Here is a 57,464-nt window from a genome sequence, read left to right on the forward strand (position 1 = left end):
CGAACGACTCGTCCTGCGCGGCGGCGCCCGGCGAGAGCCGCAGGCGCCACTCCCCGTTCAGCGACATCCGCCCGGCATCCGACCCCGCGTACCAGGCTCGCGGCTCCAGCCCGCCCGATCCGGGGCCCATGTCCTCGTACCAGGGCAGGGTGGGCGTGTGTGTGCGGCTCATGGGACTCCTCGCTCGGCGATGGCCTCCGTGCTGCTGGACGCTAGCGAGGAATGAACCGTTTCAACAAGGGTTGTGCCCTGCCCCGGCCCATGTGCGACCGTACGGGTACAACGCGGAATGCCGACCAGGATCGCTCCTGATCGGCATTCTCTCTGTGTCCGAGGGGGGACTTGAACCCCCACGCCCGATAAAGGGCACTAGCACCTCAAGCTAGCGCGTCTGCCATTCCGCCACCCGGACAAGGTGTCTGTCTCGCGGGCCCGGCCCGTTCCGACGTGGAAAACAATAGCAAACATTCGGGGGTGCTCGATCACGCCAGGGGGAGTGTGAAGGGCGCATGACGAGGGGTGGGGGGCCTTGGGCGTGCGGGCCGGGCGCGGGAGGATGAGGGGGAGCACCACGGTGACAGTGGAAGGAAGCAGTGTGAGCGAGACCAACACGGCCCGGACCGTCTCGGGCGAGGACGAGGTCGTGGACCTCTGTCGTGAGCTGATCCGGATCGACACCAGCAACTACGGGGACCACTCGGGGCCGGGGGAGCGGGTCGCCGCCGAGTACGTCGCGGAGAAGCTCGCCGAGGTCGGGCTGGAGCCGCAGATCTTCGAGTCCCACAAGGGCCGGGCCTCGACCGTGGCGCGCATCGAGGGCGAGGACCCGTCCAGGCCCGCGCTGCTGATCCACGGGCACACCGATGTGGTCCCGGCCAATGCTCACGACTGGACGCACCACCCGTTCTCGGGCGAGGTCGCGGACGGCTGCGTGTGGGGCCGCGGCGCGGTCGACATGAAGGACATGGACGCGATGACCCTCGCGGTCGTCCGCGACCGGATGCGCAGCGGCCGCAAGCCCCCGCGCGACATCGTGCTGGCCTTCCTCGCGGACGAGGAGGCGGGCGGTACGTACGGCGCGCGGTATCTCGTGGACAAGCATCCAGGCCTCTTCGAGGGTGTCACCGAGGCGATCGGTGAGGTCGGCGGCTTCTCCTTCACGGTGAACGAGAAGCTGCGGCTCTACCTCGTCGAGACGGCCGAGAAGGGCATGCACTGGATGCGGCTCACCGTGGACGGCACCGCCGGTCACGGCTCGATGACCAACAACGACAACGCGATCACCGAGCTCTGCGAGGCGGTCGGACGGCTGGGGCGGCACAAGTGGCCGGTCCGGGTGACCAAGACCGTACGGTCCTTCCTCGACGAGCTGTCCGATGCGCTCGGCACCCCGCTCGACCCGGAGGACATGGAGGCCACGCTGGCCAAGCTGGGCGGCATCGCCAAGATGATCGGCGCCACGCTCCGTAACTCCGCCGCTCCCACCATGCTCGGTGCCGGCTACAAGGTGAACGTGATCCCCGGTCAGGCCACCGCCCATGTCGACGGCCGCTTCCTGCCCGGTTTCGAGGACGAGTTCCTGGCCGATCTGGACCGGATCCTCGGCCCGCGGGTGAAGCGCGAGGACGTGCACGGGGACAAGGCGCTGGAGACCAGTTTCGACGGTTCGCTCGTGGACGCGATGCAGATCGCCCTGAAGGCGGAGGACCCGATCGCGCGTGCCGTCCCTTACATGCTTTCCGGCGGTACCGACGCCAAGTCCTTCGACGACCTCGGTATCCGCTGCTTCGGGTTCGCCCCGCTGAAGCTGCCGCCGGAGCTCGACTTCGCCGGCATGTTCCACGGCGTGGACGAGCGTGTACCCGTGGACGGTCTGCAGTTCGGTGTGCGGGTGCTCGACCGTTTCATCGACAACTGCTGAGTCTCTGCCGCTTTTCCGCTGATTCTCCGCGTCAACAATCGTCAGCGTGTGCGTATTTGACCGGAACGAGTGAAAGGAACCATACGCTCGTAGCCCAATTACCTCTTCCTCGTTACAAGTGATGCGGTCCGCGGCTGGGACCGCATTGCCAACTAGGAGGAATAATGATCAAGAAGGTCGTCGCTGCTGCGGCTGTCACCGGTGGTCTGGTGCTCGCGGGTGCGGGCATGGCCGTCGCGGACTCCGGTGCCCAGGGCGCCGCTGTCGGCAGCCCCGGTGTGGTCTCGGGCAACGTCATCCAGGTGCCCGTGCACGTGCCGGTGAACGTGTGTGGCAACACGATCTCCGTGGTCGGGCTGCTGAACCCCACCTTCGGCAACACCTGCGTCAATGCCTGACGTTGTGCGTCAACCCGTAAGGGTTTGAATCCGGTCGGCCCCGGAGTGCACGCCATGCACTCCGGGGCCGCTGGGTAATCAGCCCCCGCACGGTCAAGTCCGGGGGTATTCCGGAAGGTAGAAGGCAGGAAACAACCTATGCGACAGGTCACGCGTAAAGGCCTGATCACCATGGCGGCTGCGGGCGGCGTGCTCGCGCTGAGTGGCGGTTACGCGCACGCCGACGCGGGAGCGGCCGGCAGTGCATCGAATTCCGCGGGGGTGCTTTCAGGGAATTCGGTCCAGATCCCGGTCGACGTACCGGTCAACGTATGCGGCAACTCCGTGAGCGTCGTGGGACTGCTCAACCCGGCCGCAGGAAACACCTGTGGAAACGGTTCGCAGAGCACTGCTTCGGGCCGCCACGCCTCGGACGGTCAGATGTCCGGTGACCGGACCCGGGCGCACCGGGCGGGGACCGGCAAGCACCGGGCCGTCACGAGCGACACCGGGAGCGGGGCAACGGCCGAGGGGGTTACGAGCGGCTCGCCCGGTGTGCTTTCGGGCAACAACATCGCGGTGCCCATCGACATCCCCGTGAACGCCTGCGGGAACAGCGTCACCATCGGGGGACTGCTCAATCCCGCCTCCGGCAACGACTGCGGAAATGTTCCGGATGTCGTCACGCCGCCGGTCGGCACTCCGGTGACCCCGGTCACCCCGGTCACCGAGAACCAGCCCCCGGCACCCGGACCGCGAAACGTGTCGAACGCGCACGAGACACAGAACGTCGCGCAGCTCGCACACACCGGAGCGGGCGGGCTCGACCTGCTGATTCCGGCGAGCGTGGGCCTGCTGCTGGCAGGTGCGGGCACGGTGCTGTACCGCCGCGCCCGGATGTCCGCATAGCGGACCGAGGCGGCGACGCAAGCACGGCGAAGGGAGCGGGCCCCGCGACTGCGGGGCCCGCTCCGTGTCACCAGGTGGCCCGGAGCTGGCGGATGATCCGTCGGCGCAGCCGCACCCTGCGGCTGCCGTCACGGCGCAGCGTCAGTCGGTCCAACTCCCAGTGCCCGTACTCGGCATGGTCGGTCAGCAGGCGGGCCGTCTCCTTCCGGGACATCCCGCGCGGCACGTACACATCGACAAATTCGTATTCCGGCATCGCATCTATTGTGCGGGCAGAGCCCGTGTACGGATAGCGTCTGCACTATGTCTGATGCTGCGCAGCCCACCGCTGCCGAGGTACGCGCCGCCGCCGAAGCGATCAAAGCCGCGCTCGACCATCACCTCGAGGCGGTCGAACGCCGGACAGGGGACGATGATCCCGCTGTCTATGACGCGTTCAACGCACTGGCCGCTGCCGCCGAGTTCTACGACGAACTGCTCTACGACCGCTACGACGAGGTCACCCCTTTCGAGATCCCGGGTGCGGAGGATTCCCTGCCGCCGTACACCGGCCCCGAGGAGCCGAACGCGCTCAGTGTGCTGATCCGGCGCGACTACGCGGTGGTGGAGCCGCCGCGGCTGCTCGCACAGGCCCAGCGGATCGCCGACCTCGATCCGGACGATCGCGCCGACGGGAGCGCCGCGGTGGTGGGCTCCAGCGTCCATGCCGCGCTCGGAGTGCTCTTCGGTGAGTACGAACCGGACGAGATCGCTTCCCGGCATACGGAGTTCGGTCTGGAGGAGGGCGACTCCACGCTCTGGGTCACGGCTGCGGAGGAGCTGCCCGAGGCGGGGGAGTGGCTCGGCGCACCGTTCGACGATGCGGACCCGCAGCTGGTGGTCTGCCGCTTCGACGTCAGCGCCGTCTTCGACGAGGACGAATCGGACGAGGAGCCGGCCGGCCTGGTGGTGGACAGCTCCTGATCCGTCCGCCGGACGGGCTCGAAACCGAGCCCGTCCGGCGGTGGCGGACAGGGCGCGACCCGGTCATCCGGCCGGAGCCTCCAGCAGGGTGCGCAGTCGCGTCGTGCGGTCCTGGGCCGGGGGCTGGGCGACCGCGCGCTGGAGCGCCTGATCCACCCCGTGCACGACGGACAGATGCCGCTCCCCGCGGCTGAAGGCCGTGTACACCCAGGAGCGGCTCAGCCCCTGGGCGGCGTCACCCGGCAGCACGACGACCACTGCGGGCCACCGCATCCCGGCCGCCTGGTGGGCGCTGAGGGCCCAGCCGTGGCGTACGGACGACTCCACCCGCTCCTGCGGTACGACGACCTCCGTGCCCGCGCAGTCCAGATGCAGGCCCTCGGCGTCGGCCGAGACGACCACCCCGGGCACGGTCCTGCCGGGCGCCGGGACATGGACGACACGGTCGCCCGGGTCGAAGCCGCCGAACCGCCCCGGACCGGGGTTGAGCCGCTGCTTCAGTGCCGCGTTCAACGCCCGGGTGCCTGCCGAGCCACCGTGGCCGACGGTGATCACCTGCGTGTCGGCCGACGGTACGCCGATGGCGCGCGGCACCGAGTCGGCGACGAGCTGCACGGTGCGGTGCACCGCCTCGCCCGCGTCGCGCACGGGGACGATCACCACCTCCTTGCCGGGCGCCGCGACCTGGTTCAGCTCGCCGATGCCGATGCCGGAGACCAGTTCGCCGATCGGTCCCGGATCCGGCGTACGGGACACGATCTGCGGGCAGGCACGGGCATTCAGTACGTCGGCGAACACCCGCCCCGCACCGGCCGAGCCCAGCACGCCCGGGTCGCCGCTGAGCACCAGCCGGGTGCCGTCGGCCAGCGACTCCACGAGGATCGCGGCGGTCTCGACGTCCAGCTGCGGGGCGTCCAGCACGACGAGCAGGTCGACGGCGATCGCCCCCTCCTCGTCGCGCCCCGGGCCCTCCGCGCCGCAGAGCAGTCCGGCGAGTGTGACGGCCGCCGACGGATCGCCGGTCGCCTCGGCCAGCCGACGCCTGCCGTCGACGCTGTGCACGGCACCCAGGGCGCGCAGTCCGAGGCCGCGGGCCGCAGTGATCAGCGCGGCGGGTTCGGCCCTGGCGGCCTCGCCGCCGGTGTGCGCCACGAGACCATGGGCCGCGACCGCACGGATCAGCTCGGCCGCCGACGGGGAGCCCGCGGCCGAGGCCGGCTCCGTCCAGTCGGCGTCCTTCTCACAGGCGTTGACCAGGCGGGCCAGACCGTCGGCGAGGCTCTCCTCGGCGAGTGCGTACCGGTCGAGACCGAGCAGCACCTGTACCGGCTCCTGCCCGGCCCGGTCCTCCGCGTTTCCGTCGGCGTCCTCGCCGGGTTCCGCGGGTGCCTCGGACTCCTGGTCGTCCTGCCCGTCCTGGAAGACCAGGACGACGCCCTCGGCGACGGCATGCTGCACGGCCGATTCGGGGTCGGTCACCGAGCGCTCGGCGAGCGCGGCACGTACGGCCGTCGTGTCCAGAGCCGTATGACCCTGGAGCGCGGCCCGCTCCAGCAGCCAGCCGACCAGGGCCGCGGTGCGCCGCTCGTCGTCCGGACCGCACTCGGTGCCCAGCATGGCCCGCGCGAAACCGTCGGCCTGCTCGGGCCTGACTCCCGGCACTGCCAGCAACTTCCACGGGTCCTCGCGCAGGGCATCGGCGGCCTGTGCGCCGAGGGCCTCGGCCGCCGGGCCCGCCAGCGCTCCGGGCGCCCCGCCCTCGGCCAGTACGGCGGCCACCGCGGCGACAGCCTCCGGTGAGGCGCCCTGCGGAGCCGGGGCCTGCTCGGGCGCGCGGGGGCGTACCGGAGCGGGCGTGGGAGCGGCCCGGCGAGGGGCGGCGGCAGGTGCGGGCGAGTCGAAGAACGCGGCGGCGGGCTTCTCACCGCTCTCCACGGCACGCACGGCCGCCAGCAGATCGGCCGCCTGGCCGCTCAGCTTCGCACCGGCGGCGATGGGGCCTTCCTTCTCGGCCTTGCGCTTCTCGATCCGCTCTCTCAGCTCACGCTGGGCGGCGAGCTCGGCCTCGGCCTCGGAGAGCGGTGCGGCCGCCGCGTCCACGGCGCCGTCGGCCGCGGCTGTCCCGTCGGTGTCGGTCGTGCCGCCCGTATCGTCGGCCGCTTCATCGGTGTACGTCATGCCGTCGGACCCGGCGCCGTCTTCGGCTGCCTCCTCGGTCCCGGAGGCGTCGTCCTCCGTCTCCGCGGCGTCGGCGGCGTCATCGGCCGTCGTCGATCCCTCGCCGCCGTCGTGACCCTCGTCCTCCGAGGACGGAGCGGGCACGGCGGCGGAGGGGTCCGCGACAACGCTGTCGTCGTCGGCGGCCGGGGAGCCGGGGGTTTCCCCCCGGGGAAGCGCAGTCACAGCGTGCTCCAGTCCTGGTCCGGATAGCGGTGCACGGGCGCCGACACGTCGTCGAGCGCCTGGCAGATCTCGTCAGGAAGACTAAGCGCCTCCACTGACAATGCCTCCGTGAGCTGCCGCGCGTTGCGTGCACCGACGATCGGGGCCACCACTCCCGGCCTGTCCCGCACCCAGGCGAGAGCCACCTGGAGCGCCGTCGTGGCCAGGCCGTCGGCCGCTGTCGCCACCGCGTCCACGATGCGGCCGGCCGGGTCGTCGAGATACGGCTCGACGAACGGGGCCAGCAGCTCCGAGGCGCCGCGCGAGTCCGCCGGAGTGCCCGTCCGGTACTTGCCGGTCAGCACCCCGCGGCCCAGCGGGGACGACGGCAGCAGCCCCACGCCCAGATCGAGCGCGGCCGGCAGCACCTCGCGTTCCACGCCCCGCTGCAGCAGTGAGTACTCCATCTGCGTACTGGCCAGCCGGGTGCGCACCCCGGGCGAGGCGAGCTGCCAGGTCGCCGCCTTGGCCAGCTGCCAGCCGCAGAAATTCGACACCCCCGCGTACCGGGCGCGGCCGGTGGACACGGCCAGGTCCACCGCCTGAAGGGTCTCCTCCAGCGGAGTCACCGGGTCGAAGGCGTGGACCTGCCACAGATCCACGTAATCCGTACCGAGCCGTTCCAAGGAGGCGTCCAGCGCGGCCAGCAGATGGCCGCGGGATCCGTTGAACCGGCGGTAGGGGTCGGCCACGCCGCCCGCCTTCGTCGCGATGACCAGATCGCGCCGTGGCACCAGGCCCTCGGTGAGCCGCCCGAGCAGATATTCGGCCTCCCCACCGCCGTACACATCAGCCGTGTCGACCAGCGTGCCGCCCGCTTCCCAGAAGGCTTTCAGCTGTTCCGCGGCGTCGTGCTCGTCGGTGTCCCGGCCCCAGGTCAGGGTGCCGAGCCCGATCCGGGACACTCGAAGGCCGGTGCGGCCGAGATGCCTCTGCTCCATGAGCGCTGAGATTACTGGCCAGAGCCCCACTGGGCGGAAGCCTGTGGACAACCCGGCATCAAGTCGCCCCTGCCGGAACCCGTTGCCGCGCGCTAGAGTCCGAAGTTCAGGGACGTTACTGATCGGTAAGGGGAGCGGCTATGCGGCTCGGCATCAATCTCGGTTACTGGGGCGCGGGAATGGACGGCGACAACCTCGCCGTCGCCCAGGAGGCCGACCGGCTCGGTTACGACGTCTGCTGGGCGGCCGAGGCGTATGGCTCCGACACGCCGACCGTGCTCTCCTGGGTCGCCGCCCAGACCGAATCGATCGACGTCGGCTCCGCGATCATGCAGATCCCGGCCCGCCAGCCCGCGATGACGGCGATGACCGCCGCCACCCTCGACTCGCTCTCCGGCGGCCGTTTCCGGCTCGGCCTCGGCGTGTCGGGACCGCAGGTCTCCGAGGGCTGGTACGGCGTCAAGTTCGACAAGCCGCTGGCCCGCACCCGGGAGTACGTCGAGATCGTCCGCAAGGCGATGTCCCGTGAGCGGCTGTCGTACGAGGGGCAGCACTGGACGCTCCCGCTGCCGGACGGTCCGGGCAAGCCGATCAAGCTCACCGTTCACCCGCAGCGCGAGCACATCCCGCTCTACATCGCCGCGATCGGCCCGAAGAACCTGGAGCAGACCGGCGAGATCGCCGACGGCGCGCTGCTGATCTTCCCGTCCGCGGAGCACCTTGAGGACACCGCGGTGAAGTACCTTCGGGCGGGCCGCGAGAAGGCCGGCAGGACCATGGAGGGCTTCGACGTCTGCCCGACGCTGCCGCTGGCCGTCGGTGACGACATCAATGGCCTCGCGGACATGTTCCGTCCGTACACCGCGCTGTACGTGGGCGGTATGGGCAGCCGCAAGCAGAACTTCTACAACCAGCTCGCGCAGCGCATGGGGTACGAGAAGGAAGCCGCCGAGATTCAGGACAAGTACCTGTCCGGAGACAAGAACGGCGCCGCTGCCGCTGTGCCGCACCAGCTGATCGACCAGACCGCGCTGCTCGGTCCGGTCGAGCGGATCGCCGAGAGGATGCAGGCATATGCCGCGGCGGGTGTCACGACGCTGACTCTGGCACCGGCCGGGTTCACGCTCGATGAGCGGATCACGGCTTTGCGGGCCGGTACGGATGCGCTGGAGCTGTCCGGGCTCGCGTAGCGCGGGCTGCGGACTTCCGGGGCTCCGGGACAGCGCTACGGCCGTGGTGGGGGCTCGGGGGTCCTCCCCGCCACGGCCGTTACGCGGAACAACGCGTTCGGGGGCGTGTGGTTACGCCGAACGGCGCGCGGTTCGGTGCGGGGCCACCGGGCCGACGGTTGCGCCCTCGATCGCCGGACGGGCTGGAGCGTTGCAGACCGTCCGGCGTAGCCGGGGGCGTTCCTGTTGCCCGGGTGGGCGTGTCGCATTTGACTGGCGACGGGCGGATGCCGGTACGGAGGTGACAGTGATGCTCTCGGCAAGGAGTCTGTTCCAGGAGATTCTCGACGAAGACGAGTCGTTCCGGCTGTTCTGTTCCATCGCGGCCAGCGGGGAGTCCCAGGGTGGCTGGGAGAACGGGCGTATCGCGGCCCTCGTGCCCGAGAGCCAGCGGGCCCTGGCGCCCAAGATCGCGCGGCACGGCGCCGACGAGGACAAGCACGGCCGGATCTTCAACGCGCTGCTGAAGAAGCGCGGGCTGCAGCCGGCCGAGGTTCCGCGCGAGACCGACTACACGATGCTGCTGGAGAAGCACGGCATCGGCCTCGCCCATGAACAGCTGGGGCGCCAGGAGCCGCTCTCCGAGCGGGACATCATCACCTACCTGGCCCACAGCCGGGTCACCGAACAGCGCGCCTCCGAGCAGATGACGCTGCTGCGCAAGCACTTCGCCGACCACCCCGACCTCGGCCGCGCCGTGAAGATGATCTCGAACGACGAGGACAACCACCTGGCTTACTGCCATGAGGAATTGCTCCGCTTCGCCCGCTTCGGACACGGCCGCACGATCCAGCGCATTCTGCGCGAGTGCGCGCTCACCGAGATCCGGGTGTACCGCGACGTCAGCCTCGCCGTGATGGATCACATGGGCCGCATCCTGCACTGGCCCCGGGCCAAGGCGGCGGTGCTGGCCGCGGGGATCCACGGGATCTACGCGTACGAACGGCTCGTGGGGTGGCGGCGCATGGTGAGCCTGGCGCCGCCCGAGCGGCGCGACGCACTGGGCGGGCCCGCGACGCAGGCGCCCGAGTTCGCCTGATCCGGGCGCCGCGCCCGGCCGCCCGTCAGAGCCAGCCGCGGCGCTTGAACTGCCGGTACAGGCCGAAGACCACGGAGCCCATCAGCACGATCACCGCCGGATAGGCCCACACCCAGTGGAGTTCCGGCATGTGCTCGAAGTTCATGCCGTAGATCCCCGCCACCATGGTCGGTACGGCGGCCATCGCCGCCCAGGCCGAGATCTTGCGCATGTCGTCGTTCTGCCGCACGCCCACCTGGGCCAGCTGCGCCGAGAGGATGTCGGAGAGCAGCCGGTCCAGCCCCTCCACATACTCGTTGGCGCGCGTCAGATGGTCGCTCACGTCGCGGAAGAACGGCTGCGAGTGTTCGTGGACGAACGGCACCTCCGCGCTCGCCAGCCGGGCCATGGGGGCGCTCAGCGGACCGGTGGCGCGGCGGAACTCCATGATCTGCCGCTTGAAGGTGTAGATGCGGGACGCGGTGTTCTTGGTGTCCACGGCGCCGGTCGGCGCGAACACCTCGGTCTCCAGCTCCTCCAGGTCGACCTGGAGCTCGCCCGCCACCTCGATGTAGTGGTCGACGACTGCGTCGCTGATCGCGTACAGCACCGCGGTCGGCCCGTGCTTGAGAACCTCCGGCTCGGACTCCAGACGGCGGCGTACCGCGGCGAGCGGCGCGCCCTCCCCGTGCCGGACCGTCACGACGAACGAATCGCCGATGAAAGCCATCAGCTCGTCGGTGGTGACCGTGTCGCTCAGGTGCTCGTACACCACCGGCTTGATGACCGCGAAGAGCGAGTCGTCGTACACCTCCAGCTTGGGCCGTTGGTGCGCGCTCAGGGCGTCCTCCACGGCCAGCGGATGGAGTCCGAACTCACTGCTGACGAGCTCGAACTCCTTCTCCGTCGGCTCGTGCAGACCGATCCAGAGAAACGCGTCCCCGGTGGCCCGTGCCTCCGCCAGGGCATCGGAGAGGTCGGCGGGGCCTTCGGTACGACGCCCGCCCCGGTAGATCGCACTGTCCACAATCACGGCGCGCATTCTTCCCTGCTCCGGTCCCCGGCGCACCTCACCGGCGGCAGCGGCCTACGCTGGCCCGTATGCCCACCCTGATCCTCGTACGCCATGGACGCTCCACCGCCAACACGGCCGGGGTGCTCGCGGGCCGCACGCCCGGTGTCGCGCTCGACGACCGCGGTGCCGCCCAGGCCGCGGCGCTGCCCGGGAGGCTGGCCGCGCTGCCCCTCGCCGCCGCCGTCAGCAGCCCCCTGCAGCGCTGCCGGGAAACCCTGCAGCCGCTGCTCGAAGCCCGGCCGGGACTGGTGCTGCACACCGAGGAGCGGATCAGCGAGTGCGACTACGGCGACTGGTCGGGGCGCAAGCTGGCGGAACTCACCGACGAACCGCTGATGAGTGTCGTGCAGCAGCATCCGTCGGCCGCGGCGTTCCCCGGCGGCGAGTCCATGCGCGCCATGCAGGCACGCGCCGTCGACGCCGTACGGGACTGGAACGCGCGGATCGAGGCCGAGCACGGTGACGACGCCGCCTATGTGATGTGCTCGCACGGCGACATCATCAAGGCCCTCGTCGCCGACGCGCTCGGCATGCATCTCGATCTCTTCCAGCGGATCCATGCCGACCCCTGTTCGGTCACCGCGATCCGCTACACGAGGCTGCGGCCCTTCCTGCTGCGGCTCGGCGACACGGGGGACCTCGCCGCGCTGGCGCCCCGTGAGCACACAGCCGGAACGGACCAGGGCGGGCGCCCGGCGGCGGACGCCGATGCGGACGCGGCGGTCGGGGGCGGCGCTGGGGCGCCGTGATCGCTTTGCGCAGTAGGGTGGACGCGCCGTAGGCGCCCTTCCCGGGGGAATCCCCCCGGACCTCGGCCGCCCCTCATCTGCCGTCAATTTTCAAGGGAGACAGGACGTGTCCCGTCAGGTGTTCCTCTACGACCCCCCGGACCGCTTCGTGGCCGGTACGGTCGGGTTGCCTGGACGTCGTACGTTCTTCCTGCAGGCATCCTCAGGCGGACGCGTCACCAGCGTGGCCCTGGAGAAGACTCAGGTCGCCGCGCTCGCCGAGCGCATCGACGAACTGCTCGACGAAGTGGTGCGGCGGACCGGCGGGAATTCTCCGGTGCCCGCCGTGGCGCCGATGGATGTCACCGACACCGCGCCGCTCGACGTGCCCGTCGAGGAGGAGTTCCGGGTCGGCACGATGGCGCTCGCCTGGGACGGCGAGGAGCAGCGCATGATCGTCGAGGCGCAGGCGCTGGTCGAGCTCGATGTGGACTCCGACGAGGATCTCGCGGAGGCCGAGGAGCGGTTGCTCCAGGACGAGGAGAACGGTCCGCCGATGCTCCGGGTCCGTCTCAGCGGCGCGCAGGCCCGCGCCTTCGCCAAGCGCGCCCTGGATGTCGTGAACGCCGGGCGCCCGCCGTGCCCGCTGTGCAGCCTGCCGCTCGACCCGGAAGGACACGTATGCCCGCGCCAGAACGGATACCGTCGCGGAGCCTGACCGACACCGAGCTGGTCACCCTCCTCACCGAGGGCCGGCTCACCGTCCGCGGCCAGATCCGTGGGGCGTCCAACGCGGTGCTCTACTGCACGGTCGACCACGAGGGCGACGAGGTGACGTGCGTCTACAAGCCAGTGGCCGGGGAACAGCCCCTGTGGGACTTCCCGGACGGCACGCTCGCCCGGCGTGAGGTGGCCGCGTACGAGGTCTCCGAAGCGACCGGATGGGGGCTCATACCGCCCACCGTGCTGCGGGACGGGCCATACGGCGAGGGCATGTGCCAGCTGTGGATCGAAGCGGCGCCGGACGGCGACGAGCCCTCCGCGGACGGCTCGCCCCCGCTCCTGGCGCTCGTCGAGGACGAGGAGCCGGGGGAGGGCTGGAAGGCCGTCGCCCTGGCCGAGGTCGGGGAGGGGAAGACGGCCCTGCTGGTCCACGCGGACGATCCGCGGCTGCGGCGGCTGGCGGTCCTCGATGCCGTGATCAACAACGGTGACCGCAAGGGCGGCCATCTGCTGCCCGCACCCGACGGCCGGCTCTACGGCATCGACCACGGAGTGACCTTCAACACCGACGACAAGCTGCGCACCCTGCTCTGGGGGTGGGCGGGGGAGCCGTTGACTGCCGAGGCCGTAGAGGTCGTGGACCGGCTCGGTGCGGAGCTGGCGCCAGGGAGTTCGCTCGTCACCCGGCTGGCCGAGCTGATCACGGCGGTCGAGATCGAGGCCCTGCGGGGACGCGTGGAGGGGCTGAGGACGTCGGGGAAGCACCCGGAGCCGAGCGGTGAGTGGCCGTCGATCCCCTGGCCGCCGGTGTGACGAGATCAAGCCACTTCGGTGGTCGGGGAGCGGGGGTACGCGGGTGGGGCCCGTACCGGAGCAGTTGAACCCACGCCGCGCAAGACCGCCTCTTCGGCCAAGAACCGGCATCCGGTTCGTATCCGGAACATGCATCCGGTTACGCTCGTGGCATGCATGCCTGGCCCGCTTCTGAGGTCCCCGCCCTGCCTGGCAAGGGCCGCGACCTTCGGATCCACGACACCGCGACCGGCGGACGGATCACTCTTGACCCCGGTCCCGTCGCCCGTATCTACGTCTGCGGCATCACGCCGTACGACGCGACCCACATGGGTCATGCGGCGACCTACAACGCGTTCGACCTCGTTCAGCGCGTGTGGCTCGACACCAAGCGGCAGGTTCACTATGTCCAGAACGTGACCGACGTGGACGACCCGCTGCTGGAGCGGGCCGTGCGCGACGGGCAGGACTGGACCGAGCTCGCCGAGCGCGAGACGGCCCTGTTCCGCGAGGACATGACTGCCCTGCGCATGCTCCCGCCGAAGCACTACATCGGTGCCGTTGAGGCGATTCCGGGCATCGTCCCGCTCGTCGAGCGGCTCCGGGACGCCGGCGCCGCCTACGAACTCGACGGGGACGTGTACTTCTCCGTCGAGACCGACCCGCACTTCGGCGGGGTCTCGAACCTCGACGCCGGGGCGATGCGGCTGCTCTCCGCCGAGCGCGGCGGCGACCCGGAGCGCCCGGGCAAGAAGAACCCGCTCGACCCGATGCTCTGGATGGCTGCCCGTGAGGGCGAGCCGAGCTGGGACGGCGCCTCGCTCGGCCCCGGCCGGCCCGGCTGGCACATCGAGTGCGTCGCCATCGCCCTGGACCACCTCGGCATGGGCTTCGACGTCCAGGGAGGCGGGTCCGACCTCGCCTTCCCGCACCACGAGATGGGCGCCTCGCACGCCCAGGTGCTGACCGGCGAGTACCCGTTCGCCCAGGCGTATGTGCACGCCGGAATGGTCGCCCTGGACGGCGAGAAGATGTCCAAGTCCAAGGGCAACCTGGTCTTCGTCTCGAAGCTGCGTCATGAAGGCGTGGACCCGGCGGCGATCCGGCTCGCCCTGCTGTCGCACCACTACCGGTCCGACTGGGAGTGGACCGACCAGGTGCTCGCCGATGCCGTCGAGCGGCTCGGGCGGTGGCGTGCCGCCGTCTCCCGGCCCGACGGACTGCCCGCCGAGGCCCTGGTCGAGGAGGTCCGCGAGGCCCTCGCCGACGACCTGGACGCACCGGCCGCCCTGGCGGCCGTGGACCGCTGGGCCGAGCGCCAGAACGCCGAGGGTGGTACGGACGAGGGCGCACCGGGCCTCGTCTCGCGCACCGTCGACGCGCTGCTGGGTGTCGCACTGTAGTGCCGCTCACGGTGACAACCTGCTGATCGCCATCCGATGAGCCGGCCTTGGACTTCTCGACGAAGTTCAGGGCCGGTTCCGTTTTGTCCATGGTCAAGTGCTCGATGCTGCGCTAAAAGCGCTCTATGCAATCATCAACGCGCATCAGAACGGCGGCACTTGCAGCCTTGCTGGGGCTGATGGCCGTCTTCGCGGGGCCCGGCGCAGCCCAGGCCGGCGCCGCCGAACCGGACACCACCACGGTTGGCGACCTCACCGGATTCTCCGCCGACGGATCCGTCTACCACTTGAGGGCCGGCGCAGCCGAGGCCCGTGTCAGCTTCGTCTCCGCCGAGACCTTCCGTATCGAACTCGCCCCGGACGGTACGTTCTCCGACCCGACCGGCGACGACATCGTCATGCCGCAGGGCACCCCGCCGCACACCCGGTGGAAGGAGCGGAGCGACCGCTACGAACTCTCCACCGGCAGCATCACCCTGCGCGCCTACAAGGCACCCCTGCGCTTCGCGCTGTACCGGGCGGACGGCACTCAGGTCTGGTCCGAGGCCAAGGGGCTGAGCTGGGACGGGAAGCAGACCACCCAGACCCTCGCCCGCGGCGCGGACGAGCAGTTCTACGGCGCCGGGATGCAGAACGGCCGAGGCAACACCTCGCACCGCGACCGGACCGTCGAGGTCGGCGTCGACTACAACTGGGACGACGGCGGCCACCCCAACTCGGTGCCGTTCTACCTCTCCTCGGCGGGGTACGGCGTCTTCCGCAACACCTATGCGCCGAACACCTATGCCTTCACCGACCCGGTGACCACCAGTGCGAAGGAAGAGCGCTTCGACGCCTACTATTTCGCGGGCGACAGTGCCAAGGACGTCATCGGGCAGTACACGAAGCTCACCGGCAAGCCCTTCCTGCCGCCCGTGTACGGAATGGAGATCGGCGACGCCGACTGCTACCTCCACAACGCCAACCGCGGCGAGCGCCGCACCCTGGACTCCCTGAAGATCGCCGACGGCTACGTCGAGCACGACATGCCGAACGGCTGGATGCTCGTCAACGACGGATACGGCTGCGGCTACGAGGACCTCGCCGAGACCGCCAAGGGCCTCCAGGACCGCGACATGCAGCTCGGCCTGTGGACCGAGGACGGCATCGACAAGATCGCCGACCAGGTCAAGGCGGGCCAGCGGGTCGCCAAGCTCGACGTCGCCTGGGTCGGCTCGGGCTACAAGTTCGCCCTGGACGGCTGCAAGGACGCGTACAAGGGCATCGAGGACAACAGTGACGCCCGCGGCTTCACCTACGCCCCCGAGAGCTGGTCGGGTGCGCAGCGCTGCGGCGTCCAGTGGTCCGGCGACCAGTACGGCACCTGGGACTACATCCGCTGGCAGATCCCGACCTACGCCGGCGCCACGATGTCCGGTCTGGCCTACACCACCGGCGATGTCGACGGCATCTTCGGCGGCAGCGCCAAGACCTACACCCGTGATCTCCAGTGGAAGATGTTCCTGGGCACCACGATGACCATGGACGGCTGGGCGGCCAGCGACAAGCAGCCCTACCGGTACGGGGAGCCGTACACCGCCATCAACCGTGACTACCTCAAGCTCAAGGAGTCGCTGCTGCCCTATCAGTACTCCTACGCGCACGAGGCGACGAAGACCGGCGTCGGCATGGTCCGCCCGCTGGTCCTCGAATACCCGGACGACCCGAAGGCGGCGACGGACGCGGCGAAGTACGAATTCATGTCGGGCGAGGACTTCCTCGTCGCGCCCGTCTACCAGGACAGCACCGAGCGCAACGGAATCTATCTGCCGAAGGGCACCTGGACCGACTACTGGAGCGGCCGCACGTACGAGGGGCCGACCACCGTCGACCACTACAGCGCCCCGCTCGACACCCTGCCGCTGTTCGTCAAGGGCGGTGCCAGTGTGCCGATGTGGCCGGGCATCCGCTCGTACAAGGACCGCACCGCCGACTCCCCGCTTGCCTGGGACATCTACCCGCAGGGCAAGTCGTCCTTCACGCTCTACGAGGACGACGGCGTCACCCGGCAGCACCGCGACGGCAAGTACGCCACGCAGACCGCCGACGTCGACGCACCGGTACGGGGCGCGGGTGACATCACCGTGCGGATCGGTGAGAGCAAGGGGGAGTTCAACGGCAAGCAGAGCACCCGCCCGTACGAGTTCAGCGTGCACACCGGCTCCGCGCCGAGCGCGGTCAAGCTCAACGGCAAGCTGCCCCGGCTGGGTTCCGCGGCTGCTTACAAGGCCGCGAAGCAGGGCTGGTGGTACGACCAGGACGACCGCGGCGGCGTCGTGAAGATCAAGACTGCGCCGCTGTCCACCGGCAAGAAGTTCTCCGTGAAGCTGGAGAACACGAGCGCCGTCGGCGGGAGGAACGCGGCCGCGACGGCCGTCGTCTCCGCGCCCGCCGGGCAGGAGATCGGCGCCGGGGTCGAAGGCACCGTCGCCGTCGATGTCACCGCGGGCAACGCCGACGTGACGGACGCCGCGGTCACCCTCGACGTTCCCGAGGGCTGGCAGATCACCCAGGCCCAGGCCGTGGACCGGATTCCGGCGGGCACCACCCGGCGGGTCGAGGTGTCGGTCACCCCGGCCAAGGACGCCGCGGCGGGGGAGGCGAGGATCACCGCACTCGCCCGCTACCGGGCGGCCGGAGAAGCGCGGACCTCCGTCCAGCGGTTCGCTGCCGGTGTGATGCCACCGCCGCCCACCGGTGAGGCATGGGCGAGCGATCTGGCGTGGCTGAAGTCGGTCAATGGATACGGGCCCGCCGAACGGGACCGCAGCAACGGCGAGTCGGGCGCTGCCGACGGACACCGGCTGACCCTCGCGGGGAAGACGTACGACAAGGGGATCGGCACCCATGCCGACTCCGACATCGAGGTCTATCTCGGCGGGCGCTGCACCGCCTTCACCGCGGACGTGGGGATCGACGACGAGATCAACGGCTACGGCGAAGTGGCGTTCTCCGTCGAGGCGGACGGCAAGGTGCTGTGGACCTCGCCGAAGGTGACGGGGGCGTCGGCCACCGTACCGGTCGATGTGAAACTCGACGGTGCGCGCCATGTGCACCTGAAGGTCACGGACACCAACGGATCCAAGACCGGTGACCACGGGGACTGGGCCGCGGCGCGGTTCACCTGTTCCTGAACGACCCGGACAGCACAGGAGCGCCGGGCGGGGACGTATCCGCCCGGCGCTCCGCCGGTCTCACTCAGTCCTCCGAGGATTCCTCCGACGAATCCTGCGGGCCGTCGTCGTCGGCGTCGCTGTCCTCGTTCTCCTGGTCGGCCGATGGCTGCCGGCCGGGCCCGCTCGTGGGCGGCGAGCCGGGGCCCGTCTCGCCCCCGGTGTCCGGCCGGACCGGCTTCGGCGGACGGGCGCGGCCACTGGAGGTGTCGCGCAGATACGAGGCGTCGCCGCTCTCCGTCGCATGCCCGCCGGGCGCCTGGCCCGGACCGACGTCCCGGCGGCGCAGATAGCGCTCGAACTCCCGGGCGATGGCCTCGCCGCTCGCCTCGGGAAGCTCCGCGGTGTCCCGGGCCTCCTCCAGCGTCTGCACGTACTCCGCCACTTCGCTGTCCTCGGCGGCCAGTTGGTCGACTCCGAGCTGCCAGGCACGCGCGTCCTCGGGCAGCTCGCCCAGCGGGATGCGCAGACCGAGGAGATCCTCCAGGCGGTTCAGCAGCGCGAGGGTGGCCTTCGGGTTGGGCGGCTGCGACACGTAGTGCGGCACCGCCGCCCACAGGCTCACCGCGGGCACGCCCGCGTGCGTACAGGCCTCCTGAAGGATGCCGACGATGCCCGTCGGACCCTCGTATCTGGTCTCCTCCAGGTCCATGGTCCGCGCCAGATCCGGGTCGGAGGTGACTCCGCTGACCGGTACGGGGCGGGTGTGCGGGGTGTCGCCGAGCAGTGCGCCCAGGACCACCACCATCTCCACGCCCAGCTCATGGGCGAAGGCCAGGATCTCGTTGCAGAACGAGCGCCAGCGCATGGACGGCTCGATACCGCGGACCAGGACGAGATCGCGGGGCTTGTCCCCGCCGATGCGCACCACGGAGAGCCGGGTGGTCGGCCAGGTGATCTTGCGCACCCCGCCGTCCAGCCAGACCGTCGGCCGGTTGACCTGGAAGTCGTAGTAGTCCTCGGCGTCCAGCGCCGCGAACACCTCGCCCTTCCACTCCCGGTCCAGGTGCGCGACCGCCGTGGACGCGGCGTCACCTGCGTCGTTCCATCCCTCGAACGCGGCCACCATGACCGGGTCGATCAGCTCGGGAACCCCCTCGAGCTCGATCACCCAGGCCTCCTTCCGAAGTTCCCTTGCGTACGCACCAACCTTACGGCTTCCGGCCGCTCTCGCCGCAGCCCCTGTGCACAGCCGGGTGAACCTGGCCCGGGAGGGTGCATCACCGGTCGAATCAGGGCATCAGTCTCTGAATACATCCGAGCTGTGTCCAGTCAATTTCGTTCCAACCCTGGACGTTGGGGCCTTCGTGACGCTATACATCGGATGACCAGAGCAGAGGTCCGATGTTATTCCCCTGGGGGCGCACATGAGTCAGACCGTCACGGATTTCGAGGTCCACGACATCCGTTTTCCGACCTCGGAACAACTGGACGGCTCGGACGCCATGAACCCCGACCCCGACTACTCGGCTGCCTATGTCGTACTGAGCACCACCTCCGTCGACGGCACTGACGGCACCGACATCGAGGGGCATGGCTTCTGCTTCACCATCGGGCGCGGCAACGAGGTGATGGCCGCCGCCATCGAAGCGTTGCGCCCGTATGTGGTGGGGCGCCCGGTGCCCCGCACCGCGGCCGACCTCGCCGCGCTGCACCGTGAGCTCACCCATGACTCCCAACTGCGCTGGCTCGGTCCCGAAAAGGGTGTGATGCACATGGCGGCCGGCGCGGTCGTCAATGCCGCCTGGGACCTGGCGGCGAAGCAGGCCGGCAGGCCCGTCTGGCAGTTCCTCGCCGAGATGACGCCCGAGGAGCTCGTCTCCCTCGTCGACTTCCGCTACCTCACCGACGCCCTCACCCCCGATGAGGCCCTCACGATCCTGCGGGCCGCCGAACCGGGCCGGGCCGAGCGCGCCGAGCGACTGCGCGCCGAGGGCTATCCCGCATACACCACCTCGCCCGGTTGGCTGGGATACACCGACGACAAGCTGGTCCGGCTGGCGAAGGAGGCCGTCGCCGACGGCTTCACCCAGATCAAGCTGAAGGTCGGCGGCAATCTCGGCGACGACGTCCGCAGACTCGCTCTGGCCCGCGAGGCCGTCGGGCCCGACGTCCGGATCGCTGTCGACGCCAACCAGCGCTGGGACGTCGCCGACGCGGTGAAGTGGATGACCGCGCTCGCGCCGTACGACCCGCACTGGATCGAGGAGCCGACCAGTCCCGACGACATCCTCGGCCACGCCGCAGTCCGCGCCGGGCAGCCGGTCAAGGTCGCCACCGGCGAACATGTCGCCAACCGGGTCGTGTTCAAACAGCTGCTGCAGGCCGGAGCCGTCGACTTCGTCCAGATCGACGCGGCCCGCGTCGCGGGCGTCAACGAGAACCTGGCGATCCTGCTGCTCGCCGCCAAGTACGGCGTACCGGTCTGCCCGCACGCGGGCGGTGTCGGACTGTGCGAGCTGGTGCAGCACCTCTCGATGTTCGACTATGTGGCGGTCTCCGGCAGTTGGGAGAACCGTGTGATCGAGTACGTCGACCATCTCCACGAACACTTCGCCGACCCCACCGTGATCGAGTCCGGCCGTTACGCCGCCCCGAGTTCCCCGGGCTTCTCCGCCCGGATGCTCCCCGAATCGATCGCCGCACACCGCTATCCGGAGGGCCCCGTATGGCAGGCCCGCCGCACCACCGAGGAGGCTGCCCGATGACCGGCACAAGCGACTTCGAGGGCATGAACGCCCTGGTGACGGGAGGCGCCTCCGGTATCGGGGCCGCCGTGGCGACCATGCTGCTGGCGCGCGGTGCGCGCGTGGCCGTACTCGATCGCGAGACCGCAGGCGCCCCCGACGGCACGCTCGCCCTCAAGGCGGACGTCACCGACGACGCGGCCGTGCGCGAGGCGGTGGACCTGGCCGCCGGTGAACTGGGCGGCCTGCACACCGTCGTGTCCAACGCGGGCATCGGTTCCATCGGCACGGTCGAGGACAACGCCGACGACGAGTGGAGCCGGGTCCTGGACATCAACGTCCTCGGCATGGTCCGCACCGCCCGGCACGCCCTGCCCCATCTGCGGCGCGCGGCGGCCGACCGCCCCGGTGCCGTCTCGATCACCCAGACCTGCTCGATCGCCGCGACCGCCGGACTGCCGCAGCGCGCCCTGTACAGCGCGAGCAAGGGCGCGGTCCTCTCACTGACGCTTGCGATGGCCGCCGACCATGTCCGTGAGGGCATCCGGGTCAACTGCGTCAATCCGGGCACTGCGGACACCCCGTGGATCGGGCGGCTCCTGGGTCAGGCCGACGACCCGGCCGCCGAGCGAGCCGCGCTGGGCGCCCGCCAGCCGCTGGGACGGCTGGTCTCGGCAGACGAGGTGGCCGCCGCGATCGTCTACCTGGCCAGCCCCGCCGCCGCCTCGGTCACCGGCACGGCACTGGCCGTCGACGGCGGAATGCAGGGCCTGCGCCTGCGCCCCGCCGAGAACTGATCAGGGGTACGCGGGCCTCGGGCCTGACCGGCGGATCAGGGCCGGACAGGCCCGAGCCGAACAAACGGGCCGCACCCCCTGTGCACCATGCACCGCCGCTTTGCCAACAGAGCTCCGAGCCGGTACTCCACAAAGGACGGGACACCAATGAGAGTGCGTACGACGAGTGCGGCAGCCTGCGCCGTACTGCTGGCCGTCACTGCCCTCGCGGGCTGCAACCGCGAGTCCACCGCTGACGGTGCGGGCAGCGGGAAGGTCGGCATCGACCTGCCGCGCAGCGACAGCGACTTCTGGAACTCGTACCAGAACTATGTGGAGAAGGGGGTCAAGGCAGGCGAGGTCGAGGCGCTGCCGCTGACCAACTCGCAGAACGACATCGGCAAGCTGGTCGCCAACGTCCAGACCTTCAGGGACCAGGGCGCCAAGGCCGTCGTGATGGCACCCCAGGACACCGGTGCGATAGCCGAGTCGCTCAACACGCTGAACGAGAAGAAGATCCCGGTCGTCAGCGTCGACACCCGCCCCGACAAGGGCAACATCTACATGGTGGTGCGGGCCGACAACAAGGCGTACGGGACCAACGCCTGCAAGTACCTCGGCGAGCAGCTGAAGGGCAAGGGCAAGGTCGTCGAGTTCCAGGGCGACCTCGCCTCGATCAACGGCCGCGACCGGTCCGAGGCGTTCAAGTCCTGCATGGACAAGGAATTCCCCGGCATCAAGGTCTTCGAGCTGGCCACCGACTGGAAGGGCGATGTCGCCTCCGCCAAGCTCCAGGCCACCCTGGCCGCCAACCCCGACATCAACGGCATCTACATGCAGGCCGGCGGTGTCTTCCTGCAGCCCACCCTCGCGCTCCTGGAGCAGAAGAAGCTGCTGAAGCCGGCCGGTACGCCGGGCCACATCACGATCATCTCCAACGACGGCATCCCGGAGGAGTTCGATGCCATCAAGGCCGGGAAGATCGACGCGACGATCTCCCAGCCCGCCGACCTGTACGCGAAGTACGCGCTGTACTACGCCAAGGCCGCGCTGGACGGAAAGACCTTCAAGGTGGGCCCGACCGACCACGACTCGAACATCATCAAGATCCCCAATGGCCTGGAGGACCAGCTTCCGGCGCCGCTGGTGACCAAGGACAACGTCGACGACCCGAAGCTGTGGGCCAACCAGCTGGAGAAGAAGAGCTAGCCATGGACCAGGCACCACCACCCGCCGTACAGGCGGAAGGCGTTGTCAAACGCTTCGGGCCCACCGTGGCGCTCGACGGGGTCCGGCTCACCGTGCAGCCCGGTGAGTCCCATGCCCTCGTCGGCCGTAACGGTGCGGGCAAGTCGACGCTGGTCAGCGTCCTGACCGGTCTCCACAAGGCGGACGCGGGCACGGTCACGTTCGGCGGGGAGCCCGCGCCCGCCTTCGGGGACACCACGGCCTGGCAGTCGAAGGTCGCCTGCGTCTACCAGAAGTCCATGGTCGTCCCCGACCTGACCGTCGCCGAGAACCTCTTCCTCAACCGTTTCGACGACAACGCCCGCTGGATCAGCTGGGGGAAGCTCCGCAGGCGCGCCGAGCGGCTCCTCGCCGACTACGGGGTCCAGGTCGACCCCAGCACCCGGGCGCGCGACCTCGCCATCGAGCAGCGGCAGTTCGTCGAGATAGCCCGGGCGCTGTCCTTCGGCGCCAGGCTGATCATCCTGGACGAGCCGACCGCCCAGCTCGACGCCCGCGGCATCGGGCGGCTCTTCGACAAGCTCAGGGAACTGCAGAGCCAGGGAGTGGCGTTCCTCTTCATCTCCCACCATCTGCAGGAGGTGTACGAACTGTGCACGGCGGTCACCGTCTACCGCGACGCCCGCCATGTGCTGAGCGCCCCGGTCGCCGACATCGCCAAGGCGGAACTGGTGGCGGCGATGACCGGGGAGCAGTCCGCCGGCGCCACCGCCTGGCACGCGGGCAGTGACGGTGCGGCGGTACGGGATCAGTCGGCCGCCCCCGTCCTGCGTACCGAAGGGCTCACTCTGGAGGGCCAGTTCGAACCGCTGGACCTGGAGGTCCGCCCCGGCGAGGTGCTCGGCCTCGCCGGCTCCGCGGCCAGCGGCAACACGGCCCTGGGCGAGGCCCTGGCCGGTATGCGCAAGGCGGGCGGCGGCACGGTCTCCGTACACGGAAGGACCGTGCGCAGCGGCAGTGTGCCGCACGCGCTGGACGCCGGGATCGGCTACATCCCCGAGGACCGGCACGACCAGGGCCTCGTCCTGGAACGCAGCGTCGCCGAGAACGCCACCCTCACGGTCACCGACCAACTCGGCCCGTGGGGAACCGTACTGCCCTCCCGCACCAGGGAGTTCGCACGGTCGATGATCGCCTCGCTGGACATCAAGACACAGGGGCCCGAGCAGCTCGTCTCCGGGCTCTCCGGCGGCAACCAGCAGAAAGTGGTCGTCGCCCGCGCGCTGGCCCGCAGGCCGAGCGTGCTGGTGGCCGTGCGGCCCACGGCAGGTGTGGACATCAAGTCCAAGGATTCGCTGCTCGGAGTCGTGCGGCGGGTCGCCGACGAGGGGAACGCCGCAGTGATCATCTCGGACGAGCTGGACGATCTGCGGGTCTGCGACCGAGTGCTCGCCCTGTTCCACGGGCGCGTGGTCGCAACATTCGCAAGCGGGTGGACCGACGGGGAACTCGTCGCCGCCATGGAAGGTGTGGGGGAAAGGGAATGACCGGAACGGTACGGCCTCCGGCGGCCGACGGCATCGACAGCGGGCTGAAGGGCTCACTGACGGGCGAGAGCCCGCTGGACCGGCTGAAGCTGATCCGGTGGAGCGACTTCTCCCTGGTACCGGTGATTCTGGTGCTGATGGTGATCGGGTTCATCGTCTCGCCGGTGTTCCTGACCTCCGAGAACCTGATCAGCGTCGTCCAGCAGTCCTCCGAGCTGAGCCTGCTGGTCCTGGGCCAGGCGCTGATCCTGATCTGCGGACGGATGGACCTGTCACTGGAGTCGACGATCGGCATCGCGCCGGTCGTCGCGATGTGGCTGGTCCTGCCCGCGGAGGGCGGCCGCTTCGCCGGCCTCGGCCTGCTGCCCGCCTGGTCGGCGATCCCGCTCTGTCTGCTGGTGGGCCTCGCGATCGGTGCGATCAACGGCTTCCTGATGCTGAAGCTGAGGGTCAACGGCTTCATCGCCACGCTCGGCATGCTCACCATGCTGCGCGGCCTCCACATCGGCATCACCGAGGGCAAGTCCATCACCGACGTCCCGGAGTCCTTCCGCTACCTCGGCAAGAGCCAATGGCTCGGCGCACCGGCCGCCGTCTGGATCTGCCTGGCGTTGTTCGCCGTCGGTGGCGCCGCACTGGCCTGGCTGCGCCATGGACGCTCGCTGTACGCCATCGGCGGCAACCCGGAAGCGGCGCGAGCCGCGGGCATCCGGGTGGACCGGGTCACCTGGACCGTGCTCGCCATCGGCGGTCTGCTGGCGGCCTTCGCGGGCATCCTCTACACCGGCCACTACGGATCGGTCGCGGCGACCCAGGGCAACGGCTGGATCTTCCAGGTGTTCGCCGCCGCGGTCATCGGCGGCATCAGCCTCAAGGGCGGCCGAGGCACCCTGTTCGGCGCGCTGACCGGCGTACTGACGCTCCAGCTGGTGGTCAATGTGATGACCCTCGGCGGTGTCCCGGCGCTCTGGAACCAGTTCCTCAACGGCGCCATCATCATCGTCGCCCTGGTCATCTCCCGCTTCGCGAGCGGCGAGAAGCAGGACTGAACCCGCTCTCGCAGACGCCGGCGGGGCTGATTCCTCAGCCCCGCCGGCGTTCGAGGTGCGGGCCCCGGGGCGGAGCCCCGGTCATCCACCCGCCGCGCGCTACAGCGTCGACCGCAGCCACTGCTCGACGCTCGCCACATGCACCGTCGCCCAGGCCCGCGCAGCCTCCGCATCCCGGTCCCGCAGCGCCGACACGATCGCCCGGTGCTCATGGAGCGTGCGGCTGACCGCGTCCTCCTGCGTCAGACCGCGCCAGACCCGCGCCCGGGTCGTCGGCCCCGACAGCCCGTCGAGCAGCGAGCAGAGCACCGAGTTCCCGGACGACTGCACGATGCCGCGGTGGAACTCCAGATCGCAGGCGACTAGCTCCTCCACCGAGGGCTGCGCACCCAGGGCATCCAACTGTGAGCTCAGTAGGTCCAGTTGGGCCTCGCTGATCCGGGTCGCGGCCATCGCCGTCGCGGCCGGTTCCAGAATCCGGCGGACCGCGAGGAATTCGAGCACCGTGTCGTCGCGGTGGAAGTCCACCACGAAGCTCAGTGCCTCCAGCAGCAACTGGGGATCGAGGCTGGTCACATACGTGCCGTCGCCCTGCCGCACATCAAGAATGCGGATCAGCGACAGGGCGCGCACCGCCTCCCTCAGGGAGTTGCGGGAGAGCCCCAGCTCCGCCGCGAGCTCGCTCTCCTTGGGGAGCCGGTCGCCGGGCCGTAGCGCACCCGAGACGATCATTCCCTTGATCTTCTCGATCGCCTCGTCGGTGACAGCCATGACGGTCCTCCTGGATCCGGACTGGAATCAGACATCCGATGTCTCTCTTCATTATGCGGGTCGGAAGAGGCGGATGAACCAGATCTGCCGCAGGTCGTCCCAGGTGCGCGGCTGTCGCACGGTCATCGGGGCCCGGCGGGTCGGTCCCAGAGCGCGGACGGTGCCTCACGCCGTACCACCGGAGCGATGTCCTCGGCGAACCGCCGCAGCGTCTCGATCTGCTCGGGGTGGCCGAGTCCGAAACCGTCCACGGTGATCGATTGCAGATCGTGTCCGTACACCTCGTGCCAGCCGAGGATCTTGTCGATGATCTGCTGCGGGCTGCCGATCAGCTGGGGCCCGTCCGCGATGGCCTCCTCGATCGTCCGGAACGGCGTGTTGTAGCCGGCCCGGCCCTCCAGGTGCGGCCGGAAGGACTGCTTCACCTTCGCCTCGTACAGCTCCTTGTAGCGCTCCACCGCCTGCTGCGAACTGTCGGCGATCAGCAGCCCGCCCGACCCCGCCGCCACATGCGCGCGGGCCGGATCGTGCCCGTACGCCTCGAAGCGCTCCCGGTAGTGATCGATCAGCCGGGCGTACGCCGCACGGGGCTGGACGGCATTGGCGGTGAACAGCGGATCGCCGTGGAGTGCCGCCAGTTCGGGGGAGTTGAGACTGGTCGCCGAGCCGTGCCAGATGCGCGGCGCTCCGGCGTAGGGGCGCGGCAGGGTCGTCGTGTTCTTCAGCGCGGGCCGGAACTCGCCCTCCCAGTCGACGCCCTCCTCGGTCCACAGCCGCCGCAGCAGCTCGTACTTCTCCTTCTGGAGGTCCCACTGCCGCTCCTCGTCGAGCCCGAAGAGGTCGAAGTGACCGGCCTCCGCGCCCTTCCCGACGACCAGCTCGATCCGGCCCCTGGAGATCTGGTCGAGCGTCGCGAAGTCCTCGGCCACCCGCACCGGATCGAGGATCGCGACGACCGTGACACCGGTCAGGAGCCGGATGGTGGAGGTACGGGCCGCCAGCGCACCGAGCACCACACTCGGGCTCGACGAGAGGAACGGCCCGGCATGCCGCTCGCCGATCGAGTACGCGTCGAAGCCGAGCTGCTCCGCGACGACTCCGGTCTCGATCACCTCCTCGAACCGCTCGGCGGGGGAGGGGAGCCGGCTGGTCAACGGGTGCGGGGCGTGGCCTATGAGGGAGAGCACGGAAAACTTCATGGCTCAACTGTCCCCGCGCCGTATTGCACCTGTATGGCGGCCGTATGGCGCGTTCACCGGACTACGGTCCCCAGACATACGGACGGGGCGGCTCCCCCCGTGGGAGCCGCCCCGTCCGATCCGTACGACCCCGTCAGTTCCGGTCGCCGAGCATGGACTCGACGCCGGCCCGGATCTCGTCCGTCGCCAGACCCCGGATCGTCAGCGTCGTGCGGCGGCGCAGCACATCGTCCGCCGTCTCGGCCCACTCGTGATCACGTGCGTAGGCGACCTGCGCCCAGATCTCCGGCGCGTCCGGGTGGATGCGCTCGGCCAGCGCCGGGTTCTCGTTCGCCATCCGCGCGATGTCGAAGGAGAGCGAGCCGTAGTGCGTGGCGAGGTGCCGCGCGGTGTCGGCGGCCATCCGCGGTCCGGGCGTACCGCCGTCGACCAGCAGCCGGTGCGCCACCGCGTTCGGGTTGGCGATGCCGGGCAGCGGGAGCTTCTTCGGCAGGCGCGAGATCGGCTCCATGTCCTCCGCGAGGGGGTGCCCGGGGAGCGCGGCCAGCTTGTTCATCACCGTACGGCCGATGTGGCGGAACGTCGTCCACTTGCCGCCCGCGACCGACAGCATGCCGCCGCGGCCCTCCGTCACGACCGTCTCGCGCTTGGCCTTGGACGTGTCGCCCGGGCCGCCCGGCAGCACCCGCAGGCCCGCGAAGGAGTATGTGATCAGATCGCGCGACAGCTGCTGGTCCTTGATGGAGAACGCCGCCTCGTCGAGGATCTGCGCGGTGTCCTTCTCGTTGACCGCGACGTCCGCCGGATCGCCCTCGTACTCCTCGTCCGTCGTACCGAGCAGCAGCATGTCCTCCCACGGCAGGGCGAACGTGATGCGGTACTTGTCGATCGGGGTGGCGAGCGCGGCCTTCCAGGGGCGGGTGCGCTTCAGGACGAGGTGCGCGCCCTTGGACAGACGTATCGAAGGCGCCGCGTCGGGGTCCTCCATCTTCCGCAGGTGGTCGACCCACGGTCCGGTGGCGTTCAGCACGAGCCGGGCGTTGACGCCGAACTCCGTGCCGTCCGTACGGTCCTCCAGGTCGGCGCCCGTCACCCGGCCCTTGGTGAACCGCAGCCCGGTCACCGCCGCGTGATTCAGGACGACCGCACCCGCGTCGACGGCCGCGCGGACCGTCATCAGCGCCATCCGGGCATCGTTCATCTGGTCGTCGCCGTAGACCGCGACGGCCTTCAGATTGTCCGTGCGCAGCTCCGGCACATCGCGCTGAGCCTTCGCCGGGCTGATCACATGCCCGACCCCGTCACCGAACGCGGAGAGCGCCGAGTACGCGAACACACCCGCACCGAGCTTGGCCGCGCCGTGCGGGCCGCCCTTGTAGACCGGCAGGTAGAAGGTGAGCGGATTCGCCAGGTGCGGGGCGACCTGACGGGACACCGCGCGCCGCTCGAAGTGGTTCTCCGCGACCAGCTTCACCGCGCCGGTCTGCAGGTAGCGCAGACCGCCGTGGAGCAGCTTGGAGGAGGCGGAGGAGGTGGCGCCGGCGAAGTCGCCGGCGTCCACCAGGGCCACCCGCAGCCCGGACTGCGCGGCGTGCCAGGCGGTGGAGATGCCCAGGATGCCGCCACCGATCACCAGGAGGTCGTACGTCGCCTTGGAGAGCTGCTCCCGAGTCTCGGCGCGGCTCGGAAGGGAGCCGGAGGCCGGGTGCGTCCCGAGTGACGGGACGCTCTGCAGGGTGGTCATTGTGATTACTCCTCGACTGTGCTGTCTTCGAGCCAGCCCATGGTCCGTTCCACGGCCTTGAGCCAGCTCTTGTACTCGCGGTCGCGGGTGTCCGCGGCCATGCTGGGTGTCCACTCGGCGGCCCGGCGCCAGTTGGCGCGCAGCGCGTCGGTGTCCGGCCAGAAGCCGACGGCGAGACCGGCGGCGTAGGCGGCGCCGAGGCAGGTGGTCTCGGCGACCATGGGCCGCACCACGGGTGCGTCCAGGAAGTCGGCGAGTGTCTGCATCAGCAAGTTGTTGGAGGTCATGCCGCCGTCGACCTTCAGGGCGGCGAGCTCGACACCGGAGTCCTTCGTCATGGCGTCGGTGATCTCGCGGGTCTGCCAGGCGGTGGCCTCCAGGACGGCACGGGCGATGTGCGCCTTGGTGACGTACCTGGTCAGACCGGCGATGACGCCGCGGGCGTCGGAGCGCCAGTACGGGGCGAACAGGCCCGAGAAGGCGGGCACGAAGTACGCACCGCCGTTGTCCTCGACCGAGGAGGCCAGGGTCTCGATCTCGGCCGCGGACTTGATCAGGCCCATCTGGTCGCGCATCCACTGCACCAGCGAGCCGGTGACGGCGATGGAGCCTTCCAGGGCGTAGACCGGCTTCTGGTCGCCGATCCGGTAGCCGACGGTCGTCAGCAGCCCGTTGTACGAGTTGACGGGCGTCTCACCGGTGTTCATCAGCATGAAGGTGCCGGTGCCGTACGTGGACTTGGCCTCGCCCTCGGAGAAACAGGTCTGGCCGAAGAGGGCAGCCTGCTGGTCGCCGAGCGCGGAGGCGACCGGGACACCGTCCAGGACGCCTCCCTTGGCGGTGCCGTACACCTCGGCGGAGGAGCGGATCTCGGGCAGTACGGCCGCCGGGATCTCCATGGACGTGAGGATCTTGTCGTCCCACGCCAGGGTGTGCAGATTCATCAGGAGGGTGCGCGAGGCGTTGGTGACGTCGGTGACATGGACGCCGCCGTTCGTGCCGCCGGTCAGGTTCCAGATGACCCAGGAGTCCATGGTGCCGAAGAGGATCTCGCCGCGCTCGGCGCGCTCGCGCAGCCCCTCGACGTTGTCGAGCAGCCAGCGGACCTTGGGGCCCGCGAAGTAGGAGGCGAGCGGCAGACCGGTCTCGCGGCGGAAGCGGTCCTGGCCCACGTTGCGGCCGAGCTCCTTGCAGAGCGCGTCGGTGCGGGTGTCCTGCCAGACCAGGGCGTTGTGGACGGGCTCACCGGTGTTCTTGTCCCAGAGCAGTGTGGTCTCGCGCTGGTTGGTGATGCCGATCGCCTTCACATCGGCGGCGGTGATGCCCGCCTTGACGATGGCGCCGGCGACGACCTCCTGGACGTTCTCCCAGATCTCGGTCGCGTTGTGCTCGACCCAGCCCGGCTTCGGGAAGATCTGTTCGTGCTCCTTCTGGTCGACGGAGACGATCCGGCCGTCCTTGTCGAAGACGATGCAGCGGCTGGAGGTGGTGCCCTGGTCGATGGCCGCGATGAACGGGCCGGTGGTGTGTGCGTCGGTCACGGTGTGCTCCCGGAAGTCTGTGTGGTCTTGAGGGTTACGGCTCTGTGCACCACGGCTCAGGCGAAGGCGACGTTGTAGAGCCCGCCCGCGATCGCGCCGCCGACGAGCGGTCCGACGACCGGGATCCATGCGTAGCCCCAGTCGGAGCCGCCCTTGTTCGGCAGCGGCAGCAGCGCGTGCACGATACGCGGACCGAGGTCGCGAACCGGGTTGATTGCGTAACCCGTCGGCCCGCCGAGGGAGAGACCGATACCGACGACGACCAGAGCGGTGACCAGTGCGCCGAGCGTGCCCAGGCCGTTGCCCTCGTTGTTGAGGCCCTGGGTGAGGATCGCCAGGACGAGCACGACGGTGGCGATGATTTCGGTGACGAGGTTCTGCACCGCGTGCCGGATCTCGGGGCCGGTGGAGAAGATGCCCAGCACCGGGCCCGCCTTCGGGGCGGAGGCCTTGTCGACCATGGCCTCTTCACCCGGCTGGGCGCTCAGGATCTCCGGATCGGTGAGATGCGCCCGGAACTGCCCGTAGTACGTCAGCCAGACCAGCACCGCGCCGATCATCGCGCCGAGCAGCTGGGAGCCGAGGTAGAGCGGTACGTCGCTCCACTTGGTGCCGCCCTCGATCGCGAGACCGATCGTGACCGCCGGATTGAGATGCGCGCCGGAAACGCCACCGGCCAGATAAGCGCCGGTCAGCACGGCGAAACCCCACCCGAAGGTGATGGCGAGCCAGCCGGCGTTCTGGGCCTTGGAGCGCTTGAGAGTGACGGCGGCACAGACACCGCCGCCGAGCAGGATGAGTACGGCGGTACCTATGGTCTCGCCGATGAAGATGTCGGAGCTGGACACCCGCGACTCCTTTGTCCTTCGTCCAGGGAAGCCGAACCCCGGGTCCCTCCGGTGGTCCGCGCCCTCATGTGAGGGCGTTTTCCGGCCTTGACGCTGTCACACCCTAACGCGTATTTCCGTTAGCTGTTCGACAATGTCGACCGGTGAACGGCAGTGTTTCTCCCAGATGAATCAGGCGTCAAGGGTTGTGTGGCCTATAACTCGATCGTTACCGACAGCCCGTCGGTAACGATCACCCGCCGCGGCGGTCAGAAGCGCCGGGCGCCCAGATCCCTGGAGACCGCGCGGGCGCAGTCCCGCACCGCGGCGATCAGCTCGGGGCGCAGCTCCCCGTCCGCGCAGACCCGCTCCACCGCGCCGGTCACGGCCACCGCGCCGACCGGCATCCGCCGCCGGTCGTGGATCGGGGCGGCAACCGCGGCCACGCCCTCCCAGGTCTCCTCGACGTCGGCCGCCCAGCCGCGGGCCCGGATGAGGTCGAGCATCGCCTCGAACTCCTCCGGATCGGTGACGGTGTGCGGCGTGAAGGACTGCCGCTCGACCTCCAGGGCCTCGGTGTGCGCCACCGGGTCGTACGCCGAGAGCACCTTGCCCAGGGCCGTGGAGTGCAGTGGCTGCATGGCACCCACCTCCAGGACCTGTCGGCTGTCGTCGGGCCGGAAGACATGGTGGACGATGAGGACGCCCTGCTGGTGCAGGACTCCCAGATGGGCGCTCTCACCGCTGGAGCGGGCCAGGTCGTCCGTCCAGACGAGCGCGCGGGCCCGCAGTTCGTGGACGTCCAGATAGCTGTTGCCCAGACGCAGCAGCTCGGCTCCCAGCTGGTAGCGGCCGGACACCGCGTCCTGCTCGACGAAGCCCTCGTGCTGGAGCGTGCGCAGGATGCCGTGTGCGGTGCCCTTGGCCAGGCCCAGTGACGAGGCGATGTCGGACAGCCCCAGCCGACGCTCGCCGCCTGCCAGCAGGCGCAGCATCGCCGCCGCCCTCTCCAGCGACTGGATGTTCTTGGCCATCGCGCCGTACTCCTCCACCTCGGTTCGACAATGCTGAACACTATCGGTCGATGCCGACCTGTGCTCGATCCCACAGGAAAACTGCGGCACCACTGCGATCCGGACATCCCCCCGCACAGCATGCCGTCCGTTCCGTGGGACGGAGTGACGGCCCCGGGCGCCTCCCGGCTACGCTGGCCTGGTGCGCCTTCCGCCGAAGACGCAAAGCCGACAGCCGTCGCATCCCAGGGAGTACATCCATGGCCTCGTCGCCGACCCCTTCCGCCGACAGCCGGAACCGAGCCGAAGCCCTCCGCGAGGCACTTGCCACCCGGGTGGTGGTGGCCGACGGTGCCATGGGCACGATGCTCCAGGCGCAGGACCCCACCCTCGAGGACTTCCAGGACCTCGAAGGCTGCAACGAGATCCTGAACGTCACGCGCCCCGACATCGTGCGCTCCGTGCACCAGGAGTACTTCGCCGTCGGCGTGGACTGCGTCGAGACGAACACCTTCGGCGCCAACCTGGCGGCCCTGGGCGAGTACGACATCGCCGAGCGGGTCTTCGAGCTCTCCGAGTCGGGCGCGCGCATCGCCCGCGAGGTCGCCGACGAGTTCACCGCCTCCACCGGACAGCAGCGCTGGGTGCTCGGCTCCATGGGCCCGGGCACGAAGCTGCCGACGCTGGGTCACGCCCCGTACACCAAGCTCCGCGACGCCTACCAGCAGAACGCCGAGGGCATGATCGCCGGCGGCGCCGACGCCCTCCTGGTCGAGACCACCCAGGACCTGCTGCAGACCAAGGCCTCCATCATCGGCGCCCGCCGCGCCCTGGAGGCCACCGGTGCCAATCTTCCGGTGATCTGCTCCGTCACCGTGGAGACGACCGGCACGATGCTGCTCGGCTCCGAGATCGGCGCGGCGCTCACCGCTCTGGAACCACTCGGCATCGACCTCATCGGCCTGAACTGCGCCACCGGCCCCGCCGAGATGAGCGAGCACCTGCGCTATCTCGCCCGCCACTCGGGCATCCCGCTCTCCTGCATGCCCAACGCCGGCCTCCCCGTGCTCGGCAAGGACGGTGCGCACTACCCGCTGTCCCCGGCCGAGCTGGCCGACGCCCAGGAGACCTTCGTACGCGAGTACGGCCTCTCGCTGGTCGGCGGCTGCTGCGGTACGACCCCGGAGCACCTGCGCCAGGTCGTCGAGCGGGTCCGCGGCGTCGCCGTCACTCCCCGCACCCCGCGCCCCGAGCCGGGCGCCGCGTCCCTGTACCAGACCGTCCCGTTCCGCCAGGACACCTCGTACCTCGCGATCGGCGAGCGTACGAACGCCAACGGGTCGAAGAAGTTCCGCGAGGCCATGCTGGAGGCCCGTTGGGACGACTGCGTGGAGATGGCCCGCGACCAGATCCGCGAGGGCGCCCACATGCTCGACCTCTGCGTCGACTACGTGGGCCGCGACGGTGTGGCGGACATGGAGGAGCTGGCCGGCCGCTTCGCCACCGCCTCCACCCTCCCGATCGTGCTCGACTCCACCGAACTGCCCGTCCTGCGGGCCGGTCTGGAGAAGCTCGGCGGCCGTGCCGTCCTCAACTCCGTCAACTACGAGGACGGCGACGGACCCGGGTCCCGCTTCGCCAAGGTCACCGCGCTGGCCGCCGAGCACGGTGCCGCGCTGATCGCCCTGACCATCGACGAGGAGGGTCAGGCCCGTACCGTCGAGCACAAGGTCGCCGTCGCCGAGCGGCTCATCGAGGACCTGACCGGCAACTGGGGCATCAAGGAGTCGGACATCCTCGTCGACACCCTGACCTTCACCATCTGCACCGGTCAGGAGGAGTCCCGGGGCGACGGCATCGCCACCATCGGGGCCATCCGCGAACTGAAGAAGCGCCACCCCGACGTCCAGACCACGCTGGGCCTGTCCAACATCTCCTTCGGCCTCAACCCGGCCGCCCGCGTCGTGCTGAACTCCGTCTTCCTCGACGAGTGCGTCAAGGCCGGACTCGACTCGGCGATCGTGCACGCCTCCAAGATCCTGCCGATCGCACGCCTCGAGGAGGAGCAGGTCGAGGTCGCGCTCGACCTCATCTACGACCGCCGCGCAGAGGGCTACGACCCCCTCCAGAAGCTCATGGAGCTCTTCGAGGGCGTCAACATGAAGTCCATGAAGGCGGGCAAGGCCGAGGAACTCCTCGCCCTGCCGCTCGACGAGCGCCTCCAGCGCCGCATCATCGACGGTGAGAAGAACGGCCTGGAGACCGACCTCGACGAGGCCCTGCAGACCCGCCCGGCCCTCGACATCGTCAACGACACGCTGCTCGAAGGCATGAAGGTCGTCGGCGAGCTCTTCGGCTCCGGCCAGATGCAGCTGCCGTTCGTGCTCCAGTCCGCCGAGGTCATGAAGACCGCGGTCGCCCATCTGGAACCGCACATGGAGAAGTCCGACGCCGAGGGCAAGGGCACCATCGTCCTGGCCACGGTCCGCGGCGACGTCCATGACATCGGCAAGAACCTCGTCGACATCATCCTGTCCAACAACGGCTACAACGTCGTGAACCTCGGCATCAAGCAGCCCGTCTCCGCGATCCTGGAGGCGGCCGAGGAGCACCGCGCCGACGTCATCGGCATGTCCGGTCTCCTGGTGAAGTCCACCGTGATCATGAAGGAGAACCTGGAGGAGCTGAACCAGCGCAAGCTGGCCGCCGACTTCCCCGTGATCCTCGGCGGCGCGGCCCTCACCCGGGCCTATGTCGAGCAGGACCTTCACGAGATCTACGAGGGCGAGGTCCGCTACGCCCGTGACGCGTTCGAGGGGCTGCGCCTGATGGACGCCCTCATCGCGGTCAAGCGCGGCGTCCCCGGCGCCACCCTCCCCGAACTCAAGCAGCGCCGCGTCCCCAAGCGGGACACGGCGGTCCTGGAGGTCGACGAGCCCGAGGAGGGCGTCCGCTCCGACGTCGCCGTCGACAACCCGGTCCCCGCACCGCCGTTCTGGGGCACCCGGGTCGTCAAGGGCATTCAGCTCAAGGAGTACGCGTCCTGGCTGGACGAGGGCGCCCTCTTCAAGGGCCAGTGGGGCCTCAAGCAGGCCCGCGCCGGTGACGGGCCGACGTACGAGGAGCTGGTCGAGACCGAGGGCCGCCCGCACCTGCGCGGCTGGCTCGACAAGCTCCACACCGAGAACCTGCTGGAAGCCGCCGTCGTCTACGGCTACTTCCCCTGCGTCTCCAAGGGCGACGACCTGATCCTGCTCCACGAGGACGGCTCCGAGCGCACACGCTTCACCTTCCCGCGCCAGCGCCGCGGCCGCCGCCTCTGCCTCGCGGACTTCTTCCGCCCCGAGGAGTCGGGCGAGACCGATGTGATCGGCCTCCAGGTCGTCACCGTCGGCTCGAAGATCGGCGGCGAGACCGCGAAGCTCTTCGAGGCCAACTCCTACCGCGACTACCTGGAGCTGCACGGCCTGTCCGTACAGCTGGCCGAGGCCCTCGCCGAGTACTGGCACGCCCGGGTCCGCTCCGAGCTCGGTTTCGGCGGCGAGGACCCCGCCGATGTCGAGGACATGTTCGCGCTGAAGTACCGTGGCGCGCGCTTCTCGCTCGGCTACGGCGCCTGCCCCGACCTGGAGGACCGGGCGAAGATCGCCGAGCTGCTCCAGCCCGAGCGGATCGGTGTGCATCTCTCGGAGGAGTTCCAGCTGCACCCGGAGCAGTCCACCGACGCGATCGTCATCCACCACCCGGAGGCGAAGTACTTCAACGCGCGGTAAGACGCCGTTCAGCGCACGGCAGCAGGACAAGTCGTACACTGGTCGGTCCAGTGCAGGCCGGTCGCCCTCCCCACGGGAAATGGCGGCCGGCCTTCTCGTCCCTTACGGAAGGTGTGCCGGATGACCAGCACGGTTCCCGCGTCCATGACCCGCACGGCCGAAGGCGCCGCTCTGCAGGCCGTCCTGCTCGACATGGACGGCACGCTCGTCGACACCGAGGGCTTCTGGTGGGACGCCGAGGTGGAGGTCTTCGCCGAGCTCGGCCATCAGCTCGACGAGGCCTGGCGGGACGTGGTGGTCGGCGGGCCGATGACCCGCAGCGCCGGCTACCTCATGGATGTCACCGGCGCGGACATCACCCTCGCCGAACTCACCGTGCTGCTCAACGACCGCTTCGAGAGGCGCATCGACCGCGGGGTGCCGCTGATGCCGGGCGCGGCACGGCTGCTGGCCGAGCTGGCCAGGCACGAGGTTCCCACCGCCCTGGTCTCCGCCTCGCACCGGCGGATCATCGACCGGGTGCTGGACTCGGTGGGCCACCACCACTTCTCCCTCACCGTCGCGGGCGACGAGGTCTCCCGTACCAAACCGCACCCGGAGCCCTATCTCACCGCCGCGTCCGGCTTCGGGGCGGTCCCCGAGCTCTGTGCGGTCATCGAGGACACCGCGACCGGCGTCGCGGCGGCGGAGGCCGCTGGCTGCCGGGTGGTCGCCGTACCGTCCGTCGCGCCGATCGCCCCTGCCTCCGGCAGGGTGGTCGTACGGTCGCTCGAAGAAGTCGATCTCGCATTTCTCCGGGGCCTGGTCACAGGAATGCGGTGATCCGCACACCGAGAGTGTTTCTGTGAATAAATCGAAAAACTCTCGGCGTCGGATGGTGCATTTTCTGTCGTACGTAAGTGTGTGCAAGCCGGGTGTGCGGCAAAGGAAAGAATGAGCCCCGGGCGTGAGCTTTATCACCCGAATGACCTCTGAAGGCTTCTCGAGATCCACCGAGGTGTCCGTTTTGGTGTGTCGAAGTGTCCCGATTGGTGAGGTCCTGTACGGAACCTTCCCGGCCGAGGAAAACGGCTCGCCGCTAATTCTCATCACCGTCTGATTACGCATCGGGACATCTCCGGTCCGGCATTGCCGACGGCGCCTACTAATGTCGCTTTCTCAGTGCACGGATGAGGGAGAGCGTCCAAGATGAACCGCAAGACTCTGGTGCTGCCGGCCGTCGTCGGCCTGCTCGCACCCGTACTCGCCGCCTGCGGCGCGTCGGGCGACGGGGGCGATGGCAGGGCCGCCATCGTTGTCGGCACCACGGACAAGTTCGTCGCCTCCAAGGACAACCCTGCGCCGCTCGACCCCGCCATCGGCTATGAAGCCGGCGTATGGAATGTGCTCCGGCAGACCGTGCAGACCCTGGTGCATGTGCCGCGCGGCGGCGGCGAGCCGGTGCCCGAAGCCGCGGAGAGCTGCACCTTCACGGACACGCAGAACGAGAGCTACCGCTGCAAGCTGCGCAGCGGTCTGAAGTTCGCCGACGGCAAGGCCATGACCGCCGACGACGTGAAGTACTCCATCGACCGCGTCATCCGCATCGATGCCGCCAACGGGCCCGTCGCCCTGCTCGACAACATCGACACGGTCGAGACACTGGGCGAGCGGGAGGTCATCTTCCACCTGCGCGCGCCGGACGCCACGTTTCCGTACAAGCTCGCCACCCCGGTCGCCGGGATCGTGCCGCGGAGCAAGTACGCGGCGAAGTCCGCGCGCACCGGATTCCAGGTGGACGGCTCCGGCCCGTACACCATGAAGCCGGAAGTCGAGCACAACCAGGTCGTCAAGGTGCTCTTCACCAGGAACCCTCATTACAAGGGGGATCTGAAGGTACGGAACGAGAAGGTCGAGCTGGACGTCTTCCCCGACCCGACGGCCATGGGCAAGGCCCTCGACAACGCGAAGATCGACATGATGACCCGCACCATGTCGCCCGAGCAGGCCCAGCAGATGCTCGAAAAGCCCACGGACGGCATCAAACTCACCGAGATGCCAGGCCTCGCCATCCATTTCCTGGGCTTCAACACCAACGACCCGGCCGTGAAGAACAAGGCCGTCCGCCAGGCCATGGCCCAGATCATCGACCGCGGTGAAATCGCGAGCAAGGTGTACGGCACCACGGCCGAGCCGCTGTACTCGCTGATCCCGTCCGGCATCACCGCGCACGCCAACTCGTTCTACAACAAGTACAGCGAACCCAGCACCACGAAGGCTGCGGCGACCCTGAACGCCGCAGGCGTCGACACCCCGGTGAAGCTCACGCTCCACTACCCGACAGACCGTGTCGGCGCCGGCACGGCCGCCGAGTTCGCAACCCTGAAGAAGCAGTTCAACGACACCGGACTGTTCGACGTCACCGTCCAGGGAAGTCCCTGGGCGAAGTACCGCCCGGCACAGCTGCGCGGCGACTACGCCGTCTACGGCATGGGCTGGTTCCCCGACTTCCCGGACCCCGACAACTTCATGGCGCCGTTCCTCGACAAGAACAACTTCCTCAACTCGCCCTACAAGTCGACCCTGGCCCAGAAGACGCTCATTCCGCAGTCCCGCCGCGAGACCGACCGCAGCGCCTCGGCCAAGACCTTCCAGCAGCTCCAGGACATCGTCGCCAACGACGTCCCGGTACTGCCGATCTGGCAGGGCAAGCAGTACGTCGCCTCCCGTGAGGATCTCACCGGTGTCGAGTGGGCGGTCAACTCCTCCGCAGATCTTCAGCTCTGGGAGCTGGGCGACGGACGCGTCTGAGCACGAACGGCGCCCCCGGCCGCACCTGGCCGGAAGGCGCCGCTCCTGCCACTCCGCTCACTGGGCGCCGGGGCGCACCAGACCGCTCTCGTACGCGTAGACGGCCGCCTGCACCCGGTCGCGCAGACCGAGCTTGGTCAGCACATGGCCGACATGCGTCTTGACCGTGGTCTCACTGACGAACAGATCCGCGGCGATCTCCGCATTCGACAGACCGCGCGCCACCAGCTTCAGCACCTCGACCTCACGGTCCGTCAGTGTGTGCAGGGTGTCGGGCACCGGCTCCTCGCCGGACGGCAGATGGTCCGCATACTTGTCGAGCAGCCTGCGGGTGATGCTCGGAGCGAGCATCGCCTCGCCCGCGGCGACCACGCGGATGGCCTGCACCAGCTCATTGGCCGGAGCGTCCTTCAACAGGAAGCCGCTGGCACCGGCGCGCAGCGCCTCCACCACATACTCGTCGAGATCGAACGTGGTCAGCACCAGCACCTTCGCCGGACCGTCCCGGCCGGGACCGGTGATCTGGCGCGTCGCCTCGACACCGTCCATCCGTGGCATACGGATGTCCATCAGCACCACATCGGGCTGCAGCGCCCGCACCTGGTCGAGAGCCTGGAGACCGTCACCGGCCTCGCCCACCACCGCGAGATCCCCCTCCGCCTCCAGAATCATCCGGAAGCCGGTGCGCAGCAGCGGTTGGTCATCGACCAGTAGGACGCGGATAGCCACAGGGTCTCCTTAAGGTCCTTCGAGGGCCACAGGCCGGCCGGCCTCAGCACGGACCGGATCCATTCTGCCCTGGACATCCTGCTCCGACTCCGCCGGGCGTACTGACAACGGATAGACCGGGGGAGTGCCACCGAATTCGGGGCAGACCGACTGGTGGTCGCACCAGCCGCAGAGCTTCGTCGGCCGGGGCCGCCACTCGCCCGTCTCCGTCGCCAGCCGGATCGCGTCCCAGAGCGCCAGCAGCTTCCGCTCGACGCGCTCCAGATCCGCCACCACCGGGTCGTACGTCACGATGTCGCCGCTGCCGAGATAGACGAGCTGGAGCCGGCGGGGCACCAGGCCCTTCAGCCGCCAGATCACCAGGGCGTAGAACTTCATCTGGAAGAGCGCGCCCTCCGCGTACTCCGGGCGCGGTGCCTTCCCCGTCTTGTAGTCGACGATCCGGACCTCGCCCGTCGGCGCCACATCGATACGGTCGATCACCCCGCGCAGCCGCAGCCCCGACTCCAGCTCCGTCTCGACGAACAGCTCCCGCTCGGCGGGCTCCAGGCGCGTCGGATCCTCCAGTGAGAACCACCGCTCCACCAGGCTCTCCGCCTCCGAGAGCCAACGTGCCAGCCGCTCGCCCCCGGCATCCTCCGCGAACAGCTCCGACAGCTCCGGCTTCGACTCGAGCAGCCGGTCCCACTGGCCGGGGATCAGCGCCGTGGCCCGGCCGGCCGTGCGCTCCACCGCCGGGTTGTCGAAAAGCCGCTCGAGCACCGCATGCACCAGCGTGCCCCGGGTTGCCGCTTCGCTGGGCTTCTGGGGCAGTTTGTCGATGACCCGAAAGCGGTACAGCAGAGGACACTGCATGAAATCGCTCGCCCGCGACGGCGACAGGGACGAAGGCGGCTGAGGCGGCCGCGGCAGTGAGGTCATGTCGAAGACCCTACGACCCGCCACTGACAGCCGGCGGCATACCATCGACCACACACCCTCGAACACTGCATGATCGTGCCGTACGGCACCGACCGAAGGGACCTCGTGGACGAGAGCGGCGACAGCGGGCGGCCGCAGCCCGGTGCAGGGGGAACGGGCCCCGGCGCCGGCCCCGAGAAGGGCGAACCGCGGCGCGCCGAAGAGCCCGGCGGCGGCCTGCTGATGGGCCGTCCCTTCGGCGTGCCCGTGTACGTCGCGCCCAGCTGGTTCCTCGTGGCCGCACTGATCACCTGGGTCTTCGGAGGTCAGCTCGAACGGGTACTGCCCGAGCTCGGCGCGGCCCGCTATCTGGTCTCCCTCTTCTTCGCGATTGCCTTCTACGCGTCCGTGCTCGTCCACGAACTCGCCCACACGGTCGTCGCGCTGCGCTACAAGCTGCCGGTGCGCCGCATCCAGCTCCAGTTCTTCGGCGGCGTCTCCGAGATCGAGAAGGAGTCCGAGACCCCCGGCCGCGAATTCGTTCTCGCCTTCGTCGGCCCCCTGCTCTCCCTGGTGCTCGCCGGGCTCTTCTACGTAGGGATGACGTTCGTCGCGCCCGGCACCGTGCCCGGTGTCCTCCTCGCCGGACTGATGATCTCCAACCTCCTGGTGGCCGCCTTCAACCTCCTCCCCGGTCTCCCGCTCGACGGCGGGCGCATGCTCCGTGCCGTCGTCTGGAAGATCACCGGGCGGCCGATGAGCGGCACCGTCGCCGCCGCCTGGGTCGGCCGCGCGCTCGCCGTCGTCACCCTCATCGGCCTCCCGCTGCTCACCCACACAGGCGCCTTCGGGAACAACCCCCGAGACCTCAGCGGCTTGGACACCGTCACCGACGCGCTGCTCGCCGCCATCCTCGCCGCCATCATCTGGACCGGTGCGGGAAACAGCCTGCGCATGGCCCGCCTGCGCGAACACCTCCCCGAACTGCGCGCCCGCACCCTCACCCGGCGCGCCGTTCCGGTGGAGGCCGCCACCCCGCTCTCCGAGGCCCTGCGCCGCGCCAACGAGGCGGGCGCCCGCGCCCTCGTCGTCGTCGACGGACACGGCGAACCCCAGGGCGTCGTCCGCGAGACGGCCATCGTCTCCGTCCCCGAACACCGCCGCCCCTGGGTCGCCGTCAGCAGCCTTGCCCAGGACCTCACCGATGGCATGAAGATCTCGGCCGAGCTGGCCGGCGAAGCACTCCTGGACAGGCTCAAGGCCAACCCCGCCACCGAATACCTCGTCCTCGAGGAGACCGGCGAGATCTACGGCGTGCTGTCCACCACCGACGTCGAACGGGCATTCGTCGCCGCTCTGGCGAGGCCCGCCGCCTGACCGCCCGGGCTCGCGGTCGGCGCGCCGGGAATCACCGGTACGCTGGTCACATGTCTGAACCGACCGGTGCCGCCCGCCGACGCGGGCCCTTCAAGGTCGGGGACCAGGTCCAGCTCACCGATCCCAAGGGACGCCACTACACCTTCACGCTCGAAGCCGGAAAGAATTTCCACACCCACAAGGGTTCTTTCCCGCACGACGAGCTGATCGGTGCCCCCGAGGGCAGTGTTGTCCGAACCACGGGAAACGTCGCCTACCTCGCGCTGCGCCCCCTGCTCCCCGACTACGTCCTGTCCATGCCCCGCGGCGCCGCCGTGGTCTACCCCAAGGACGCGGGGCAGATCCTGGCCTTCGCCGACATCTTCCCCGGCGCCCGCGTCGTGGAAGCGGGCGTCGGCTCCGGCTCGCTCTCCACCTTCCTGCTGCGCGCCATCGGCGACCAGGGCATGCTGCACTCCTACGAGCGCCGCGAGGACTTCGCCGAGATCGCCCAGCAGAACGTGGAACGCTACTTCGGCGAACCGCACCCCGCCTGGCAGCTCACCGTCGGCGATCTCCAGGACAACCTCTCGGACACCGATGTCGACCGTGTCATCCTCGACATGCTCGCCCCCTGGGAGTGCCTGGAGGCCGTCTCCAAGGCGCTCGTGCCCGGTGGCATCCTCTGCGCGTACGTCGCGACCACCACCCAGCTCGCGCGGACCGTCGAGTCCATCCGTGAGATCGGCTGCTTCGCCGAACCGCAGCCCTGGGAATCGATGATCCGCAACTGGCACGTCGAGGGCCTGGCCGTCCGCCCGGACCACCGCATGATCGGCCACACCGGCTTCCTCGTCACCGCCCGCCGTCTGGCCGACGGTGTGGAGGCCCCGCTGCGCCGCCGCCGCCCCGCCAAGGGCGCCTACGGCGAGGACTACGACGGTCCCGGCAGCCAGAGCGGCTCCTCCCGCGGCTGAGCCGCACAACGTACCGGCGCCGCCGCCGAGTTCCCGGACCGACCCGGGAACTCGGCGGCGGCGCCTTTTCGTTGCCGCTACGGAAGCGCATCCGTGTCGACCCCACCGTTCCCCTGCTCTGTGAGGTGTGGCACGATGCTGGCCACCCCCACGCCACCGCGGACGTCCCACCGGCGGCACCGCCCACCCAGGCATCCTCGAACCACAGGAACCACAGGAGACATCCCGCGTGCAGCCCTCCGAGCTCCCGGACCTCGCGCACACCGACACCACGCCGCTGCACTGGCTGGCCACCGCGACAGCCATGGCCGCTGTCGTCGCAGCCGCAGGCATGCTCCAGCCGGATCCCACGGCCTCCGCCTCGACCCCCCACCGCACCACCGCGCAGCACGGCACCGCATCCGTCGCCGCACCCGATCCGGAGCGGGCAACGTTCCCCCTGGAATGCGGCGGGCTGGAGAACACCGTCGCCAAACAGGCACCCGGCGACCTCGACGGCGACGGCCGCCCCGAGACCGTCGCCGTGGTCCACTGCGCGGCCGGATCCGGCACCCCGCCCAGCGGCGTCTACGTCCTCACACAAGGAAGCGGGCCCACACCCCGGGTCGTGGCGACCCTGGTGGACCCCGCCCAGGAGATGAGCGTCGGCGATTTCGCGGTGCGTGACGGCATCATCTCCGCCACCCTGCTCGGCTACTCCTCGGCCGCGGTAGCGCGCTGCTGTCCCGACCAGCAGGAAGAGGTCACCTGGCAGTGGCAGGGCGGCGCATTCGTCCGCGCCACCGGGGCCGCCCCGAGCAGCGCCTGAGCGGTCACTGCGCGTGATCGCCCGGCCGGAACCGCCGGATCAGGCGGCCTCGGGGCCGTACATCTCGACTCTGTCCGAAACGCGACGTACATGGATGCAGTCGCCCGGGCACTCCTTGGCCGAATCGACCACATCCTGAAGGAGTGGCAGCGGTACGGGCGTCGTCGCGCCCTTGTCCTGCAGCAGCTCGTCGTCGCCGCTCTTCACATACGCCAGACCGTCGATGTCCAGCTCGAACACCTCGGGTGCGTACTGCACGCAGATGCCGTCTCCCGTGCAGAGGTCCTGGTCGATCCAGACCTCCAGGTCCTGCGTGTCGCTGCCGGTGGGAGCGTCCTGCTGCACGGTCATTTCTCCTGCCGTTTCCTGCGTATCCGAACCAAAAGTAGCCAGCCCTGACGGGTGTTGAACGGTTCGACGATACAACCGGCCGCTTTCCGATGTTGAAGGGTGGGTATTCCCCTGACACGAGGGGGAACGCAAGGGTGAAGATCGGACACGCCTCGCAGTCTTTGTGATCTAGGGGTTTCAATCATCACCCACCCAGGTAGGGTCAGGAAGCGTCCAGCTCCCCTTGGAGGAGGTGAGGACCGTGGCAGCCCACGACGACGACATCAACCGCGGCATCCGGCCCGGGCGGGGGTCCGAAGACCCAGCCGGCCAGGTCGCCTATCTCGAGCAGGAAATCGCCGTCCTGCGACGTAAGCTCGCCGACTCTCCGCGCCATACGAGGATTCTCGAAGAGCGGATCGTCGAGTTGCAGACCAACCTGGCAGGCGTGTCCGCGCAGAATGAGCGGCTCGCCAACACACTCCGCGAGGCCCGCGACCAGATCGTGGCCCTCAAGGAAGAAGTCGACCGGCTCGCACAGCCGCCGGCCGGTTTCGGTGTGTTCTTGCAGGGCAATGAGGACGGCACCTGCGACATCTTCACCGGGGGCCGAAAGCTCCGGGTGAATGTCAGCCCCAGTGTTGAGCTCGACGACCTCCGGCGCGGCCAGGAAGTCATGCTCAATGAAGCGCTCAACGTGGTCGACGCCATGGAATTCGAGCGGGCCGGGGACATCGTCACACTCAAGGAAATCCTCGAGGACGGCGAACGGGCCCTGGTCATCGGGCACACCGACGAGGAGCGGGTGGTACGGCTCGCCGAGCCGCTGCTGGACATCACCATCCGCCCCGGCGACGCCCTGCTGCTCGAACCCAGGTCCGGCTACGTCTACGAAGTGGTGCCCAAGAGCGAGGTCGAAGAACTCGTCCTCGAAGAAGTACCGGACATCGACTACGACAAGATCGGCGGCCTGGGCGACCAGATCGAGCTGATCCGGGACGCGGTCGAGCTCCCCTACCTCCACCCCGACCTCTTCAAGGAACACGAACTGCGGCCACCGAAGGGCATCCTGCTCTACGGTCCGCCCGGCTGCGGCAAGACACTCATTGCCAAGGCAGTGGCCAACTCCCTTGCCAAGAAGGTCGCCGAAGTCTCCGGCCAGCCCGCGGGCAAGAGCTACTTCCTCAACATCAAGGGCCCGGAACTCCTCAACAAGTACGTCGGCGAGACCGAGCGGCACATCCGCCTGGTCTTCCAGCGCGCCCGTGAGAAGGCGAGCGAGGGCACCCCCGTCATCGTCTTCTTCGACGAGATGGAGTCCCTTTTCCGCACCCGGGGATCCGGCGTCAGCTCGGACGTGGAGAACACCATCGTCCCTCAGCTGCTCGCCGAGATCGACGGCGTCGAGGGCCTGGAGAACGTCATCGTCATCGGCGCCTCCAACCGCGAGGACATGATCGACCCCGCGATCCTGCGACCCGGCCGACTCGATGTGAAGATCAAGATCGAGCGCCCCGACGCAGAGGCTGCGAAGGACATCTTCGCCAAGTACCTCACACCTTCGCTGCCCCTGCACTCGGACGACCTCGCGGAGCACACCGGCTCCAAGGAAGCCGCTGCGCACGCCATGATCCAGTCGGTCGTCGAGCGGATGTACACCGAGTCCGAGGAGAACCGCTTCCTCGAGGTCACGTACGCCAACGGCGACAAGGAAGTCCTCTACTTCAAGGACTTCAATTCCGGTGCGATGATCCAGAACATCGTCGACCGGGCCAAGAAGATGGCCATCAAGGCCTTCCTCGACCAGGGCCAGAAGGGCCTTCGCGTCTCCCATCTCCTCCAGGCGTGCGTGGACGAGTTCAAGGAGAACGAGGACCTGCCGAACACCACGAACCCGGACGACTGGGCCAGGATCTCCGGCAAGAAGGGCGAGCGGATCGTCTTCATCCGTACGCTGGTCACCGGAAAGCAGGGCGCAGACACCGGTCGGTCCATCGACACGGTGGCGAATACCGGGCAGTACCTGTAGAACGCAGACCGGCTGCGGATGCCCGGCCGGGCATCCGCAGCCGGTTGCTTTCCGGACAGCTCACGCGACACCGCAGCAATGACGTAATTGATCTCCCCACCAGCACAGAGTCGCTCTAGGCTCTTGCGTACCGCCCGGTCGCGCAGTGCGGGGACGGGCACCGCACACGCACCGGACAAGCAGCGGTACTTGAGCGCCGCCCCCTCAAGGGAGCGCCGCCGGGCAAGGAGGGCCGCATGACCGTACGGCGAGTAATGGGCATCGAGACGGAGTACGGGATCTCCGTCCCCGGCCACCCCAACGCCAATGCCATGCTCACCTCGTCCCAGATCGTCAACGCCTACGCAGCGGCGATGCACCGGGCGCGCCGCGCCCGCTGGGACTTCGAGGAGGAGAACCCGCTGCGGGACGCGCGAGGTTTCGACCTCGCCCGCGAGACCGCGGACTCCAGCCAGCTCACCGACGAGGACATCGGCCTGGCCAATGTCATCCTCACCAACGGGGCCCGCCTCTACGTCGACCATGCGCACCCCGAATACAGCTCCCCGGAAGTCACCAATCCGCGGGACGCGGTCCTCTGGGACAAGGCCGGCGAACGCATCATGGCCGAAGCGGCCGAACGCGCGGCCCAGCTTCCCGGCGCCCAGCCGATCCACCTCTACAAGAACAACACCGACAACAAGGGCGCCTCGTACGGCACGCACGAGAACTACCTGATGAAGCGGGAAACCCCGTTCTCCGACATCGTGCGCCATCTGACCCCGTTCTTCGTCTCCCGCCAGGTGGTCACCGGAGCGGGACGCGTGGGAATCGGCCAGGACGGCCACGAGCACGGCTTCCAGATCAGTCAGCGCGCCGATTATTTCGAGGTCGAGGTCGGGCTGGAGACCACCCTTAAGCGCCCCATCATCAACACCCGCGACGAACCCCACTCCGATGCCGAGAAGTACCGCCGGCTCCATGTGATCATCGGCGACGCGAACCTCTCGGAGATCTCCACCTATCTCAAGCTCGGCACCACCGCCCTGGTCCTCTCCATGATCGAGGACGGCTTCATCAACGTCGATCTCGCGGTCGACCAGCCGGTGCGCACCCTGCACCACGTCTCCCACGACCCGACACTGAAGCATCTGATCACGCTGCGTAGCGGCCGTACACTCACCGCGGTGCAGCTCCAGATGGAGTACTTCGAGCTGGGCCGCAAGTACGTCGAGGAACGGTACGGGGTGGACGCCGATGAGCAGACCAAGGACGTCCTGATCCGCTGGGAGGACACTCTCAACCGGCTGGAGAACGATCCGATGAGCCTGTCCGGTGAGCTCGACTGGATCGCCAAGCGGGAGCTCATGGAGGGCTACCGCCGCCGGGACAGCCTGGACTGGGACGCGGCGCGCCTGCACCTGGTGGATCTGCAGTACGCCGATGTGAGGGCCGACAAGGGCCTGTACAACCGTCTGGCGGCCCGCGGGAAGATGAAGCGCCTGCTGGGCGAGGACGCGGTCGAGAAGGCCCGTACGAAGCCTCCGGAGGACACCAGGGCCTATTTCCGCGGCCGCTGCCTGGAACAGTACGCGGACGACGTGGCCGCGGCCTCCTGGGACTCGGTCATCTTCGACCTGCCGGGTCATGACTCACTGCAACGGGTACCCACGCTGGAACCGCTCCGCGGCACCCGTAATCACGTCAAGGAGCTCCTGGACCGCTGCCGCACGGCGGAAGAGCTGGTCCAGGTGCTGTCGGGCGGCTGAAAGGGCCGCGATCGGGGAAACATCGGGATGACCCCCGGACGTTGAGACAACTACCGGGCCAATGTCGGACCCCGTAGGTAGGGTCTGATCAAGTGCTTCGAACCGAGCGGGGTGAGCTAAATGGCGACCAAGGACACCGGCGGCGGACAGCAGAAGGCGACGCGCTCCACCGAGGAGGTCGAGGAGCAGGCGCAGGACGCGCAGGCGTCCGAGGACCTCAAGGAGCGCCAGGAGAAGCTGAGCGACGATGTCGACTCGGTTCTGGACGAGATCGATGACGTACTCGAGGAGAACGCAGAGGACTTCGTGCGTTCCTTCGTTCAAAAGGGTGGACAGTAGTTCACAAATGTGAACGCGGGGGAGTGGAGAGGTACGCGCGGTACGGGCCGGGTCGGCCCGTACCGCGCGGCCACAAGCGGCACCGCAGGCCGTGCAGCTGCCCCCGCAGTTCATGTGGATCACCGCCGCGGGACGGGTAGGGTCCGTGGCGTAAACGCATCAACTGCAATTCGGCCATCGGTACGTTGGGAGACGATCCTGACACCTTGCGCAGGGCCGTCGCATACCTGGAGGGAAACGCGTGGAAGCCAACACTCGTAGCACCGGGCGTCTACCAGCTGCCTTCCTGACGCCGGGATCCTCTTCGTTCATGGATTTCCTGTCCGACCATTCTCCCGAGATGCTCCCGGGCAACCGGAACCTGCCGCCGCTGCAGGGGGCCATCGAGGCGCCGCACGGGACGACCATCGTCGCAGCGACGTTCCCCGGCGGTGTCGTCCTGGCCGGCGACCGGCGGGCGACCATGGGCAACATGATCGCGCAGCGCGACATCGAGAAGGTCTTCCCGGCCGACGAGTATTCGGCGGTGGGCATCGCCGGCACGGCCGGACTGGCCGTGGAGATGGTCAAGCTCTTCCAGTTGGAGCTGGAGCACTTCGAGAAGGTCGAGGGCGCCCAGCTCTCCCTGGAGGGCAAGGCGAACCGGCTCTCCACGATGATCCGCAGCAATCTGGCGATGGCCATGCAGGGCCTTGCCGTCGTGCCGCTCTTCGCCGGCTTCGACGTCGACCGCGGGAAGGGCCGGATCTTCTCGTACGACGTCACCGGCGGCCGCTCCGAGGAACACGGATACGCTGCCACCGGATCCGGGTCGATCTTCGCCCGTGGCTCGATGAAGAAGCTCTACCGCGAGGATCTGACGGAGCAGCAGGCCCTCACCCTGGTCGTGCAGGCGCTGTACGACGCCGCGGACGACGACTCGGCGACCGGCGGTCCTGATGTGGCCCGGCGGATCTACCCGATTGTCACCGTCATCACCGACGAGGGCTTCCGGAAGCTGGCCGAGGCGGAATCGTCCGAGATCGCCCGCTCGATTCTGGAACGCCGGATGGAACAGCCCGACGGCCCGCGCGCCGCGCTGCTCTGATCGCCGTTCCGCTGCTTCTTCGATGCTCTCGTCACTGACAGAAAGGGACGGATAACCGGTGTCGACGCCGTTCTATGTCTCACCTCAGCAGGCCATGGCCGACCGGGCGGAATACGCCCGGAAGGGCATCGCCCGTGGTCGCAGCCTTGTTGTGCTGCAGTACGCCGACGGCATTGTGTTCGTCGGCGAGAACCCGTCCCGTGCGCTGCACAAGTTCAGCGAGATCTATGACCGGATCGGTTTCGCCGCCGCCGGCAAGTACAACGAGTACGAGAATCTCCGCATCGGCGGTGTGCGCTATGCCGATCTGCGTGGATACACCTACGACCGTGACGACGTGACAGCCCGTGGGCTGGCCAATGTCTATGCGCAGACGCTGGGCACCATCTTCTCCAGTGCGGCGGAGAAGCCGTACGAGGTGGAGCTGGTGGTCGCCGAGGTCGGCGCCGAGCCGGAGGGCGACCAGATCTACCGGCTGCCGCACGACGGCTCGATCGTCGACGAGCACGGATCGGTCGCGGTCGGCGGGAATGCCGAGCAGATCAGCACCTTCCTGGACCAGCGGCACCGCGACGGCATGACGCTCGCCGAGGCGCTCAAGCTGGCGGTGCAGGCGCTGTCCCGCGATCCCAACGGCAGCGAGCGGGAGATCCCCGCGGAGCGGCTGGAAGTGGCTGTCCTGGACCGTACGAGGCCGCAGCAGCGGAAGTTCAAGCGGATCGTCGGCCGGCAGCTGGCGCGGTTGCTGGAGGCGGACGGCGGCTCCGCACCGACGGATGCCCCCTCCGACATCGAGGACGGCGAGGGGACCGAGTCCCCCACGAGCACGACGGATGTCACCAAGTCCACCGATTCCGGTGGGGACGTGGAGTCCTCCGAGGAGTAGTCCACCGCTGTGCCGGTGCCCCGGTCCGCCCTTCCCGGCGGGCCGGGGCACCGTCATGAGCGCTGACCGTCCGCGGGCGGGGGCGCCGAGGAGCCCCGTGCGACCAGGTGCACGGGCAGGCTGCCGGGCTCGGCCGGGCGGCCGTCCAGGACCGCCAGCAGGGCGGCCATGCCGCGTTCACCGACCTGCTCGGCGGGCAGCTGCACGGTGGTGAGCTCCGGTTCGACGGCGGTGGCCAGGGCCAGATCGTCGAAACCGGTGACGGAGAGGTCGTCGGGGACGCGGAGCCCCAGCCTGCGGGCAGCCTTGCAGGCGCCCGCGGCGAGGATGTCGTCGTCGCAGACGATGGCGGTGGGCCGGGGGCCGAAGGCGCCGAGTGCGTGCTCCGCCCCTTCGCGGCCTGCCTGTACGTCGAGCGTCGCCGTGACGGTCCGTATGGAGGTGCCGGGCACCGCTGCCAGGGCGTCGTGGAGCGCCCGGGCACGGACCGCGAAGGTCCAGGTGTCGACCGCCGACGCGAGATGGACGAAGCGGCGGTGGCCGAGCGCGAGCAGATGCTCCGCGACCTGCCGCATGCCGTCGGCGATGTCGAGGTTGACCCGGGCCGCGACGCCGGTATCCGCCGGATCGCTGTCGAGCATGATCAGCGGCAGGCCGGCGCCGCGCAGCACGTCGAGTGCGCCGGCGGCCATGGAGGAGGCGATCACCCCGTCGAGGGAGGCGCGCGCCGAGGCGAAGGGATCCCTGGCAGGCCCCGTGCCCTCGGGGGACGGGTAGAGGACCACCCCGAAGCCGTGTTCGGCGGCGACCGCGGCGGCGCCGGTGTAGACGCGCGCGAAGAATTCGCTGGTGAGCGCGGGGACGACCAGCAACGCGGTCCTGGTGCGGCCCAGGCGGAGGCTGCGGGCGGCGAGGTTGGGCTGGTAGCCGAGTTCGTGCGCGGCCTGCCGTACACGCCCGGCGGTGGCCTCGGAGACCCTGCCTCGCCATTTGTCGCCCAGCACGAGGGAGACGGTGGCCTGCGAGACGCCTGCGGCCCGCGCGACATCGCGGCTGGTGGGCCGGGCCGGGGCGGGCTGTGACTGTGGTGCGCCGGTCACTCGGGCCTCCGGGCCGGTCGGGGAGCAGGCGCCGTGAGGTGGACCTGCGGACTGGGCACATGGTACGTATGAAGCTCGAAGTTATACGTAAAACCTCAGGGTGCCGGAGAGTGCCCGAGGGAGAGGGGCGGGACATGGCCGCGGGATTTCTGGACATCCTCCGGGCGCGGCACGCCGCCCGGCTGCTGGCAGGAACCCTGGTGGGGCGGCTCCCGAGCGGCACCGCCCATATCGCGATCGTGCTGTTCACCCGGGCCGAGGGCGGCAGCTACACCCTCGCCGGTGCGCTCGCGGCCGTGTACGGGCTGTCCACCGCGGTCGGACAGCCGCTGCTGGGCCGCGCCGTGGACCTGTACGGCCAGCCGCGAGTCCAGCTCCCGGCCTCCGTGGTGTCGGCGCTGGGCATGGCCCTGCTGGCGCTGGTGGGCCTGGGGTCACTGCCGCTGGCCTACGGGGCGGTGATGGTGGCCGGTGTGTTCACCCCGCCACTGGAAGGCGGTCTGCGGGCCCTGTGGCCGAGCGTCCTGGGCGGCGAGGACCGGGTGCACCGGGCGTACGCGATGGACGCCGTCGCCCAGGAGGTCATGTTCACCGTGGGACCGCTGCTGGTGACGATGCTCGTCTCCCTCTGGTCGCCCGCCGCCGCCCTGCTCGTCATCAACGCGATAGGGGTCCTGGGGGCGCTCTCCGTCGTCCTCTGCGAGCCCTCCCGTGCCTGGCGTTCCGCGCCCCGTGAGGCGCACTGGCTGGGCGCGCTGCGCTCGCCGGGACTGCTGGCGCTGCTCGGCTCGTTCTTCTTCGTGGGGCTCGCGCTCGGTTCGATCACGGTGGCCGGGGTGGCGTACGCCGACGACCACGGCCGGGAGTCGGTGTACGGCTGGCTGATGGCCGCGCTCGGGCTGGGTGCGCTGGTCGGCGGTGCGGTGTACGGGGCGCGGCAGTGGGCCGGGGCTCCGGAGCGCCGGCTGTGCGTCATCGTCGCGCTGCTGGCGCTGGGCTATCTGCCGCTGATGCTGACCCCCGGGGTGGTCGCCATGACCGCTCTGGCGGCAGTGGCCGGAGTCTTTCTGGCGCCCGCGATCGCGTGCTCGTTCATCGTGGTCGACCGGCATGCTCCGCAGGGCACGGTGACCGAGGCGTTCTCCTGGCTGGTGACGACGTTCGGAGTGGGCGCGGCGGCGGGAACGGCCGTGGCAGGTCCGGCCGTCGAGCTGGGCGGCACGACGTGGAGCTTCGCCGTCGCGGGGGCCGGCGGGGTGGCGGCGCTGCTGGTCCTGCTGGCCACGGGAAAGGTCCTCGCAGTTCCCGGGCGTACGGCCGTTGCTGTACAAGGATCGGAAAATGATCGAAACGGTGCTGTCGAACCCGGTTTCAGCTCAGGCCATCAGGCGTAATGTTCAGTCATGGACCGCCGCATTTTCGGGCTGGAGAACGAGTACGGCGTCACGTGCACGTTCAGGGGACAGCGCCGACTGTCTCCTGATGAAGTGGCGCGCTACCTCTTCCGCCGTGTTGTGTCATGGGGCCGCAGCAGCAATGTCTTTCTGCGGAACGGCGCCCGCCTCTACCTCGACGTGGGATCGCATCCGGAATATGCAACCCCCGAATGCGACAACCTGACCGAGCTGGTCACCCACGACAAGGCCGGCGAGCGCATTCTCGAAGGCCTGCTCGTCGACGCCGAACGCCGCCTGCACGAGGAGGGAATCGCGGGCGACGTCTATCTCTTCAAGAACAACACCGACTCGGCGGGAAACTCCTACGGCTGTCACGAGAACTATCTCGTGGCGCGGCACGGAGAATTCTCCCGGCTCGCGGACATCCTCATTCCCTTCCTCGTCACGAGGCAACTGATCTGCGGTGCGGGCAAGGTGCTGCAGACACCGCGGGGCGCCGTCTACTGCGTCAGCCAGCGTGCCGAGCACATCTGGGAGGGCGTCAGCTCCGCCACGACGCGCTCCCGCCCGATCATCAACACGCGTGACGAGCCGCATGCGGACGCGGAGCGGTACCGCCGCCTCCACGTCATCGTCGGTGACTCCAACATGTCCGAGACGACCATGCTGCTCAAGGTGGGCGCGACCGATCTGGTGCTCCGTATGATCGAGGCGGGCACCGTGATGCGGGATCTGACGCTGGAGAACCCGATCCGGGCGATCCGCGAGGTCAGCCACGACACCACGGGGCAGCGCAAGGTGCGCCTGGCCAGTGGCCGCGAGGCGTCCGCCATCGAGGTGCAGCGCGAGTACTACGAGAAGGCCGTCGACTTCGTCGACCGCCGTGGCATCCGCACCGGAACCGTCGCCCAGGTCCTGGAGCTGTGGGGCCGTACGCTCGACGCGATCGAGGCCGAGGACCTCGACCGGATCGAGACCGAGATCGACTGGGTGATGAAGTACAAGCTCATCGAGCGGTACCGGGCCAAGCACAACATGACCATGTCGCATCCGCGGGTTGCCCAGATAGACCTCGCGTACCACGACATCCACCGCCGCCGCGGCCTGTACTACCTGCTGGAGCGCAAGGGACAGGCCGCCCGTGTCTGCAACGACCTGAAGATCTTCGAGGGCAAGTCCGTGCCCCCGCAGACGACCAGGGCGCGGCTGCGAGGTGACTTCATCCGCAGGGCCCAGGAGCAGCGGCGGGACTTCACCGTCGACTGGGTCCATCTCAAGCTCAACGACCAGGCGCAGCGCACGGTGTTGTGCAAGGACCCGTTCCGTTCGGTGGACGACCGAGTGGAGAAGCTGATCGCGGGTATGTGAGCCGGCAACAGGACAACCTCGGCTCCCGACGCAACGCGGGCCCCGTACGTTCCTCGTACGGGGCCCTGCGTACGCCCTAGAGTGTCGAGGACTAAACCAACTGTGCCGTCTGAGATCTGAGGAACAAGTGCGCCGACTTGCCGGCCTTCTCGTCGTCCCCCTGTTGCTGCTGACAGCGGCCTGCGGTGACGAAAAGGGCTCCGCTTCCGATTCCGTTTCCGCTTCCGCCGCGTCCAAGGACGGGTTCCCCGCGATCACAGCGGGCGCGAAGTTCGGCGAGAAGCCCACCCTGTCCAAGGGCACGGGGAACCCGCCCAAGGAGCTGAAGACCAGGGTCATCAGCCAGGGTGACGGCGCCACGCTCAAGAACGGCGATGCGATCCAGGTCAACTATCTCGGGCAGGCCTGGGACTCCGACAAGCCGTTCGACAACAGCTTCGACCGCAAGCAGCCGTTCGATCTGACCCTCGGCGCCGGCATGGTGATCCAGGGCTGGGACAAGGGCCTCGTCGGCCAGAAGGTCGGCAGCCGGGTCGAACTGGTCATTCCGCCGGACCTCGGTTACGGAGCGCAGGGCCAGGGCGACATCAAGCCGAACGCCACGCTCGTCTTCGTCGTCGACATCGTGAAGTCGACGCAGATCCCGACGTCCGCCAAGGGCACCGCGGTCGCCCAGGACAATATCGACCTGCCCAAGGTCGGCACCAACACCGACGGCAAGGCCCCCAAGGTCACCATCCCCACCAAGACCGACCCGCCGACGAAGCTCGTCTCCAATTACATCCTGGAGTCCAAGGGCGACGTCGTGAAGGACACCGACAGCGTCATCGTGAACTACGTCGGTCTGCTGTGGAAGGACGGCAAGACGTTCGACAGCACCTACACGGCGGGCAAGACGCAGACCTTCCCACTGGCCCAGGTCACCCTGAAGGGGCTCAAGAACGGTCTGGTCGGCAAGAAGATCGGCAGCCGTGTGCTCCTCGTCATCCCGCCGGACCAGGGGTTCGGTGACAAGGCGCAGCAGACCATCCCCGCGAAGTCCACGCTGGTGTTCGCCGTGGACATCCTGGCAAAGATGTAAGACTGTCCCGGTTGCCCAGTTCATCATTAAGAGGAGCAAGTCAGTGAGCATCGAGAAGCCCGAGATCGACTTCCCGGGTGGCGAGCCGCCGGCCGACCTGGAGATCAAGGACATCTGGGAAGGTGACGGCGCGGTGGCCAAGGCGGGCGACACCGTCTCCGTCCACTACGTGGGCGTGGCCTTCTCCAGCGGCGAGGAGTTCGACGCCTCCTGGAACCGCGGCACTCCGCTGCAGTTCCAGCTCGGTGTCGGTCAGGTCATCTCCGGCTGGGACCAGGGCGTGCAGGGCATGAAGGTCGGCGGCCGTCGCCAGCTGACCATTCCCGCGCACCTCGCGTACGGCGACCGCGGCGCCGGTGGCGGCCGCATCGCACCCGGCGAGGCACTGATCTTCGTCTGCGACCTGGTCGCTGTCTGATCCGCATCCGTGCGATACGAGGGCCCGTGCCGCAAGGCACGGGCCCTCGCTTTTGTCCGGACAGCGCGTAGCGGTACGGTCGACGGTCGTAGAGCAAAACAGAAAGGGCGTCGATGGCGATTGCCAAGGCCGAGCGGCTGATGAACCTGGCCCTGTGTCTGCTGGGGACCCGGCGCCCGCTGAGCAAGCGCGAGCTGCGCGGCTCCATCGAGGCCTATCTGGAAGCGGGTTCCGACGACGCCTTCAACCGGATGTTCGAGCGCGACAAGGACGATCTGCGCGAGCTCGGTCTGGTCATCGAGACCGTGGAGAACCTGGACGGCGACACGGGATATCTCGCCCGCCGCGACAGCAACCGGCTGCCCCCGATCACGCTGGACGCCGAGGAGGCCGCCGCACTCGGACTGGCCGCCAAGGTCTGGCAGCAGGCGCGGCTGGCCGGTGCCGCCAGCGGAGCGCTGCAGAAGCTGCGGGCCGCGGGCATGCCGGAGGCCGAGGACGCATACGAGGTGCACAGCGCCCTCGAACCCCGTATCCCCGTTCATGAGGCCGCGTTCGAGCCGTTGATGCTGGCCTGCCGGGACCGCCGCCCGGTGACCTTCGACTACCGCAAGGCCAACGCCGCCCGGCCCGAGCAGCGCCAGGTCGAGCCGTGGACGCTGGAGTGCTGGCGTGGCCACTGGTATCTGGCCGGCTGGGACCGGGACCGCGGTGCCGAGCGGGTGTTCCGGCTCTCCCGGATCACCGGCCGGGTCCGCTCCCGGGCCGGGGCCTTCACTGCCGAGGTGCCCGACGTCGTGACCGTCCGCGAGACCGTCGAGAGCTGGGCGGGGGAGACAGCGACCCGGACCGCGCGGATCAGGCTGCGGGCCGGTGCCGGATACCCGCTGCGCTCGCGCGCCATATCGGTCCGGGAACTCGGGGACGGGTGGGACGAGTTGGAGATTCCGTACGGGCACGGCCTGGACGCCTGGCTCGTCGAGTTCGGTCCGGACGTCGTCGTACAGGAACCCGCCGATCTGCGGGCCGATGTGGTGGACCGGCTGCGCGCCGTGGCCAAGGACTGAGGGGGACCGTATACATGGCCACGAACGCGATCGACCAGACCCGCCGGATGCTCTCCCTGGTGACATATCTGCGTGAGCGCCCCGGCGCCCACGTCCAGGACGTCGCCCGCGCCTTCGGGATCACCGAGGACGAGCTGATCTCCGACCTCGACGTGCTGCCCATGTGCGGTACGAGCTTCCGCGGCGGGGATCTGCTGGACATCGACACCGACGGCGACCGGATCTGGTGGCACAACCCGGACGATGTCGCGGAACCGCTGCGGCTCGCGGCCGACGAGGCGACGGCGCTCCTGGTCGCCGCCCGCGCCGTGGCCACGCTGCCGGGGCTGCGCGAGAGCGACCGGCAGGCGCTGCTGCGGGCCACCGCGAAGCTGGAGACCGCGGCCGGTGAGGTGGGGGCCGCGAGCTCGAGGCTTTCGGTCACCTTCGAGTCCGAGGGCGGTGTCTTCGCCGATGTCGACCGGGCGATCTCCGAGCGGCGGCGGCTCTGGCTGCGCTACTACTCGCCCGCGCGCGATGAACTCACCGAGCGCGAGGTGGACCCGATCCGGCTGTTCGCCGTGGGGCATACGTACATGGAGGCCTGGTGCAGGTCCTCCGAGGACCGGCGGACGTTCCGGCTCGACCGGGTCGCCGAGATCCGGCTGCTCGACGAGCCGGCCGCGCCGCCCGAGCTCGAACTGCGGGATCTGTCCGAAGGGCTCGTCCAGCCGGCGGCCGAGGATCCGGAGGTCGTGGTCGAGGTGGGCCCCGGCGGCCGATGGGTCGCCGAGTACTACCCGCACGACAGCGCACAGGAGCTGCCGGACGGCGGGCTGCGGATCACCCTGCGCACTCCTGATCCGGCCTCTCTGCGCAGGCTCGCGCTGAGACTGGGCCGGGAAGGCCGCATCGTCTCCCCGCCGGAACTGGCGCAGAGCGCACAGCAGGCGGCCCGTGCGGCGCTCGCTGCCTATGACGGACCGGCCTGAGCGGATACCTGAGGGAGATATGCGCAATATGTCTGTGGTGTCAGGTGTTCCGACCGTGGTGGTGCCCGACTCCGTACGGTTCAAGGCCGCCTGCCCGGACTGCCGCGAGCGGTTCGAGCTGGCAGCGGGCGCCATCCGCCTCGCCGTGGGCGCCAGCCGCCGGACGACGTTCTACTCCTTCACCTGCCCGGAGTGCGGCGCGGCTGTCCGTAAGCCCGCCGGAGAGCGGATTGTT

50 protein-coding genes, 1 tRNA gene and 1 pseudogene (2 of these 52 only partly in view) are annotated in these 57,464 nt (G+C 69.2%); 35 read left to right on the top strand and 17 right to left on the bottom strand.

All coding sequences use genetic code 11. The features are described from left to right. Positions 1–172, bottom strand: partial view of a glycoside hydrolase family 2 TIM barrel-domain containing protein gene (locus ACFVYE_RS05760; RefSeq protein WP_389604256.1) — the 5' end (the start) only. The gene continues 2,714 nt to the left of window position 1, outside the view; the window shows 172 of its 2,886 coding nt (coding positions 1–172); its start codon is at positions 170–172; its stop codon lies beyond the left edge, outside the window. A 155-nt stretch (positions 173–327) separates the two neighbouring features. Further along, positions 328–412 (bottom strand) — tRNA-Leu (locus ACFVYE_RS05765). Between the two features lie 183 nt (positions 413–595). On the opposite strand from ACFVYE_RS05765, the gene ACFVYE_RS05770 reads away from it, so the two are divergent. From ACFVYE_RS05770 to ACFVYE_RS05780, 3 genes are all read left to right on the top strand, one after another. Continuing rightward, positions 596–1,921 (top strand): M20/M25/M40 family metallo-hydrolase, encoded by a 1,326-nt coding sequence (locus tag ACFVYE_RS05770; RefSeq protein WP_383975074.1) that lies wholly within the window; start codon positions 596–598, stop codon positions 1,919–1,921. 164 nt (positions 1,922–2,085) lie between these two features. Next, positions 2,086–2,319, top strand: a complete 234-nt coding sequence (gene chpH, locus ACFVYE_RS05775) for a chaplin ChpH (protein ID WP_383975077.1) — start codon at positions 2,086–2,088, stop codon at positions 2,317–2,319. Between the two features lie 138 nt (positions 2,320–2,457). Further along, the gene (locus tag ACFVYE_RS05780; protein WP_389604258.1) at positions 2,458–3,207 is read left to right on the top strand and encodes a chaplin; all 750 of its coding nucleotides are present in this window, start codon (positions 2,458–2,460) and stop codon (positions 3,205–3,207) included. Positions 3,208–3,274: 67 nt separating this feature from the next. On the opposite strand, the gene ACFVYE_RS05785 is transcribed toward ACFVYE_RS05780, so the two are convergent. Beyond that, positions 3,275–3,463: a DUF5703 family protein gene (locus ACFVYE_RS05785; RefSeq protein WP_277325291.1), complete on the bottom strand. Its 189-nt coding sequence runs from the start codon at positions 3,461–3,463 to the stop codon at positions 3,275–3,277. Positions 3,464–3,510: 47 nt separating this feature from the next. Here ACFVYE_RS05785 and ACFVYE_RS05790 point away from each other — a divergent pair, with 47 nt between their 5' ends. Further along, positions 3,511–4,170 (top strand): hypothetical protein, encoded by a 660-nt coding sequence (locus ACFVYE_RS05790; RefSeq protein WP_389604260.1) that lies wholly within the window; start codon positions 3,511–3,513, stop codon positions 4,168–4,170. 63 nt (positions 4,171–4,233) lie between these two features. Here ACFVYE_RS05790 and ACFVYE_RS05795 read toward each other — a convergent pair whose 3' ends face one another. Together ACFVYE_RS05795 and ACFVYE_RS05800 are read right to left on the bottom strand one after the other, a co-directional pair. Then, entirely contained in the window at positions 4,234–6,573 is a 2,340-nt protein-coding gene (locus tag ACFVYE_RS05795; protein ID WP_389604262.1) for an ATP-dependent RecD-like DNA helicase, read from the bottom strand. Beyond that, complete coding sequence (locus ACFVYE_RS05800) at positions 6,570–7,553, bottom strand: aldo/keto reductase (protein ID WP_383976173.1); 984 nt, start codon at positions 7,551–7,553, stop codon at positions 6,570–6,572. Before ACFVYE_RS05800 ends, ACFVYE_RS05795 begins: the two co-directional genes overlap by 4 nt. A 140-nt stretch (positions 7,554–7,693) precedes the next feature. Here ACFVYE_RS05800 and ACFVYE_RS05805 point away from each other — a divergent pair, with 140 nt between their 5' ends. Both ACFVYE_RS05805 and ACFVYE_RS05810 read left to right on the top strand, forming a co-directional pair. Continuing rightward, on the top strand, positions 7,694–8,743 hold the full coding sequence (locus ACFVYE_RS05805) for an LLM class F420-dependent oxidoreductase (RefSeq protein WP_383976175.1): 1,050 nt from the start codon (positions 7,694–7,696) through the stop codon (positions 8,741–8,743). A gap of 289 nt (positions 8,744–9,032) precedes the next feature. Next, positions 9,033–9,821, top strand: coding sequence for a ferritin-like domain-containing protein (locus ACFVYE_RS05810; RefSeq protein WP_383976177.1), 789 nt, complete (start codon positions 9,033–9,035; stop codon positions 9,819–9,821). 25 nt (positions 9,822–9,846) lie between these two features. Here the strand turns inward: ACFVYE_RS05810 and corA are convergent, their stop codons facing one another. Further along, the gene (gene corA, locus ACFVYE_RS05815; RefSeq protein WP_383976178.1) at positions 9,847–10,842 is read right to left on the bottom strand and encodes a magnesium/cobalt transporter CorA; all 996 of its coding nucleotides are present in this window, start codon (positions 10,840–10,842) and stop codon (positions 9,847–9,849) included. A gap of 59 nt (positions 10,843–10,901) precedes the next feature. Between corA and ACFVYE_RS05820 the strand changes: the two genes are divergently transcribed. The 5 genes from ACFVYE_RS05820 to ACFVYE_RS05840 all read left to right on the top strand — a co-directional run bounded on the left by ACFVYE_RS05820 (position 10,902) and on the right by ACFVYE_RS05840 (position 17,694). After that, positions 10,902–11,624, top strand: coding sequence for a histidine phosphatase family protein (locus ACFVYE_RS05820; RefSeq protein WP_383976181.1), 723 nt, complete (start codon positions 10,902–10,904; stop codon positions 11,622–11,624). A gap of 106 nt (positions 11,625–11,730) precedes the next feature. Then, positions 11,731–12,321, top strand: a complete 591-nt coding sequence (locus ACFVYE_RS05825) for a DUF3090 domain-containing protein (RefSeq protein WP_072484378.1) — start codon at positions 11,731–11,733, stop codon at positions 12,319–12,321. Next, entirely contained in the window at positions 12,285–13,139 is an 855-nt protein-coding gene (locus ACFVYE_RS05830) for an SCO1664 family protein (protein WP_383976183.1), read from the top strand. Before ACFVYE_RS05825 ends, ACFVYE_RS05830 begins: the two co-directional genes overlap by 37 nt. Positions 13,140–13,291: 152 nt before the next feature. Further along, positions 13,292–14,521, top strand: coding sequence for a cysteine--1-D-myo-inosityl 2-amino-2-deoxy-alpha-D-glucopyranoside ligase (mshC, locus tag ACFVYE_RS05835; protein WP_383976184.1), 1,230 nt, complete (start codon positions 13,292–13,294; stop codon positions 14,519–14,521). 125 nt (positions 14,522–14,646) lie between these two features. Beyond that, a complete protein-coding gene (locus ACFVYE_RS05840) occupies positions 14,647–17,694 on the top strand; it encodes an NPCBM/NEW2 domain-containing protein (RefSeq protein WP_389604266.1) in 3,048 nt (1,015 codons plus the stop codon). Between the two features lie 64 nt (positions 17,695–17,758). Here the strand turns inward: ACFVYE_RS05840 and ACFVYE_RS05845 are convergent, their stop codons facing one another. Beyond that, positions 17,759–18,844, bottom strand: coding sequence for a PAC2 family protein (locus ACFVYE_RS05845; protein ID WP_389604268.1), 1,086 nt, complete (start codon positions 18,842–18,844; stop codon positions 17,759–17,761). 256 nt (positions 18,845–19,100) lie between these two features. Here ACFVYE_RS05845 and ACFVYE_RS05850 point away from each other — a divergent pair, with 256 nt between their 5' ends. From ACFVYE_RS05850 to ACFVYE_RS05870, 5 genes are all read left to right on the top strand, one after another. After that, positions 19,101–20,441: an L-fuconate dehydratase gene (locus ACFVYE_RS05850; RefSeq protein WP_383978188.1), complete on the top strand. Its 1,341-nt coding sequence runs from the start codon at positions 19,101–19,103 to the stop codon at positions 20,439–20,441. Then, positions 20,438–21,217, top strand: a complete 780-nt coding sequence (locus tag ACFVYE_RS05855) for an SDR family NAD(P)-dependent oxidoreductase (protein ID WP_383978185.1) — start codon at positions 20,438–20,440, stop codon at positions 21,215–21,217. The genes ACFVYE_RS05850 and ACFVYE_RS05855 overlap by 4 nt, the downstream gene beginning before the upstream one ends. A 147-nt stretch (positions 21,218–21,364) precedes the next feature. After that, complete coding sequence (locus tag ACFVYE_RS05860) at positions 21,365–22,405, top strand: sugar ABC transporter substrate-binding protein (protein WP_383978183.1); 1,041 nt, start codon at positions 21,365–21,367, stop codon at positions 22,403–22,405. Between the two features lie 2 nt (positions 22,406–22,407). Next, positions 22,408–23,931: a sugar ABC transporter ATP-binding protein gene (locus ACFVYE_RS05865; RefSeq protein ID WP_389604271.1), complete on the top strand. Its 1,524-nt coding sequence runs from the start codon at positions 22,408–22,410 to the stop codon at positions 23,929–23,931. Beyond that, positions 23,928–24,980 (top strand): ABC transporter permease, encoded by a 1,053-nt coding sequence (locus tag ACFVYE_RS05870; protein WP_383978178.1) that lies wholly within the window; start codon positions 23,928–23,930, stop codon positions 24,978–24,980. The genes ACFVYE_RS05865 and ACFVYE_RS05870 overlap by 4 nt, the downstream gene beginning before the upstream one ends. Before the next feature lie 99 nt (positions 24,981–25,079). Here ACFVYE_RS05870 and ACFVYE_RS05875 read toward each other — a convergent pair whose 3' ends face one another. The 6 genes from ACFVYE_RS05875 to ACFVYE_RS05900 all read right to left on the bottom strand — a co-directional run bounded on the left by ACFVYE_RS05875 (position 25,080) and on the right by ACFVYE_RS05900 (position 32,096). Beyond that, positions 25,080–25,751, bottom strand: coding sequence for a FadR/GntR family transcriptional regulator (locus ACFVYE_RS05875; RefSeq protein ID WP_384458404.1), 672 nt, complete (start codon positions 25,749–25,751; stop codon positions 25,080–25,082). Between the two features lie 122 nt (positions 25,752–25,873). Continuing rightward, a complete protein-coding gene (locus ACFVYE_RS05880; protein ID WP_383979761.1) occupies positions 25,874–26,950 on the bottom strand; it encodes an LLM class flavin-dependent oxidoreductase in 1,077 nt (358 codons plus the stop codon). A 133-nt stretch (positions 26,951–27,083) separates the two neighbouring features. Next, positions 27,084–28,694 (bottom strand): FAD-dependent oxidoreductase, encoded by a 1,611-nt coding sequence (locus tag ACFVYE_RS05885; protein WP_383975389.1) that lies wholly within the window; start codon positions 28,692–28,694, stop codon positions 27,084–27,086. Positions 28,695–28,699: 5 nt separating this feature from the next. Next, positions 28,700–30,235, bottom strand: coding sequence for a glycerol kinase GlpK (gene glpK, locus ACFVYE_RS05890; protein WP_383975386.1), 1,536 nt, complete (start codon positions 30,233–30,235; stop codon positions 28,700–28,702). A 56-nt stretch (positions 30,236–30,291) separates the two neighbouring features. Continuing rightward, positions 30,292–31,083 (bottom strand): MIP/aquaporin family protein, encoded by a 792-nt coding sequence (locus ACFVYE_RS05895; RefSeq protein WP_383975384.1) that lies wholly within the window; start codon positions 31,081–31,083, stop codon positions 30,292–30,294. A 248-nt stretch (positions 31,084–31,331) separates the two neighbouring features. Then, the gene (locus ACFVYE_RS05900) at positions 31,332–32,096 is read right to left on the bottom strand and encodes an IclR family transcriptional regulator (protein WP_389604275.1); all 765 of its coding nucleotides are present in this window, start codon (positions 32,094–32,096) and stop codon (positions 31,332–31,334) included. Between the two features lie 239 nt (positions 32,097–32,335). On the opposite strand from ACFVYE_RS05900, the gene metH reads away from it, so the two are divergent. The 3 genes from metH to ACFVYE_RS05915 all read left to right on the top strand — a co-directional run bounded on the left by metH (position 32,336) and on the right by ACFVYE_RS05915 (position 38,638). Beyond that, complete coding sequence (gene metH, locus ACFVYE_RS05905; protein ID WP_389604277.1) at positions 32,336–35,848, top strand: methionine synthase; 3,513 nt, start codon at positions 32,336–32,338, stop codon at positions 35,846–35,848. Positions 35,849–35,968: 120 nt separating this feature from the next. Then, complete coding sequence (locus ACFVYE_RS05910; protein WP_383975375.1) at positions 35,969–36,670, top strand: HAD family hydrolase; 702 nt, start codon at positions 35,969–35,971, stop codon at positions 36,668–36,670. A 366-nt stretch (positions 36,671–37,036) separates the two neighbouring features. Next, a complete protein-coding gene (locus tag ACFVYE_RS05915; RefSeq protein ID WP_383975373.1) occupies positions 37,037–38,638 on the top strand; it encodes an ABC transporter substrate-binding protein in 1,602 nt (533 codons plus the stop codon). Positions 38,639–38,695: 57 nt separating this feature from the next. Here the strand turns inward: ACFVYE_RS05915 and ACFVYE_RS05920 are convergent, their stop codons facing one another. Next, on the bottom strand, positions 38,696–39,367 hold the full coding sequence (locus ACFVYE_RS05920) for a response regulator transcription factor (RefSeq protein ID WP_093541287.1): 672 nt from the start codon (positions 39,365–39,367) through the stop codon (positions 38,696–38,698). A gap of 9 nt (positions 39,368–39,376) precedes the next feature. Further along, positions 39,377–40,222: a RecB family exonuclease gene (locus tag ACFVYE_RS05925; RefSeq protein ID WP_383975395.1), complete on the bottom strand. Its 846-nt coding sequence runs from the start codon at positions 40,220–40,222 to the stop codon at positions 39,377–39,379. Between the two features lie 171 nt (positions 40,223–40,393). Here ACFVYE_RS05925 and ACFVYE_RS05930 point away from each other — a divergent pair, with 171 nt between their 5' ends. The 3 genes from ACFVYE_RS05930 to ACFVYE_RS05940 all read left to right on the top strand — a co-directional run bounded on the left by ACFVYE_RS05930 (position 40,394) and on the right by ACFVYE_RS05940 (position 43,408). Further along, positions 40,394–41,644, top strand: coding sequence for a site-2 protease family protein (locus tag ACFVYE_RS05930; RefSeq protein ID WP_383975392.1), 1,251 nt, complete (start codon positions 40,394–40,396; stop codon positions 41,642–41,644). Between the two features lie 50 nt (positions 41,645–41,694). Continuing rightward, entirely contained in the window at positions 41,695–42,600 is a 906-nt protein-coding gene (locus ACFVYE_RS05935) for a tRNA (adenine-N1)-methyltransferase (protein WP_093541283.1), read from the top strand. Positions 42,601–42,829: 229 nt separating this feature from the next. Further along, positions 42,830–43,408, top strand: coding sequence for a hypothetical protein (locus ACFVYE_RS05940; protein ID WP_383978987.1), 579 nt, complete (start codon positions 42,830–42,832; stop codon positions 43,406–43,408). A 39-nt stretch (positions 43,409–43,447) separates the two neighbouring features. Here the strand turns inward: ACFVYE_RS05940 and ACFVYE_RS05945 are convergent, their stop codons facing one another. Next, on the bottom strand, positions 43,448–43,759 hold the full coding sequence (locus ACFVYE_RS05945) for a ferredoxin (protein WP_383978984.1): 312 nt from the start codon (positions 43,757–43,759) through the stop codon (positions 43,448–43,450). Positions 43,760–44,000: 241 nt separating this feature from the next. Between ACFVYE_RS05945 and arc the strand changes: the two genes are divergently transcribed. From arc to prcA, 6 genes and pseudogenes are all read left to right on the top strand, one after another. Then, the gene (gene arc, locus ACFVYE_RS05950) at positions 44,001–45,767 is read left to right on the top strand and encodes a proteasome ATPase (protein ID WP_383978981.1); all 1,767 of its coding nucleotides are present in this window, start codon (positions 44,001–44,003) and stop codon (positions 45,765–45,767) included. Between the two features lie 236 nt (positions 45,768–46,003). Next, complete coding sequence (gene dop, locus ACFVYE_RS05955; RefSeq protein WP_383978978.1) at positions 46,004–47,515, top strand: depupylase/deamidase Dop; 1,512 nt, start codon at positions 46,004–46,006, stop codon at positions 47,513–47,515. Positions 47,516–47,635: 120 nt separating this feature from the next. After that, positions 47,636–47,854 (top strand): ubiquitin-like protein Pup, encoded by a 219-nt coding sequence (locus ACFVYE_RS05960; RefSeq protein ID WP_016325855.1) that lies wholly within the window; start codon positions 47,636–47,638, stop codon positions 47,852–47,854. A gap of 99 nt (positions 47,855–47,953) precedes the next feature. After that, positions 47,954–48,144 (top strand): annotated as a pseudogene (locus tag ACFVYE_RS05965) (endonuclease domain-containing protein); the annotation flags it as partial. After that, on the top strand, positions 48,096–48,941 hold the full coding sequence (prcB, locus tag ACFVYE_RS05970; RefSeq protein ID WP_383979763.1) for a proteasome subunit beta: 846 nt from the start codon (positions 48,096–48,098) through the stop codon (positions 48,939–48,941). The pseudogene ACFVYE_RS05965 and the gene prcB, both read left to right, overlap by 49 nt. Before the next feature lie 58 nt (positions 48,942–48,999). After that, the gene (prcA, locus tag ACFVYE_RS05975) at positions 49,000–49,827 is read left to right on the top strand and encodes a proteasome subunit alpha (RefSeq protein WP_389604282.1); all 828 of its coding nucleotides are present in this window, start codon (positions 49,000–49,002) and stop codon (positions 49,825–49,827) included. A 53-nt stretch (positions 49,828–49,880) separates the two neighbouring features. Here the strand turns inward: prcA and ACFVYE_RS05980 are convergent, their stop codons facing one another. After that, positions 49,881–50,927: a LacI family DNA-binding transcriptional regulator gene (locus ACFVYE_RS05980; protein WP_383963741.1), complete on the bottom strand. Its 1,047-nt coding sequence runs from the start codon at positions 50,925–50,927 to the stop codon at positions 49,881–49,883. Between the two features lie 134 nt (positions 50,928–51,061). Here ACFVYE_RS05980 and ACFVYE_RS05985 point away from each other — a divergent pair, with 134 nt between their 5' ends. The 7 genes from ACFVYE_RS05985 to ACFVYE_RS06015 all read left to right on the top strand — a co-directional run. Beyond that, positions 51,062–52,321 carry an MFS transporter gene (locus ACFVYE_RS05985; RefSeq protein WP_389604285.1) on the top strand — a complete coding sequence of 420 codons (1,260 nt, stop codon included), beginning with the start codon at positions 51,062–51,064 and terminating at the stop codon, positions 52,319–52,321. A gap of 9 nt (positions 52,322–52,330) precedes the next feature. After that, complete coding sequence (gene pafA, locus ACFVYE_RS05990; protein WP_093541264.1) at positions 52,331–53,692, top strand: Pup--protein ligase; 1,362 nt, start codon at positions 52,331–52,333, stop codon at positions 53,690–53,692. A gap of 127 nt (positions 53,693–53,819) precedes the next feature. Then, the gene (locus ACFVYE_RS05995; protein WP_383963747.1) at positions 53,820–54,773 is read left to right on the top strand and encodes an FKBP-type peptidyl-prolyl cis-trans isomerase; all 954 of its coding nucleotides are present in this window, start codon (positions 53,820–53,822) and stop codon (positions 54,771–54,773) included. Positions 54,774–54,816: 43 nt separating this feature from the next. Then, on the top strand, positions 54,817–55,191 hold the full coding sequence (locus ACFVYE_RS06000) for an FKBP-type peptidyl-prolyl cis-trans isomerase (protein WP_383963750.1): 375 nt from the start codon (positions 54,817–54,819) through the stop codon (positions 55,189–55,191). A 113-nt stretch (positions 55,192–55,304) separates the two neighbouring features. Next, entirely contained in the window at positions 55,305–56,258 is a 954-nt protein-coding gene (locus ACFVYE_RS06005; protein WP_383963753.1) for a helix-turn-helix transcriptional regulator, read from the top strand. A gap of 14 nt (positions 56,259–56,272) precedes the next feature. Continuing rightward, positions 56,273–57,229 (top strand): WYL domain-containing protein, encoded by a 957-nt coding sequence (locus ACFVYE_RS06010; protein WP_351262375.1) that lies wholly within the window; start codon positions 56,273–56,275, stop codon positions 57,227–57,229. Positions 57,230–57,248: 19 nt separating this feature from the next. Next, on the top strand, positions 57,249–57,464 hold the 5' portion of the coding sequence (locus tag ACFVYE_RS06015) for a hypothetical protein (RefSeq protein WP_383963759.1). It continues 54 nt past the right edge of the window; 216 of the gene's 270 nt are visible here — the first part of the coding sequence; it begins with the start codon at positions 57,249–57,251; the stop codon falls past the right edge of the window.

The organism is Streptomyces sp. NPDC058239, assembly GCF_042882185.1.
Taxonomy (GTDB): domain Bacteria; phylum Actinomycetota; class Actinomycetes; order Streptomycetales; family Streptomycetaceae; genus Streptomyces.

Bases quoted from the DNA above. Each gene is read 5' to 3' on its own strand.
- chpH (WP_383975077.1), top strand. From the start codon at position 2,086: ATGATCAAGAAGGTCGTCGCTGCTGCGGCTGTCACCGGTGGTCTGGTG.
- ACFVYE_RS05780 (WP_389604258.1), top strand. From the start codon at position 2,458: ATGCGACAGGTCACGCGTAAAGGCCTGATCACCATGGCGGCTGCGGGC.
- ACFVYE_RS05785 (WP_277325291.1), bottom strand. From the start codon at position 3,463: ATGCCGGAATACGAATTTGTCGATGTGTACGTGCCGCGCGGGATGTCC.
- ACFVYE_RS05790 (WP_389604260.1), top strand. From the start codon at position 3,511: ATGTCTGATGCTGCGCAGCCCACCGCTGCCGAGGTACGCGCCGCCGCC.
- ACFVYE_RS05800 (WP_383976173.1), bottom strand. From the start codon at position 7,553: ATGGAGCAGAGGCATCTCGGCCGCACCGGCCTTCGAGTGTCCCGGATC.
- ACFVYE_RS05805 (WP_383976175.1), top strand. From the start codon at position 7,694: ATGCGGCTCGGCATCAATCTCGGTTACTGGGGCGCGGGAATGGACGGC.
- ACFVYE_RS05810 (WP_383976177.1), top strand. From the start codon at position 9,033: ATGCTCTCGGCAAGGAGTCTGTTCCAGGAGATTCTCGACGAAGACGAG.
- corA (WP_383976178.1), bottom strand. From the start codon at position 10,842: ATGCGCGCCGTGATTGTGGACAGTGCGATCTACCGGGGCGGGCGTCGT.
- ACFVYE_RS05820 (WP_383976181.1), top strand. From the start codon at position 10,902: ATGCCCACCCTGATCCTCGTACGCCATGGACGCTCCACCGCCAACACG.
- ACFVYE_RS05830 (WP_383976183.1), top strand. From the start codon at position 12,285: ATGCCCGCGCCAGAACGGATACCGTCGCGGAGCCTGACCGACACCGAG.
- mshC (WP_383976184.1), top strand. From the start codon at position 13,292: ATGCATGCCTGGCCCGCTTCTGAGGTCCCCGCCCTGCCTGGCAAGGGC.
- ACFVYE_RS05840 (WP_389604266.1), top strand. From the start codon at position 14,647: ATGCAATCATCAACGCGCATCAGAACGGCGGCACTTGCAGCCTTGCTG.
- ACFVYE_RS05850 (WP_383978188.1), top strand. From the start codon at position 19,101: ATGAGTCAGACCGTCACGGATTTCGAGGTCCACGACATCCGTTTTCCG.
- ACFVYE_RS05855 (WP_383978185.1), top strand. From the start codon at position 20,438: ATGACCGGCACAAGCGACTTCGAGGGCATGAACGCCCTGGTGACGGGA.
- ACFVYE_RS05860 (WP_383978183.1), top strand. From the start codon at position 21,365: ATGAGAGTGCGTACGACGAGTGCGGCAGCCTGCGCCGTACTGCTGGCC.
- ACFVYE_RS05865 (WP_389604271.1), top strand. From the start codon at position 22,408: ATGGACCAGGCACCACCACCCGCCGTACAGGCGGAAGGCGTTGTCAAA.
- ACFVYE_RS05870 (WP_383978178.1), top strand. From the start codon at position 23,928: ATGACCGGAACGGTACGGCCTCCGGCGGCCGACGGCATCGACAGCGGG.
- ACFVYE_RS05875 (WP_384458404.1), bottom strand. From the start codon at position 25,751: ATGGCTGTCACCGACGAGGCGATCGAGAAGATCAAGGGAATGATCGTC.
- ACFVYE_RS05880 (WP_383979761.1), bottom strand. From the start codon at position 26,950: ATGAAGTTTTCCGTGCTCTCCCTCATAGGCCACGCCCCGCACCCGTTG.
- ACFVYE_RS05885 (WP_383975389.1), bottom strand. From the start codon at position 28,694: ATGACCACCCTGCAGAGCGTCCCGTCACTCGGGACGCACCCGGCCTCC.
- ACFVYE_RS05900 (WP_389604275.1), bottom strand. From the start codon at position 32,096: ATGGCCAAGAACATCCAGTCGCTGGAGAGGGCGGCGGCGATGCTGCGC.
- metH (WP_389604277.1), top strand. From the start codon at position 32,336: ATGGCCTCGTCGCCGACCCCTTCCGCCGACAGCCGGAACCGAGCCGAA.
- ACFVYE_RS05910 (WP_383975375.1), top strand. From the start codon at position 35,969: ATGACCAGCACGGTTCCCGCGTCCATGACCCGCACGGCCGAAGGCGCC.
- ACFVYE_RS05915 (WP_383975373.1), top strand. From the start codon at position 37,037: ATGAACCGCAAGACTCTGGTGCTGCCGGCCGTCGTCGGCCTGCTCGCA.
- ACFVYE_RS05925 (WP_383975395.1), bottom strand. From the start codon at position 40,222: ATGCAGTGTCCTCTGCTGTACCGCTTTCGGGTCATCGACAAACTGCCC.
- ACFVYE_RS05935 (WP_093541283.1), top strand. From the start codon at position 41,695: ATGTCTGAACCGACCGGTGCCGCCCGCCGACGCGGGCCCTTCAAGGTC.
- ACFVYE_RS05945 (WP_383978984.1), bottom strand. From the start codon at position 43,759: ATGACCGTGCAGCAGGACGCTCCCACCGGCAGCGACACGCAGGACCTG.
- dop (WP_383978978.1), top strand. From the start codon at position 46,004: ATGACCGTACGGCGAGTAATGGGCATCGAGACGGAGTACGGGATCTCC.
- ACFVYE_RS05960 (WP_016325855.1), top strand. From the start codon at position 47,636: ATGGCGACCAAGGACACCGGCGGCGGACAGCAGAAGGCGACGCGCTCC.
- ACFVYE_RS05985 (WP_389604285.1), top strand. From the start codon at position 51,062: ATGGCCGCGGGATTTCTGGACATCCTCCGGGCGCGGCACGCCGCCCGG.
- pafA (WP_093541264.1), top strand. From the start codon at position 52,331: ATGGACCGCCGCATTTTCGGGCTGGAGAACGAGTACGGCGTCACGTGC.
- ACFVYE_RS06005 (WP_383963753.1), top strand. From the start codon at position 55,305: ATGGCGATTGCCAAGGCCGAGCGGCTGATGAACCTGGCCCTGTGTCTG.
- ACFVYE_RS06010 (WP_351262375.1), top strand. From the start codon at position 56,273: ATGGCCACGAACGCGATCGACCAGACCCGCCGGATGCTCTCCCTGGTG.